This window comes from Streptococcus sp. ACS2, assembly GCF_000525585.1.
In the GTDB taxonomy this organism is placed as follows: domain Bacteria; phylum Bacillota; class Bacilli; order Lactobacillales; family Streptococcaceae; genus Streptococcus.
This window is the reverse complement of the sequence record NZ_JALT01000022.1, coordinates 1-57,671: the sequence shown is the minus strand read 5'-3', so window position 1 is coordinate 57,671 and position 57,671 is coordinate 1. Positions and strand designations below refer to the sequence as shown.

Below are 57,671 nucleotides of genomic sequence, written 5' to 3'. Positions count from 1 at the left end.
GTGAAATTCCATCAGATAGTTTTCGTTTTTTCAGCGTGATCTTGTCTGGTGATGAAGTGGTCAGTCAGGATACCAGCCATACTTCCTTGATAAATGATGAAGAGGCCGCTACTTATGCCCGTGCAGCTAGCCGAATGACGAGTACTCTTGGAACCATTAGAGAAAAAACTATTAATCTCAGTTATCAGGTTAGTAAAGTCAGTAAAAATAAGATCCTTGTGGTCTTTCTGGACACGACCTCTTATTATAATTCTTCCCAAGCCTTGTTAAGTCTTTCTATCCTTTTATCAATGTTTGGCTTTATCTTTTTTGTCATCATTGTCAGTGCCTTATCAGGAATTGTCATTCGTCCCTTCATTCGAAACTACGAAAAATAGCGACGTTTTATCACCAATGCAGGTCATGAATTAAAGACACCATTGGCCATTATTTCTGCTAATACGGAGCTACAAGAACTCATGACTGGAGAGAATGAGTGGACCAAGTCGACGAATGACCAGGTGGCACGTTTGACCACTCTAATCAATTCTCTTGTAGCCCTATCTCGTCTGGAGGAGCAGCCGGATATTGTTCTTCAAGATGTAGATTTTTCCTATATTACTGAGGATGCCGCAGAGGACTTTAAGGGGCCTGTCGTCCGAGATGGTAAATCTTTCGTTATGGACATCACACCGGATATTCATGTGAAAGCAGAGGAGAAGTCTCTCTTTGAACTTGTAACCCTCCTTGTGGATAATGCTAACAAGTATTGTGATCCAGAAGGAACAGTTACCGTAAGGCTCCGTCAGATTGGAAGAACACGAAAACGGGCTCGTCTAGAAGTGTCAAACACCTATAAAGATGGTAAGGCTGTTGACTATAGTAAGTTTTTTGAGCGTTTTTATCGTATCGAAGAATCCCATAATAACAAGGAACACAAAGGTTTTGGTATTGGCCTCTCCATGGCTCAAAGCATGGTCAAATTATTTAAAGGTCGAATCTTTGCCTCTTATAAAAATGACACCATCACCTTTACGGTCATCTTGTAAGGATATTTTTTAAATATTTGACTAGGTGAAAACCCTAATTTATGATAAAATAGTAAGGATGAAGATTTAGTGTTTTCTTTGCAAAAAAGAAACCATTTTCCTATCCTAATCATAAAAAGGAGATGCTCGAATGAGCCCCTTTAACCACCTTAAAAGGCTGGTAATGGATGACTTAGGAAAGATAAATCTCAGTTAAGAATCAAATCATAAAACAAAATAGTTAATAGGGAGAAATCATGGCAGAACCAAAATACAAACGTGTCCTCATTAAGCTTTCAGGTGAAGCTCTAGCTGGTGAACGAGGTGTTGGGATTGATCTTCCAACTGTCCAAGCTATGGCTAAAGAAATTGCTGAGGTAGCGGATTCAGGTATTCAAATTGCTCTAGTTATCGGTGGTGGTAACCTTTGGCGTGGTGAACCTGCAGCTGAAGCAGGAATGGATCGTGTTCAAGCGGACTATACTGGAATGCTTGGAACAACTATGAATGCCCTTGTTATGGCAGATAGTTTGAAACAACTCGGTGTTGATACACGTGTTCAAACAGCGATTGATATGAAATCTGTGGCAGAGCCTTATATTCGTGGTCGTGCCCTTCGTCACCTTGAAAAAGGTCGTATTGTTATCTTTGCAGCAGGTATTGGTTCACCATACTTCTCAACAGACACAACAGCGGCTCTTCGTGCAGCTGAAATCGAAGCTGATGCTATTCTTATGGCTAAAAACGGTGTTGATGGTGTCTATAATGACGACCCTCGTAAAAACGCTGATGCTGTTAAATTTGACGAATTGACACACGTGGAAGTAATTAAACGTGGTTTGAAAATTATGGATGCTACAGCTTCTACCCTTTCAATGGATAATGACATTGACCTTGTTGTCTTCAACATGAACGAACCAGGAAACATCAAACGTGTTATCTTTGGTGAACAAATTGGAACAACTGTATCTAACAAAGCAGAATCACACAAATAAGAAAGAGAGAATTTATGACAAACGCAATTATTGAAAAAGCAAAAGAACGTTTCGCCCACTCACACGAGTCATTGGCCCGTGAATTTGGATCTATCCGTGCAGGTCGTGCCAATGCATCACTTCTTGACCGTATCACTGTAGAATACTATGGTGCCCCAACACCACTTAACCAATTGGCTTCAATCACGGTTCCTGAAGCACGTGTCCTTTTGATTTCACCATTTGATAAAGGTTCAATTGCTGATATCGAACGTGCTATCAATGAATCTGACCTTGGAATCAACCCAGCTAATGATGGTTCTGTTGTGCGCTTGGTTATCCCAGCACTTACAGAAGAAACACGTAAAGAGTTGGCTAAAGAAGTGAAAAAAGTCGGCGAAAATGCTAAAATCGCTATCCGTAACATCCGTCGTGATGCTATGGATGAAGCTAAGAAGCAAGAAAAAGACAAAGAAATCACAGAAGATCAATTGAAGGCTTTGGAAAAAGATATCCAAAAAGCAACTGATGACGCTGTTAAGAAGATTGACAGCATGACAGCAGAAAAGGAAAAAGAACTCCTTACTGTTTAATCAATAGAAAAATAAGGAGAGTGGGACAGAAGCAAAAGAGCATGGACTATGTTAGCTTCCTTGTCCGACTCTCTTTTTAGAGGAAAAAGATGAATACATTACTTGGAACGATCATTACTGCCCTAGTAACTGATGAAAATGATAAATTTTACTTTGTACAAAAGGACGGTGTGACTTTTGCCTTGTCTAAAGAAGAAGGGAAATACGCCATTGGTGACATGGTGACAGGCTTCGCCTATACAGATAGCAAGCAAAAATCACGTCTGACTCAAAAGGAAATCAAGGCAACTCGCGATTCTTATGATTGGGGAGAGGTCACTGAAGTTCGTAAGGATTTGGGTGTCTTTGTAGACGTAGGAATTCCAGATAAGGAGATTGTTGTCTCTCTCGATGTTTTGCCAGAACTCAAAGAGCTTTGGCCTAAGAAGGGGGATAAACTCTACATCAAACTCGATGTTGACAAAAAAGACCGTATTTGGGGACTTCCTGCTGAACCTGAGGTCTTTCAACGTATGGCTGGACCTGCTTACGATAATATGCAAAACCAAAAATGGCCAGCTATTGCCTACCGTCTCAAATTGTCAGGAACTTTTGTCTATTTGCCAGAGAATAACATGCTTGGTTTCATCCATCCATCAGAACGTTATGCGGAGCCACGTTTAGGTCAGGTCCTTGAAGCGCGTGTGATTGGGTTCAGAGAAGTTGACCGGACCCTCAATCTTTCTCTTAAACCACGTTCTTTTGAAATGCTCGAAAATGATGCTCAGATGATTTTGACCTATTTAGAGAGCAATGGTGGCTTTATGACACTTAATGACAAGTCATCACCAGCAGATATCAAGGCAACCTTCGGTATTTCTAAGGGTCAATTTAAAAAAGCCTTAGGTGGTCTGATGAAGGCAAAAAAAATCAAACAAGATCAGTTTGGAACAGAATTAATCGGTTAGGAGAAGGCGTGAGAAAATCCTTTTATACTTGGCTGATGGCTCAGCGTAATCCCAAATCCAATGAACCAGTAGCAATCTTGGCTGATTTGGCTTTTGAAGATTCAACCTTCCCGAAGCATACCGATGACTTTGAAGAAGTCAGTCGTTACTTGGAAGATCAAGCTAGCTTTTCCTTTAATCTAGGGCAGTTTGACCAGATTTGGGAAGATTATCTAGCCCATTAATAGTGACTAAGTTTACGATAAGCATAATGACTTTTAGCATCTTCTTTAAAAAGTAATTACCATTTGAAATGGGATGAATTATTACAATTTTTTACAAATATATCAGCTTTTTTTCAATAAATTAGGCTTGTTACAACTAGTTAGTAATTGCTTTAAAGTGTAGTAAATCACCCCTCTTTTGACAAAAAGTGTGATATTATTGTAGATGTTAAAATTGTTAAAAAGGAATGAATTATACATGTTATCAAAATCTAAAACAACAAAGGCTCTTCTTTACTCGACCGCAGCACTTTCACTTTTTGCTGCAAGTCACGTACATGCCGATGACACTTCAAACTGGGCAGCACGTTCAGTAGATCAAATCAAAGCAGATATCGCTGTAAGTGATAACCAACAAACTTATACAGTTCAATACGGTGATACTTTGGGAAGTATCGCTGAAGCAATGGGTATCGATGTGAACGTTTTGGCTAACATCAACCAAATTACAAACATTGATTTGATTTACCCTGGAACAGTCTTGACAGCAACTTACAATTCTGATAATCAAGCAGTCTCTGTTAAAGTTGAAACTCCAGCTTCAGAAACATCAACCACACCTGTAGTTGCAGAAGCTAATTTGACAACTAACGAAGTGACTGTAAATGGTCAATCTGTAGTTGCAGCGGACTTGACAGCTCCAGTTGAAACAGTAAGCACAACAGCTACTCAAGCACCTGCTACAGAAGAATCAACTCAAGCTGTTTCAGAAGTAACAGAAGCTATCGCATCAGCATCAGAAGCACCAGCATACGCAGAAACTGAACAACCAGTTGCTGATGCTATTGATCATGTAACTGCGTCAGCAGAAGCTACACCTGAAGCAGAAACTACTCCAGCTGCTGAAACACCAGCACAACCTGAAGTAAAAGAAGAAGCAACATCAGAAGCGTCTTCAGAAGCACCAGCAACTTCAGAGGCACCAGCAGAACAACCAGCTGCAGAGCCAGCAGCAACATCAGAAGCTGCCTCAGAAGCACCAGCAGCTTCAGAGGCGCCAGCAGAACAGCCAGTGGTAGAGCCAGCAGCAACATCAGAAGTAGCATCAGAGGCACCAGCGGCTTCAGAGGCACCAGCAGCACAACCTGCATCAACAAATACACTTCCAACGGATCCACACCTTCAACCACAAGCTGAAGCTTTCCGTCAAGATGTAGCAGCACAATTCGGTCTTACTGACATCGGTGGTTACCGTGAAGGTGACCCACAAGACCATGGTAAAGGACTTGCCGTTGACGTTATGGTACCAGTTGGTTCAGAAGTTGGTAATCAAGTCGCTCAATATGCTGTAGACAATATCTCAAATGCAGGTATCTCATATGTCATCTACAGACAACAATTCTACGCACCAGTAGATAATATCTACGGACCAGCTAACACATGGAACCAAATGCCAGACCGTGGTAGCGTTACTGAAAACCACTATGACCACGTTCACGTGTCATTTAATGAATAAGTCAGAATAATAAAAAGTCACGCTTGGCGTGATTTTTTTGATATAATGGATAAAAATACTTAAGAAAGAGGAACTCTATTTGCAAGAGTATTCTGTTGAAATTACCCTAAATCACCCAGATGATGTCTTATCACTTTTTGGAACCAATGAGCGCCATCTAAAACTTATCGAAGAAAACCTAAATGTTATCATTCATGCTCGAACAGAGCGTGTGCAGATTCTTGGAGATGACGAGGAAAGTGTTGAATTGGCTCGCTTGACCATTCAAGCCCTCCTTGTTTTAGTGGAGCGTGGAATGCTAGTCAACACATCAGATGTTGTCGCAGCCTTGACCATGGCTCAAGATGGTTCAATTGATAAGTTTGTTGCTTTATATGAAGAAGAGATTATCAAGGACAATAGTGGTAAGCCTATCCGAGTGAAGACTTTAGGACAAAAGGTCTATGTTGATAGCATTAAAAATCATGATGTGGTCTTTGGGATTGGTCCAGCCGGTACAGGGAAGACCTTTTTAGCGGTTACCCTTGCAGTTATAGCTCTTAAACGTGGTCAAGTTAAACGTATAGTTCTGACACGTCCAGCAGTTGAGGCAGGTGAAAGTCTTGGCTTTTTGCCTGGCGATCTCAAGGAGAAGGTAGATCCTTACCTTCGTCCAGTTTATGATGCCCTCTATCAAATTCTTGGCAAAGAGCAAACGACTCGCCTAATGGAACGTGAAATTATTGAGATTGCCCCTCTTGCTTATATGCGTGGTCGTACCCTCGAAGATGCCTTTGTTATCCTTGATGAAGCGCAAAATACAACCATCATGCAGATGAAGATGTTCTTGACTCGTCTTGGGTTTAATTCTAAGATGATTGTCAATGGGGATATGAGTCAGATTGACCTTCCACGTCGTGTTAAATCTGGTCTTGTCGATGCCATGGAGAAATTGAAGGGAATCAAGGCTATTGATTTTGTTCACTTTTCTGCTAGCGATGTCGTACGTCACCCAGTTGTAGCTGATATCATTAATGCTTATGAAAAAGATGCACCTAAGTTTGATCTTGAGAAAAAATCAGAAGAATCAAACAAGGTTGAAGAAGCAGTAGCGTCAGGATTGACTGAATACCCAGTTATAGGTGCTGAGGATCTTAAAAAGTAAATAGATGAAAAGAGGTTTGAGAGTATGTGTTCTCAACCTCTTTTTCTTTGGTAGTCAAGTCACAGATTTCCTCTCTATTTTTGGTAAAATAGTATTGAAGAATAGGCCAATAAGGAGGGGAGAGGTATGACTAAGGCAAAAAAATGGAAGATTGGGATTATTGTTTTTCTAGGACTTGTTGCGACAGTTTTGATTGCCATAGGAGAGGGAAGATTTTGGAAGTATCAACAGAACTATATTCCAGATGGTACCTATCAGATGGTAAAATATGAGACGCCTTGGGGAAAACATAAGGAATTAATTGATAATATGCCCGAATATGAGAATGGAGACTTATTTTTAAAAGACTTTATGGATGTGAAAGACATGAAAGCTCAATATTATTCTTATTCTGTTGGTGATGGAGAGCTTGATGTTGATCTATTAGAACACGATGAAAAGCTCCCACAGACTTTTGATCCACGCACAGGGACTTTGAAACAGGATTTAACACCCTCAGAATATGGGAATAAGGTCCATTCTAATCTTCAAAAGTTCAATAAAGACGGTGGTCAATTTAGAAAATGGCGAGAGATTTCTACTAGTGAGTGTGTTGAAGATTATAAAAGAATGTTGAAACGAAAACGTACTTACGAGAAAAGACCTAAAGGCTTCGCAATAAATGTTTATGATACGAACGGAAATATTTCTTCTCGAAGAGTTTTTGAGCGTTTGAGTTCGAGTGAGGCAGAGGACCTTCATTTAGATTACGAAGGTGCATATAAATTTGTAAAAGAGAGTAGATTTGATTGGCAAACGGAAAGTGATTTTCTCATCTGGCGTTGAACTACTTACCGACCAAGCACCTCTTTACTATCGAGAATCATAGCCAAATGTTTTATTAAAAAACCTTACAGTCTTTATGATAATTGTCAAATACTATTTCACCATTTATTTTGGTACAATAGAACAGTAGACCAATAAAAAAGGAGATTATTATGAACCAGCAAGAGTGGATTGAGTACTTTGAATTAGTCAACGGTCGTAAACCAACTCCCGCAGAGTTATCTCAAGCTCAAGCAGCAGGCGAGTTTATCCTTGAACGACCTAATGTCTTTGGAGCAACTGGACAGGCTAATGAGCCAAGAAATATTAAACCAGCTGAACCTGTTATTTCTATGACGCAACAGCCTCAGTTTGCCCAAACAACAGCAACCTTCCAACAAGTCGTACCTGCTAAAAAAGGAATGTCAAAAAAAGCCAAGATTATTCTAGCATCAGTCTTGGGTGCTGTGGCAGTGATTTTACTTTCTGTTGGTGGCTATTCATTATGGCGTTATCAGTCAGGTAAGATTGCGGATGGAACATATGAGGTAGTGGCCTATTCTTATCGTGATGAAGATAAAGATAAGATGGTAAATGCTTTCGATGAATTTGATGATGTCTACTCCTTTGTAGAAGTAAAAAATAATAGATCTAGATACTATTCTTATCTCGAGGACAATAAATCACCTTATGTTAGCTTGTTAGAGTATGAACATGAAATCCCTCAGCAGTTCGATCCATGGAATAAAACTCAGACAGAAGTTTTAACAGTTGAAGAGCTTGAATCTACAGTCAAAGACTTCATGAAAGATATGTCTAAGGATTATTCTTTTTACACTAAAGACGCTACAAAAGAAGCCGTTAAAGAATCTGTAAAATCTTACAAGAAATCTCTCAAAGAAAAACGAACTTACGTCAAAAAAGGTAACGAGTATACGCTATCTACTTATGACAAGGATGGAGAGCTTCAATCCCGTGTTACTTTTAAGCGTATGAGTAAGGGGGATGCTGAAGAGCGTTGGGATGATTATAAGGATGCAATTAAAGATTATAAGAAAGAATTGAAGACTTATAGTGATCAGTACGACGAGTATAAGGATTACTTTAATTATGGTTATGGAGGTGACTACGGTTATGGTTACAGCGATGACTATGGTAGTGGTTCTAAATCAGGCTCTGACGATAGTAAAAGCAGCAAAAAAGGCATTGATAAAATTTAATCAGCCAATGATGTAAATGAGCAAAGTGGTACAAGAAGGAGAGCTAAAACTCCATCTTGGTACCGCTTTTCTTTTTATGAAAATAGTCAAATAGCTTTGGAGTCTTTTTTCTGGTAGAATGGAAATATCAATGAAAAAGGGGACTTTTATGAACGAAAAAGAGTGGTTAGATTATTTCGAAACAATCAATAATCGTAAGCCGACAGAGGAAGAAATCCAACAAGTAAAAGCTAATGGGGAATTTATTTCTCAAGAGTCTAAGGACGAGGGTGTTAATCCTCAACAATCTCAGTTGAGTGATCAAGTGACACAAGCCGTTTCACAAGTTGCTCCTGCTAAGACAGGCTTGTCTAAGAAAGCTAAAATTATTATTGCTTCTGTGGTGGGAGCGATTGTCCTAGTGGCACTTTCATTTGGTAGCTATGCGTTTATGCACCTGCAAGGTGGTAAAATACCTGAAGGAACCTATCTACTTGAAACTTATCGCTTTTACCATAAAGATAAGAAGAAAATGGTTGATGGTATGGAATCTTTCAAGGAAAGTGGCCTAGAGGCTCATGATTTTGTTAAAGTCAAAGGGAACAATGTTAAATTTTATTTTTATACCTTAGCTGGCGGGAACAATCTGGTTGACTTTACAGACTATGATACTGACGAAGCATACCGTCCAGATGCTTGGTCTAGAACGCTTAAACCAAACATGTCACTATCTGAATATACGAAAGTCATTGACCAGGCAGTAGATAATCAATACAAAATAAGTGAATATCGAACTAAGGCTGATAACGATGAAAGTAAAAAGATTTACGTTAAATCCTACAAAGAATCTCTCGAAGAGACCGTTCGATACAAGGTTAAGGGTGATAAATTAATCGTCACAACTTATAATAAGAAAGGTAAACTTACAGAAGAAAGAAGCTTCAAACGCCTATCAGAGGATGACGTGAAGAAATTAGATTATGACTATGAACGTGATGTTAGAGCTGATAAAAAGCTCTTTCAAAACTAGTAATGTTTAAAACCAGCCTAGCTGGTTTTTTCTTTGATACCAGATAAAATAAATTTAAGTGGAAAAGAGGAAATTATGACTCAACAAGATTTACAGCTTGACAATCAGGATGGGCTTCAGGGTGTGAAAGGTACTTTGATTACCATCTCAATTATTTGGGGGACTATGGCCCTTATAACTGGTTTTGTATTGTTGGGTGTATATGGTTCTAATCAAATTTCTGATGGAACCTATCAACTTGAATCTATTCATATTTATAGTTCTTCTAGATACGATGAGGAAGCATTTAATAGGGAACATGATACTTACGGAGATGGGATTGCAGACTTTGTTAAGGTTAAGGGGAGAACTTTGAAGTTTTATAGTTATCCTAAAGAAGGAGCGTTAAGTAGTGACTCTCTAGCTGGTTATCAGATAGGAACCGAATTCCATGTTGAAGCTTTTCACCAAACGCTTAAACCGACAAAAACTCTTGCAGAGTATCGTAAAGAAGTAGAATCTTATGTTGACAGCAGATTTGCAGCTGGTAGGCAAATGTCAGCGTCTGATTCTGCGACTCTAAAAAATAAAATCGTTGATGAGTACAGTGAGTCTCTCCAAGGAAGAGTAAACTATCAGCAATTTGGTCCTAAACACTATAAAAAATTGACAATTTATAAATACGATCAACTGGGTAATCTGATGGAGGAACGTATTTATTCACCTGTACTATATAAGGACGCAGAGAAACTAGATACTAGCTATTTTCATGATACCAAACCAGGTAACAAGAAACATTGATTGTAATACTAACCAGCCTAGCTGGTTTTTTCTTTTATGAAAAGCGTTTAAGAAGGTATTTTTCTGGTAAAATGAAAGTAGAAATGGGAAGGGGGTACTATCATGAATGAAAAAGAGTGGTTAGACTATTTCGAAATAATCAATAATCGACAACCGACAGCGGAAGAAATCCAACAGGCTAAAGCTAGTGGCGATTTTATTTCTCAAGGGCCTAAGGTAGAGAAAGTCAAGCCACAAGTTCAACTCAGAGAACAGGTGACACAACCAGTTTCACAAGTTAGGACTCCTAAAACAGGATTGTCTAAGAAGGCAAAAATCATAATAGTTTCTCTAGTTGGGACAATACTTCTATTGGCACTTTCCTTAGGTTCTTACGCCTTTATACACCTGCAAAGAGGTAAAATTCCTGAGGGAACCTATCTAATTGAATCTCACTATTATTATGACAAAGATGAGAAAGAGATGGTTGATGTTTTAGAGTATAATGAATCCATCGATATATATGTTCGAGACTTTGTTAAAGTAAGAGGCAATCATTTAAAAACATGTGATTATTTTTTAAGTAATGGCGAAGGCTATGTTTATAAGATAGATTATATGACTGGTTATAATTTCGACTGTGACGCTTGGTCAAGGAGTCTTAAGCATACTTGGACACTTTCAGAATATGAAGATATGGTTGGTAAGCTTCTAAGAAAATACTATAAGGGTGCTCCTCTTAAAACTGAGTCGGGAATTGAGAGAGACATAAAAGAATATAGAAAAAGGTATAAATCAGAGTTGAAAAGGACTTATCGTTATAAGTTAATAGGAGACAGACTAACAATTATTAGCTATGATGGAGATGGGGAAATTCATTCTGTGCGGACCTTCAAACGCTTGTCCAAAGCAAAAGAGGAAAAATTACAATCTGACTATGATAAATTCTCTAAGAAGGATAGGGAGTTGAAAAGGTTAATATTAAGCTTTTAAGTTGCGAATGTCATTCAAAGTGAATCTTATGTTCCTCGCAAATTAATATTATTTAAAACCAGCTAGTCTGGTTTTTTTAGTGTCCAAAACGTGCTATAATAAGATGTTATATCATCAGTGTTAGCCCATTTGTTAACACATGAAAGGAAATTAAAATGACAAAAACATTCTACATCACAACACCTATCTACTACCCATCTGGTAAATTACATATTGGTTCTGCATATACAACCATTGCTTGTGACGTCTTGGCACGTTACAAACGTATGATGAACTACGATGTCTTCTATCTTACTGGGCTTGATGAACACGGCCAAAAGATTCAACAAAAAGCTGAAGAAGCAGGAATCACACCACAAGAGTATGTGGATGGTATGGCTGTTGGTGTTAAGGACCTCTGGCAACTTTTGGATATCTCATACGATAAATTCATCCGTACGACTGATGATTACCATGAAAAAGTTGTTGCTCAAGTTTTCGAGCGTCTCTTGGAACAAGGGGATATCTACCTTGGTGAATATTCAGGTTGGTACTCAGTGTCAGATGAAGAATTTTTCACCGAAAGTCAGTTGGCAGAAGTTTACCGTGATGAGCAAGGTAATGTCATTGGTGGTGTGGCTCCATCAGGACATGAAGTGGAGCTAGTTTCTGAAGAATCATATTTCTTTAAACTTAGCAACTACGCAGACCGTTTGACTGCCTTCTTTAAAGAACACCCAGAATTTATCCAACCTGATGGTCGTATGAATGAAATGCTTAAAAACTTCATCGAGCCAGGCTTGGAAGACTTGGCGGTATCACGTACAACCTTCACTTGGGGAGTTAAAGTACCATCAGATCCAAAACACGTGGTATATGTGTGGATTGATGCCCTTATCAACTATATCACTGCCCTTGGTTATGGTCAGGATGAGCATGGTAACTTTGATTTGTTCTGGCAAAATGATGAAAACCACGAAATTATCCACATGATTGGTAAGGATATCCTTCGTTTCCACTCAATCTACTGGCCAATCATCCTTATGGCTCTTGATCTGCCATTGCCTACACGTCTTGTTGCCCACGGTTGGTTCGTCATGAAAGACGGTAAGATGTCTAAGTCTAAAGGAAATGTGATCTATCCAGAAATGTTGGTAGAGCGTTTTGGTCTTGATCCACTCCGTTACTACCTCATGCGTAGTCTTCCTGTCGGTTCAGATGGTACCTTCACACCAGAAGACTATGTGGCCCGTATCAACTACGAGTTGGCTAATGACCTTGGGAACCTCCTCAACCGTACAGTTGCCATGATTAACAAGTATTTCGGTGGTCAAGTGCCTGACTATGCTGAGAACGTTACAGACTTTGATGCTGATTTGTCTAAGGTTGTGGCTGAAAATATTGAAGAATTCCACAAACAAATGAATGCTGTGGACTTCCCACGCGCCTTAGATGTCATTTGGAATATCATTTCACGTACCAATAAGTACATTGACGAAACAGCTCCTTGGGTACTTGCCAAAGAAGATGGTGACAAGGAACAATTGGCAGCAGTGATGGCTCATTTGGCAGCTAGTCTTCGTGTGGTAGCTCACCTGATCCAACCATTCATGATGACCACTTCAAATGCTATCATGGAACAGCTCGGATTGTCAGGGAAGTTTGACCTTGAAAATCTCGAACTTTCAGGTTTCCCAGAGAATGTGACAGTCGTTTCAAAAGGAACACCAATCTTCCCACGTCTTGACATGGATGAAGAAATTGCCTACATCCAATCTCAAATGAACGCAGGCAAACCACAAGAGAAAGAATGGAACCCAGAAGAGGTCGAACTTAAGTCTGAAAAAGACCAAATCAAATTTGACGACTTTGACAAGGTTGAAATCCGTGTCGCTGAAGTTAAAGAAGTGGAAAAAGTCGAAGGTTCAGACAAATTGCTTCGCTTCCGTCTTGACGCTGGCGACGGGGAAGACCGCCAAATTCTCTCAGGTATCGCTAAATTCTATCCAGATGAACAAGAATTGGTCGGCAAAAAACTTCAAGTCGTGGCTAATCTCAAACCACGTAAGATGATGAAAAAATATGTCAGCCAAGGTATGATTCTTTCCGCAGAACATGACGGCAAACTCACTGTCTTGACAGTAGATCCATCTGTTCCAAACGGAAGTGTGATTGGGTAAAATATTATATAAAAACAGTTTTTCAATTCGTAGAATTGCTAAACTGTTTTTTACTAAACTTCGGTTGTGAGTAAAGCGCTTGAAACACATCTAAGTCTAGCACTTAGGAGTTCTGATTCTTTAAAACTGAAAATTATTTACTGGAGAATATCACCTAAGCTCCGTCACTACTTAAGGAAAGCCACAAGAGGAGCTGGTGTATAAGAAAAACGAGTTCAGTCGAACTCGTTTTTTTATACACTATATTTCAATAAATGCTTAATGCGTTCTACACTTTCATCAGGACCATAAGCATTTGGGTATCGGTCCAGTTTACTGATAGCATCAAGATCTGCTTGGTCTAGGTGGAAGTCAAAACTATTAAAGTTTTCCTTCATTCGTTCGATATGGGTACTTTTAGGAATGGTCAGAATACCTTGTTGGGTTTGCCACCTGAGAATGAGCTGAGTAACTGTCTTACCATGTTTTTCAGCGATAGCAGTTAGGGTTGGGTCTTGAAAAATACCATCCTCACCTCTATGGAAAGGAGCCCAGGCTTGCGTTAGGGTGCCAAATTCCTTATCAGCTTTCTGGATAAGTTTGTGTTGTTTATAGGGGTGCAACTCGATTTGATTGACTGCTGGAATAACAGGTGTTTGCAAGGCAAAATCTGCCAAACGTCCTGTTGAGAAGTTAGAGACCCCAATGGCTCTAATAAGTTCTTCATGCTTAAGCTCAATCATAGCACGCCAGGCACCATGTAAGTCGCCAAAAGGTTGATGAATCAAATATAAATCAAGATAGTCAGTATCTAGTTTGCGAAGTGTTTCTTTTAGGGCTAATTTGGTATCTTCGTAGCCGAGCTGGCTAATCCAGGCTTTACTAGTCAAGAAAATATCCTCTCGAGGGATACCAGATGCCTTAATAGCACGTCCCACGGCTTCCTCATTTCGATAAAGACTAGCAGTATCAATTAATCGATAGCCTACAGAAAGAGCGTCTTCAACGGCTTTTTGACATTCCTTTTGATCGAAAATTTGCCAGACACCAAAACCAAGCACGGGTATTTTGATGCCATTGTTAAGTGTTTGAAATTCCATTTTCTTCTCCTTAGTGGTGGGGTAGTAAGCTATCCTGAATTTCCTCGATAAATGCTTGAATAATTGCGGATTGTTTCTGTTTATTATTTGTCACAAACCCCAAGGTGTGCTTTGGACTGTTCTTCAGTGGAAGTAAAACAATTTGGTCCTTAATGAAACTATTAACAATACCGAGGCCAGAAGCGTAACTATCTGAGGCACAGAGCAAATTCATGACACTGCCTCGGTCATTACTGTAAATCACTTGTTGGTCAGGCAGAACCTCGAGAGGATCTTCGTCAAAATGAATTCCAGAGCTTTCTTGACGAAAGCGGACCTGTGGGTATCCCTCTAAATCTTTGAGATTGAGGGATTTTTTGTGAGCTAGGGGATGTTGGCGACCTAAGAAAATCTTGGTTTCAAACTCTCCAAGTGGGGTAAAAGTTAAATCCATGTGTTGGAAACTGCGTTCTAAGATATGGTCGTTATCTTCATCTAGATAAATAATCCCCAGATCACTTTCGAAGCTTTCAACGCTTTTGAGAATCTTCCTAGTTGTTGTTTCAATCAGTTGAAATTCTTGATAATCACTACGAAAACGTTGGGCAATGTGAGCCATGGGAAGTGACAAGAAATCGTAGTGGTGACTGGCAACAGTGAATGATTTCTTAAAGGATTTGCGATAGCGTCCTTCTAGTAGATCTAGCTCTCCAAGAATACGTTTGGCGTATTTGAGAAAATCATGACCGTCATCAGTTAGTTTAGCTCCTGTATTGGAACGTTCAAAGAGTTGGACTCCAAGTTCTTCCTCTAAATCACGGATGGATGCTGAGAGATTAGGTTGAGTCAAAAAGAGTTTTTTAGCAGCCTTACTAAAAGACCCTGTTTCAGCGATAGTCTGAACATAGCGACATTGTTGAAAATTCATAAGCATCCCCTTTAAAAAAATATGATTGTAGGTCATATTATAACAAAATGAGAAGTCTAAAATCAGCAAAATTCTGATAGGAATAGATGAAGACCTGATATGAAATTTCTATGATTAAATCGTTTTTGGAGTAATAATGGAAATTGAGATAAGTTGTAAGAATGTGGTGCTGATAAATGAAAAACTGCATCCCCAGGTTAGACACCAAAAATCTAACTTGTGGGATGCAGTTTGAAATATTAGTCATTAAGATATCTAATGGCTTTCAATTTTTTAGGACGAATAAGGAAGAGTCCTAAGGCAATTAAAGGTAGCCAGAAAATGAAATGCCAGATACTTGTAGCTGGTGCAGCCTGTGTTGATTGCGAGAGAAGGACACTGGCAAAATCAACCAAACAGTGCAGAATAATAGTCCACCAGAGGCTACCAGTACGTAGGTAAATAGCAGCAAAGAATATTCCTATAGCTGTCGCATAATAAACCTGGAACAAGGTAGCGTTCAAGGGCTGGTGAGTGAGGTTTCCAAGATGGGCTAGTCCAAAAATTATGGCAGATAAGAAAACGACTCCTAAAACCTGTTTTGAAGATCTAATACCATCTTGGAAGGCGAGTTTAAGGAAAAGTCCACGAAAAAAATATTCCTCAAAAAACCCGGCTCCTAAGGCAATAACCAAGGCAGTTCCTATCATGTGAGGTGCTTTACTGATCCCAAAAGCAACCGCAGAAACATAGAAGAAATCTGCCAAAAGAAGAAACCAACAAACCCCTAAGGTTTCAGACCAACTTATCTTTTTAGTCGATTTGATCTTTAATCCAAGGCGTCTCTGTACGAGGAAATAGTATAGACACATAAGGCCAAGCGTTTTAATGAGATAACCTATATTCTCAGGCAGAGGCCTAAGAAGCAAACGCAGTACAAGGTTCGCTAAAATAAAACTAATCCCAAGAAGGATCAGCAATCTCATTTCTTTTTTAGTCATTGAAAAGTCCCCCAACTTTCTTAACATTTTTTTCGAGTATACGACGAAAAACGCTTAAAGTCAAGGTCTTGAAGGTGTTTTTTATGTGTTTTTAGTAATGAAGAGGTCACTTCATGATAACCCGAATATAGTAGAAAACATATGCTATCTTAGAAACAGTTCTTTATGAGAAAAAAATGAACGGCTGTAAGAAAGTAATAAGTGAAAACTCTGTGAATCCCTTATGAATTACAGTTAATTGTAAAGGAATGGTTAAATTATAACAAAAATGTGTCAAATTTTAAAAATATGTAGCAAATATATAATATTTTTTTTAGAAAACTATTGCCAAATTTTGAAAATCACGGTAGTATATTAAACGGTGAAGAAAATAGGTTAATAAAATGTTAACCAAGAAGGAGAAAGTGTAAATGAAAGTCAATCCATTTAAAACAACATTGTATTCAAGCGTATTGCTTGCAGGACTCGCGGCTACAAGTGTAGCAGCTGCGGATGAAGCTAAAGATGTAACAGCAACTACTGATACTGATGCAACCGTATCAAATACGACTGCAGAGTCAAGTGCTAATCTTGTTAAAACAACAGGTGATGCAGCAGTTGTCACTACAGTACCTGGAACAGAAGAAAAAACTACTACTGAAACAGATACTACTGTAAAAACAACAACTAAAGCTATTGCTGAAGTTTCAAATCCTGACTTCAATAACGCTGTTGAAGCTGCAACAACGACTGCAGCAGCATCAAAAGATTCTGCTGATGTTAAAGCTGTTCAAGATCAAGCAGCTAAAGATGCTCAAGAAGCTTCAAATACAGTTGTTTCTGAAAATAAATTGACTCGTGAAGAAGCTGATGCAGCTCTTACATCTGCTAAAGCAAATGTTGTTGCAACAGGAGGATTCACAGCTACAGAAGAAGCAGGTGTTAAACACACTAGCGTTGAAGCTGCTAACAATGACAACAAAGTTCAAACAACAGCTTTGACAACTGCGGTTTCAGAATATAAACAAAAACTTGCAGATTACAAGACACAATTGGATAAATACTACCAAGACGTTCTTGCTTATGCTGCTTGGGAAAAAGCTTATAAAGAATACACTGGTGGAACAACTGCTCGTCTTTTGACAAAAGGATTGGCTGAAAATGCTACTGGTTTAATCTATAAAACAGAATCTGATGCTACAATGACTGTTGAAAATTCAGCAGGTTCTGTTGACTACTTGGATAAAACAATCCAATCAGGTCACTCAGTAGATGAAATCCTTGAACAATTCAACACATCTCGTTACATTCCAAGTGACTTTAGTGCAGCTAACGGTACACAATACACTATCAATGCTGACGGAGAATACACTGAAGATGTATGGTTGAAAATGGCTACAGGTCAAACATTGACTGTAACATACAACAACCTAAACGGAACATCATTCAATGGTACTCCAGTTAAGAAAATCGTTGCAACTTACACTTTGGTAGAAACACCAAGTGCAGATGGTTCAGCCATTGTTAAGTTGTACCACGATCCAACTAAGACACTTTTCATTGGTTCACAAACTGACGACACTAACAAAAAACTTCACGTTAAGATGAACTTGAACTTCTTTGATTCTGAGTCATCAGTGACACCGCTTGATTTGTCTAAGAACGGATCAGTTTTGAGTATCTCATCACTTAACCACTGGAACACTGAGCTTGGAAACCACATTGAAAAAGTTGGTTTGAATGGTAATGAATATGTTCAAATTCCTGGTTCATCTATCACTTTGCATGAAGATGGTTATGCTTATGCAACAAACGATAACGAATTTGTGGCTAACGGTTCACGCTTTAACAGTGACTCAACAGTAGACCCAACAACTGGTGAAGTCACAGATGAAGGTTGGGATGCGATTAACCCAGATGGAACACCTCGTACGAAGAATGCCTACTATGGTGCTGCTGCAACAATCTTCAAGGGTGAACCAATGGACTTCATCGTAAGCGGAAATAACCTTAACGTTCCAACTGCTTACTGGTTCGCAACTAACTCAACAGTAGTTGTTCCTGAATTGCCAGAAGAACCAAATAAACCAGTTCTTCCAAATACTGTTTCAGCATCAGTTACTTACCACAAAAACTTTGTGTCTGTTGAAGAAACAACTGAGAAACCAAAACCTCAAGTACCAACAACTCCAACAGAACCTACACCAGGTAAACCTGTAACACCAACATCAGTACCTGTAAAAGAAGAAGCTCCAGCTCTTCCAGCTACTGGTGAAAAATCAACAGCAGCTTCTGCAGCAGCAGGTGCAGCTATGGTGACATCAGCTTTGGCCTTGTTCGGTATCTCAACTTACAAACGTAAACACTAAGATAATACATAAAAAAGCTAGGAAATTTTCCTAGCTTTTTTGGTTTGGAAGAATCAAGTTAGCTAGAAACAAGGAAGATGAAATTTTCTGACATTTAGTAAAACTACTTGATTTAGACTCAAAAAAGAAAAAATGATATACATTTTCTAATTTTTTCAAAACTGTATAAAGGCCTATATTATAGGCCTTTATCTATAGCTAACCATGTAAAAAACAAGAGTCTAAATATTATTTTCAAAAAATATGAAATAAATTAATTGACAAAAAATTATAATACAGTATAATAGATTGTGTTAGGAAGAGTTTGTTTTTTGTCAGGGTGACTCCCTGGTCAAAAAAGACTAGCTTAGAATCTGGAATTCTAGGTTATCAAATTCCAATGTTTCATTGTGATGATTTAAAAAGAGAAGATTTAAACAGCAAAAAAATAGATTAATCGATTTTAAACATCAGCATCATCGTAGCGGGAGCTAGCGGTATTTTTAATCCGTGTAGAGCAAACGACAGATTCAAAAACAGCAGAATCGGTAGAGACTAATCGTCAAAAGCGAAGAGGGAAAGAAAATAAAGCAGTAACTGCTAATATACCTATCAGAAGGTGGACTAAACCTAATGACTGATAGGTGGTATGTTTTGAGAGTGGCTTTTTTAGCCAATACTCTTCTAGGAAATAGTATCTTGTAAGCAGTATGACGTTCTGCGTAAAGAAGCTAGAGGGAAAGTTCTTCAGATTGACTGACTATCAATCATAAGATACTCTTGACTAGAAACCATTTTGGACCAACACGGTTTTGCGTTTGTTGGTATTGAACTGCACCTAGGGAAATGGTGGTTCAATGTTAGTAAATAAAGACTTTAACTTGTAAAAGTCTAAAATTGTTTTATCTCATTATCAACTCAAGGATTAAGTTTTTAGTGGGATTGCGGAACAAAAGGGTGATAAGCATATTGGGATGATGCTTCAGTGACGGAATTTGACCAGATGTTTGTGAGAGCATCTGTCTATGCTACAATAGCTATTTTTAATGGTTATGTGGGATAGAAACTGTTTTCAAAATCCTGATTCCTAGGAAAATTGGGGGATTTTCCTTGAAGAATTGAGATTGTTGAAAAGAGATCAAATGGACTGAGCGGCACTTGTATCCCAAGGTAAGCAATACACCTATAAACCTAAGTTTCCATACAGCAGGGAGCAAGTTTCAGTTTGAATGGGGGACGCATCTAGAGTAATCTAGATGTTTTTTTATTTTGTGAATTCTTTTACGAATAAGTAAGAGAGTGCACGAAGGAGAGAGTCATGTTAATTGCAAGAAATCAGGAGGGGAAGCTCGTTTCAGCTCTAGAAACCAGTTTGCAACGTAAGGAATCCTATAGCTGTCCTGGTTGCCAGGGAGTTGTTCTTCTGAGACATGGCCAGGTAATGTGTCCACATTTTGCTCATAAGTCTTTGCAAGATTGTCAGTTCTTCTCGGAGAATGAATCGGCCCAACATTTATCCCTTAAGGCAGCTTTGTATAAATCTTTGGTTAATCATGGTGAAAAAGTAAGTATTGAAAAAGTTTTGTCTGAGATGGGGCAAATTGCAGATTTATTTGTTGGCGATTCCCTGGCTCTAGAAGTTCAGTGTTCTCGGTTATCCCAGCAACGTTTGAGAGAGAGGACATGTGCCTATCACCAAGCAGGTTACGAAGTGCGTTGGCTTTTGGGTGAGGAACTCTGGTTGAATGGACGTTTAACAGACCTACAGCGGGACTTTCTCTATTTTACGGCTAAGATAGGATTTCACCTATGGGAGCTTGATTGGAAGCGTGAGGAAATTAGACTTAAGTATCTCATCTATGAGGATATTTTTGGGAAAGTCTATTATTTAACTAAGGCTTGGCCGTTAACCGAAAATCTCATGACAGTTTTACGTTTTCCTTATCAAGCAGAGCAGGTTGAGACTTATCAAGTAACTCAGCGAAAGAAGGTCTCACATGTGATTCAACGAGAATTAATTGGGAAAAATCCAAGGTGGATGAGAAGGCAGGAAAAAGCCTATCTTAAGGGAATGAATTTGTTATGCCTGTCTGATCAGGATTTTTTTCCACAAGTGAGATTTCCAGAATCTAAGCAGGGTTTTGTACAAATTAGACAGTCACTTGAAGGTTTTGAAAAGCTTTTTATGCAATATTATCGAAAAAGGCATTTTTCTTATCGACAAACTCTCTACTCTCCCACCTTTTATGCTAAAATAGTAAAGAATAGATACAATTAAGGAGAATATTATGTCAGACAATCGTGCTCATTTAGAAGAGAAATACACATGGGATTTGACGACCATTTTTGCGACAGATGCAGATTGGGAGACTGAATATGAAAGCACTGTTCAGGATTTGAAGAAGGCTAGTGCTTATGCAGGTCATCTCTTAGATTCTGCTAAGAACTTGCTTGAGGCAACAGAACTTTATATGAGCCTTATGCGTCGCTTGGAGAAAATCTATGTCTATGCGTCAATGAAAAATGACCAAGACACAACAGTAGGGCTTTACCAAGAGTACCAAGCTAAGGCCTCAAACCTTTACTCACAGTTGAGTGAAGCCTTTGCATACTTTGAGCCTGAATTTATGGCCTTGGATGATAAGAAATTAGCTGAGTTTAAAGAACAAGAGCCAGGTCTTGGACTTTATGACCACTATTTCGAACGCCTTTTGGCAAACAAGGACCACGTTCTTTCTCAAGAAGCTGAGGAGCTCTTGGCAGCAGCAGGTGATATCTTCAACGGTCCAACGGATACCTTCAATGTCTTGGATAATGCTGATATCCTCTTCCCATGGGTATCAGATGGCCAAGGGGATGTGGTTGAGTTGACGCATGGTAACTTTATCACTCTCATGGAATCTAAGGACCGTGACATTCGTAAGGGAGCTTATGAAGCGATGTATGGGACTTACGAGCAGTTTCAACATACTTATGCACAAACACTACAAGGCGTTGTCAAGGTTCACAATTACCAAGCCAAAGTTCGTCACTATAATTCAGCACGTCATGCAGCACTTGCGGCTAACTTTATTCCAGAGAGTGTTTATGACTCACTCTTGGAATCAGTGAACAAGCATTTGCCACTTTTGCACCGTTACCTTGATTTGCGTAAGAAGGTCTTGGGGCTTGATGAGCTTAAGATGTATGACGTCTATACACCACTTTCTGAGACTGAAACTGCTCTTACTTATGAAGAATCCCTCAAGAAAGCAGAAGAAGTCTTGGCAATCTTTGGTGAAGAGTATAGTAAAGGGGTTCATGCAGCCTTTACGGAACGTTGGATTGACGTTCACCCTAACAAAGGAAAACGTTCAGGTGCCTACTCAGGTGGTGCCTATGATACCAATGCTTTCATGCTTTTGAACTGGCAAGATACTTTGGACAATCTCTTTACCTTGGTTCACGAGACTGGTCATAGTTTGCATTCAACTTTCACACGTCAGACTCAACCATATGTTTACGGAGATTACCCAATCTTCTTGGCGGAAATTGCGTCTACAACCAATGAAAATATCTTGACAGAAACGCTTCTTAAAGAGGTCAAAGATGACAAGACACGTTTTGCTATTCTTAACCACTATTTGGATGGATTCAAAGGAACTGTCTTCCGTCAAACACAATTTGCTGAGTTTGAGCATGCTATCCATGAGGCAGATGCATCTGGTCAAATCTTGACAGCGGACTTCATGAATAAGCTTTACGCAGACCTCAATGAGAAATACTATAACCTCAAAGCTGAAGATAACTACGAAATTCAGTTTGAGTGGGAACGTATTCCGCATTTCTACATGAATTACTATGTCTACCAATATGCTACAGGGTTTGCGGCAGCAAGCTACTTGGCTGAAAAAATTGTTCACGGTACTGAGGAGGATAAAGAAGCTTACCTTACTTACCTTAAGGCGGGAAGCTCAGATTATCCTTTGGAAGTTATCAAGAAAGCTGGTGTTGATATGACCAATACCGACTACTTGGATGCTGCCTTCAAAGTTTTTGAAGACCGTCTCGTTGAATTGGAAGCCTTGGTTGAAAAAGGTGTTCACCTTTCTTAAAAAGAAGTTACTATACTATATGAAAGAATCATTCTGAATAAGAGTGGTTCTTTTTACATCTAAAAAACGAACGTTTATAGCATACAGGTCCTAATTGCTACGGAAAATTACTAATGAGCATATTTATAGCCCTTTGTTTATATTCATGATAGACTAAAAACCTAACGTTTTATAATTGATAAGTGAACAATGTTCAGAAATAGAAAGTAGGTTTTTGTGAAAACAACCAATCGTTATCTTGTAGCAACGTGTGGTGTCTTACTCCATCTCATGTTGGGGTCTACCTATGCTTGGAGTATCTATCGTAATCCTATTATGGCCCAGACTGGCTGGGATCAATCTTCAGTTTCTTTTGCCTTTTCATTGGCCATCTTTTGTCTTGGTCTTTCTGCAGCCTTCATGGGACGTTTGGTTGAAAAATTTGGTCCTAGAGTGACTGGAAGTATGTCGGCTGTTCTCTATGCCGGAGGTAACATTCTAACAGGAGTTGCCATTGCTCAGGGAGAGCTGTGGATACTTTATCTTGGTTACGGTATTCTTGGTGGTCTAGGACTGGGTGTAGGTTATATTACGCCTGTTTCAACTATTATTAAGTGGTTTCCTGATAAGCGTGGACTTGCGACTGGTCTTGCCATCATGGGCTTTGGCTTTGCCTCACTGCTAACCAGCCCTATTGCCCAATATCTGATTCAGGTACGTGGTGTTGAGCAGACCTTTTATATCTTGGGAGTTGTTTATTTTATTGTGATGCTTTTTGTCTCACAATTCATTAAACGACCAAGTGTAGAGGAAGCACAACTGTTGGCTGACAAGAGTCCAAACCGTCAGGCTGCTGATTTGAGCAAAGGGGTTACGGCTAATGAAGCTCTGAAATCGTCAACTTTCTACTGGTTATGGCTTATCTTGTTTATCAATATTTCATGTGGCTTAGCCCTTGTCTCTGCTATTTCTCCAATGGCTCAAGATATGGTTGGGATGTCAGCGGAATCAGCAGCAGTTGTTGTCGGTGTTATGGGAATCTTTAATGGTTTTGGTCGCCTTCTGTGGGCAGGCTTGTCGGATTATATTGGGCGTCCGAAGACCTTTATCCTCCTCTTTGTGGTTAATATCGTTATGGCTATCCTCCTAATTGTCCTGCAAGTTCCACTTGTCTTTGTGGTTGCGATGGCTGTTCTGATGACTTGCTACGGGGCAGGATTCTCCTTGATTCCTCCCTACCTTAGCGATATCTTTGGGGCAAAGGAATTGGCTACCCTTCATGGTTATATTCTGACTGCCTGGGCTATGGCAGCCTTGGTGGGACCAATGCTCCTGTCGGTAGCTTATGAATTGACAAAATCTTACCAGATGACCTTGCTTGTTTTCATTGCTCTTTACGTGGTAGCTTTAGTTATTGCTTACCTCTTGAAAAAGAAGGTTATTCGTCAAGTAGTCTAATGATGAGGATTTGAGTTATAGATAAGAAAAATCTCTAGCACTCGCTAGGGATTTTTTATATAATAAAACACATGGTTAAATCATATAGTAAAAACGCAAATCACAACATGCGTCGCCCAGTAGTAAACAAGGATATCGTGGACTACATGCGAACGCATCTTCAGGAAAATAAAGGGCATTTGGCTGAACTGGAGGCCTTTGCTCGTAAGGAAAATATTCCAATTATCCAGCACGAAGTTGTTGCTTATTTCCGATTTTTGTTACAGACCTTGCAGCCTAAGAAAATACTCGAGGTAGGAACGGCTATTGGTTTTTCAGCCCTTCTTATGGCTGAATATGCGCCTGATGCTCAGATTACGACTGTTGATCGTAATGAAGAAATGATTGGTTTTGCCAAGGAAAATCTAGCCAAGTTTGACAGCCGCAAACAAATCACCTTGGTCGAAGGAGATGCAGCAGAAGTTTTGCAAGATTTGGACACTGATTATGATTTTGTCTTTATGGACTCAGCAAAGTCTAAATATATTGTCTTTCTGCCTGAAATCTTAAAACGTCTTAAGGTTGGTGGTGTCATAGTCTTTGATGATATTTTCCAAGGTGGAGATATTGCCAAAGACATTATGGAGGTTCGTCGTGGTCAGCGTACGATTTACCGTGGTTTGCATCGCCTTTTTGATGCGACCTTAGATAACCCTGGTTTGACTGCTAGTTTGGTACCTATGAGTGACGGACTTCTTATGCTTCGGAAAAATTCTGAAAATATTATCTTGCCAGATTAAGCATTATTTAAGTAAGTGTGGTATAATAACAAAGATATTGACAATTTAAGGAGTAGATAGAATGGCTAAAGAAAATGAAAACCTTGAGTCAACAGAAGAAACTGTTGAAGAGGTTGTAGCAGACAAAGACGCAGAACAAGAGCAACTTGATCGTCAAAAAGAAGAAGAGGAAAGCATCGCCCTCGCTAGTGAAAAGGCGAAAGAAAAAGCTAAACGTGCTAAAACTAAGAAAACACGTGATGCTGGTAAACCAAGTTCAGGTGGTCGCTTCCTCGGAGGTCTTGCCCTTGTAGCTGTTTCAGCCCTTGTTGGTGCTGGTGCTATGTACGTTTCTCTAGGGAACAAAACGACTGAAGAAACAACTTTGGTATCTATGAAAGGTGATACTGTTACTGTCGGTGATGTCTTTGATTCACTTAAAGGTAGCAGCCAAACACAACAAAGTGTTTTGAGTGCAACTTTGCAAAAGGCTCTTGAAAAAGAATATGGTAGCAAAGTCAGCAAAGAAGACGTAGACAAAGCTTATAAGCAAGCTTCAGAACAATACGGAGATCAATTCTCACAAGTACTAGCAGCCTATGGTCAAACAGAAGAGTCATACCGTACTCAAATCCGTACACAAAAATTGGTTGAGTACGCTGTTAACCAAGCCGCACAAAAAGATTTGACGGAAGCAAATTACAAGGCTGCCTATGATAACTACACACCAAATACAGAGGTACAAGTAGTTTCAACTACTGATAAAGCAGTGGCAGATAAGGTAGACTCTGAAGCTAAAGCAGAAGGAGCAGACTTCTCACAAGTTGCTAAAGATAACAGCTTGGAAGTGACTTCTAAGACAGTTAACTCAGCTTCTCAAGACTTCCCGACAGATGTTTTGACAGCAGCCTTCAAACAAGATGCTAATGCCGTTTCTGACGTAGTGACTGTTTCAAATAGTTCAACTGGTGCTGCAACTTACTATATCGTCAAAACTGTTTCAAAATCTGAGAAAAATGCAGATTGGAAAAACTATAAGGATGATTTGACTAAGGTTATCATCAATGGTAAGAAAGCTGATACTAACTTCACTAACTCAGTGATTGCTAAGGTCCTTAAAAAATACAATGTTAAAGTTGTAGACAAGGCCTTCAGCGCAATTCTTGACCAGTATGTGACTGGTTCTGGGGCTTCATCAAGTTCATCATCAAGCTCTAGCAAATAAATCACAAGATAGAGTTGATAATGCTATTATCAGCTTGACCTAAGACCTAAAACACGTTAAAATTAAGAGTGGCTAAAAGTTCTAATATCATGACATTTTTAGCCTTCCCTTTGAGATTGGTAATCATTGCTTCTGATACAGAAAAATGGCGGTCGTTGCGAGCCATGGACGAATCTGGTTACTTGCTACTCAAAGTTCACAATTAAAGACAAATAAGAATGACAAGTTCATTGAATGAAGGTGGTACCGCGGTTCACGTCGCCCTTCGTTTAGTGGTCTTGTCTTTTATTCTTTTAGTATTTTTTGAATGAATGTATGACATTATTGGAGGTGGCGTATGAAAACCTATTTTGTCAAACAGAAGTTTCGATTGGGCGGTGAACGATTTGATATCAAGGATGATCAAGGTCGAGTTGCCTATCAGGTAGAAGGGTCCTTTTTTAAGATTCCAAAGACCTTTACGATTTTTGATGAGGCTGGTCGTGAGGTTAGCCATATCACCAAGGAGCCTATTAGTCTCTTACCTAAATTTACGGTGGATTTACAGGATGGTTCGAGTTTTTACATTCGTAAAAAATTAACCTTTCTTCGTGATAAGTATGATGTCGATAATCTTGGCTTGCGAATAGAGGGGAATATTTGGGACCTGGATTTTCAACTGCTTAATAGTCAAGATCAGGTAGTTGCTAGGATTCAAAAGGAACTCTTCCATCTAACATCGACCTATACTGTTACCGTTTATGAAAATACTTATGCCGATTTAGCCATTTCCCTATGTGTCGCTATTGACTATGTGGAAATGCTCGAGAATAGCTCAAAATAAGAAACAATTGATTAAGGAGAAACAATGAAACAACTTACTTCAGCACAAATTCGTCAAATGTGGCTTGATTTCTGGAAATCAAAAGGTCACGCTGTTGAACCATCAGCTAACTTGGTTCCAGTTAACGACCCAACCCTTCTTTGGATTAACTCAGGGGTTGCCACTTTGAAAAAATACTTTGATGGCTCTGTGATTCCTGAAAATCCACGTATTACCAACTCACAAAAAGCTATCCGTACCAACGATATCGAAAACGTTGGTAAGACAGCTCGTCACCACACTATGTTTGAAATGCTTGGTAACTTCTCAGTTGGTGATTACTTCCGTGATGAAGCTATCGAATGGGGTTATGAGCTTTTGACAAGCCCAGAGTGGTTTGATTTTCCAAAAGACAAACTTTACATGACTTACTATCCAGATGATAAAGATTCATACAACCGTTGGATTGCCTGCGGTGTTGAACCAAGTCATTTGATTCCAATTGAAGATAACTTCTGGGAAATCGGTGCTGGACCTTCAGGACCAGATACTGAAATCTTCTTTGACCGTGGCGAAGACTTTGACCCTGATAATATTGGTATCCGTTTACTTGAAGAAGATATTGAAAACGATCGTTACATTGAAATTTGGAACATCGTTTTGTCACAATTCAACGCAGACCCAGCAGTTCCACGTTCAGAATACAAGGAACTTCCTAATAAAAACATTGATACGGGCGCAGGTCTTGAACGTCTTGTAGCCGTAATGCAAGGGGCTAAAACAAACTTTGAAACAGACCTCTTCATGCCTATCATTCGTGAAATCGAAAAAATGTCTGGTAAAACTTACGATCCAGATGGTGACACAATGAGCTTCAAGGTTATTGCTGACCACATTCGTTCATTGGCATTTGCCATCGGTGATGGTGCTCTTCCAGGTAATGAAGGTCGTGGTTATGTCCTTCGTCGTCTTCTCCGTCGTGCCGTAATGCACGGTCGTCGTCTCGGTATTTCTGACGCTTTCTTGTACAAACTTGTCCCAACTGTTGGTCAAATCATGGAAAGCTATTACCCAGAAGTTCTTGAGAAGAAAGACTTTATCGAGAAGATTGTTAAACGTGAAGAAGAAACCTTTGCACGTACCATCGATGCAGGTTCAAGCATGCTTGACGAGCTTCTTGCTAACCTTAAGAAATCTGGTAAAGATACGCTTGAAGGTAAAGACATCTTTAAACTTTACGATACTTACGGATTCCCAGTGGAGTTGACAGAAGAGTTGGCTGAAGATGAAGGCTTCAAGATTGACCATGAAGGTTTCAAAGTTGCCATGAAAGAACAACAAGACCGTGCGCGTGCTAGCGTGGTTAAAGGTGGTTCTATGGGGATGCAAAATGAAACCCTCGCTAATATCACTGAACCATCTGAGTTCTTGTATGAAGCGGAAACTGCTGAAAGCCGTTTGAGCGTAATCGTTGCTGATGATGCTCGTCATGATAGTGTTAACTCTGGTCAAGCCCTCCTTGTCTTTGAACAAACACCATTCTACGCCGAAATGGGTGGACAAGTAGCAGACCACGGTACAATCTCAGATGCAGCTGGTACAGTCGTTGCGCGTGTTGTTGATGTTCAACGTGCACCAAATGGACAAGCCCTTCACACTGTTGAAGTTGAAGGTGAACTTGTTGTAGGGGCTAACTACAAACTTGAAATTGACCACACACGTCGTCACCGTGTCATGAAGAACCATACAGCGACTCACCTCTTGCACGCTGCCCTTCATAACATCGTCGGTGATCATGCTGTTCAAGCCGGTTCTCTTAACGAACAAGAATTCTTGCGTTTCGACTTCACTCACTTTGAGGCTGTAACTCCAGAAGAATTGCGTGCTATCGAAGAACAAGTTAACGAAGAAATCTGGAAAGCTACTCCAGTAACAACTATTGAAACAGACATTGACACTGCTAAATCAATGGGAGCTATGGCGCTCTTTGGTGAAAAATATGGTAAGAATGTTCGTGTCGTTTCAATCGGTGATTACTCTGTTGAGCTTTGTGGTGGTACGCACGTTGCCAACACTGCTGAAATCGGTATGTTCAAGATTGTCAAAGAAGAAGGTATCGGTTCAGGAACACGTCGTATCTTGGCAGTGACATCACGTGAAGCTTACCTTGCTTACCGTGAAGAAGAAGATGCCCTCAAAGCAATCGCAGCAACACTTAAGGCACCACAATTGAAAGAAGTGCCTAACAAGGTTGCCAGCCTTCAAGAGCAATTGCATGCCCTTCAAAAAGAAAATGCTGCGCTTAAAGAAAAGGCAGCTGCAGCTGCAGCTGGTGACGTCTTCAAAGATGTTAAAGAAGCTAACGGTGTTCGTTACATTGCTAGCCAAGTAGAAGTTTCTGATGCAGGTGCCCTTCGTACCTTCGCGGACCAATGGAAACAAGCAGACTACTCTGACGTCCTTGTCCTTGCAGCTCACATTGGCGAAAAAGTTAATGTTCTTGTAGCAAGCAAGTCTAAAGATGTTCACGCAGGTAATGTTATCAAGGTTCTCGCACCAATCGTATCAGGTCGTGGTGGTGGTAAACCAGATATGGCCATGGCCGGTGGTAGCGATGCCAATGGTATCCAAGATCTTCTTTCAGCAGTAGCAGAACAGCTCTAAGATGTGATACAATAAAAGTAACTTGAAAAGGTAGGATGAAAATCCTATCTTTTCATACTTAAAAACTTTAGTAATAATATTGAAATAATTGTAAAAAATATTTCAAAGGGGTATAATAGAAATGTGAAAACGGTTCCAATGTTTATCAAACAGCCTAGAAAGTGAGAGTGATCAAAATGAGAAAGGCATATGTTGTTAAGGAACGTCAACGTTACTCAATTCGTAAATATTCTTTTGGAGCTGCATCAGTCTTGATTGGTGCGAGCTTGTTGCTTGGTGGACATGCTTTGGCTCAGGAACAAGCCAACAGCACAAGTACCAGCAAGGATTATGAAGTTTTTGTAAATAATTCTGAACCACTTCAAATCGACCAGGCAACTTCAGAAGCTGTTACCGATGTCCTCAATCAACCAGCTTCAAGATCTGAAGCGCCAAGACCTAAGCTTGCTAGCAGTGAGGTTGCCTTTTCTGAAGCTAATAGTGTAGTGGCTAGCGAGGCTGCTTCTTTGGAAGTACCGGCAGAGGTTGCTCATTCTGAAGCTGCTGTTGCTACTGTTTCTAGATCAGAAGTGGCTAGTCCACGTTCTGAAGTGTCATCAGTAGCTAGCTCTGAAGTAGTAAGTGAAACTAACCGTTCAGCAACTTCAGAAGTAGCAGAAGCTAGAGTTACTGACCGTGAAGCTGTGGATACTCCTCAACCTGGTGTGGATGGTCCAGTGACTGCTGATGGTTCTCTTGATATTCCATCAAACGGTACCTATTATTTCCGTCGCACAACAGAAATTCGTACTGCGCCAATCATGGATATCAAACCTACCTTCGTCTTTAGTGCAGGCGACCATGTTATCTACGACAAGGTCTTGAAGAGAGACAATCACCAATGGATTTCTTACATTGGTTACGACTATGAACGCTACTACGCTGATATCGCAGCATTGAAGGCTGAAAACACTAGTAGCACCACTGAAGTGACTAGAGATGAAGTCATCCCTGAACGTGGTACTTATTACTTCACTAAACCTGCAGATGTGAAGAACCAACCTAGCTTGACTGCTAAGACTGAGTTCAATTTTGATCCAGGTATGTCAGTCAACTACGATAGATCTTTGCTTGCTGACAACCACCGTTGGATTTCTTATGTGTCATACAATGGTACTCGTCGTTACGTCGACCTAGGTGCTGCTGCAGAGGCTGTAGCTAAACCAAGAGGCGATATTGCTATTGAAAGCCATGATAATGGTGACTTTAGTGTGGTTATCAGTAATGTTTCAGACCAAAACGGTGTCCTCGGGGTATCTGTTCCAATCTGGTCTGAAAAGAATGGCCAAGACGATATCATCTGGTATAATGCGACTCGTCTTAACAATGGTAACTACAAGGTTAACGTCAGTCTAACTGACCACAAGAATGAACGTGGTCTCTACAATGTTCATCTTTACTATGTTGAAACTAATGGTAAATTAGTTGGTGTGGGTGGCACAACTTACACAGTTCCTGCCAAAGTCGAAGAAACTCATACAACTACTAGCTATAGCCTTCCTGATGCAGGAACTTACACCTTCAGAGAACGTTCTAGCATCAAGGCAGAACCTCGTGTGGCAAGTCCAGAGTTGGCCTACTACGATGCTGGCATGTCAGTCAACTACGACAAGATTGTCAGTGGTGATGGTTATCAATGGCTTTCTTACCTCAGTTACAATGGCAACCGCCGTTATGTAGCAGTGTCTAAACTTGCTCAACAAGAAAGCAAACCAAGTGGTACTATCAATATTGAAAATCTCTCTAACCTTGGTTTTGACGTTCATATCACTAATGTTTCTGGTGGTGATAAGGCTATCCAAGGCGTAAGTGTTCCAGTTTGGACAGCTAAGGACGGCCAAGACGATCTTGTATGGCACCAAGCCGACAGACAAAGTGATGGTAGCTACAAGGTTCGCATCAATGTTACTGATCATAAGGCTGAAGCGGGCGAATATATTGTCCATCTCTACTATGTTCAAGATGGTAAGATGGTAGGTATTGGAGGCACTAGCACAACTGTTCCAGTTCAAAATGCAACCCGCCACAACCTTCCAGCTTCAGGTTCATACACCTTTACTGCTCGTTCTGGCATTAAGACTCAACCTTTGGTAGCCAACCCTGATGTTAGCTACTATGATTCAGGTATGTCAGTTAACTATGACAAGGTTGTCAATAATGATGGCTATACATGGCTTTCTTATCTCAGCTATTCAGGACATCGTTTCTATGTGGCTATCGCACCAACAAGTGTGACTAAACCTGTAGAACAACTAGTTCAACCAAGTACACCATCTTCTGGTACCTATACTTTCAAGGAACGCTCTAGCATTAAAGCAGAACCAAGTGTGGCAAGTCCAGAGTTGGCCTACTATGATGCTGGTATGTCTGTTAACTATGACAGATTGGTGACTGCAGATGGTCATACATGGCTCTCTTATGTTAGCCATGGAGGCAACCGCCGTTACATTGCTATTGATGCTAAAGCAACAGCAGTTGCTCAACCAGCAAGTCCAAGCCTAGCGGCAACTGGCACCTATACCTTTACTAAACCTAGCTCTATCAAGGCTCAACCAAGCGTTGCAAGCCCAGAGTTAGCCTACTATGATAAAGGCATGTCCGTTCGCTATGACAAGGTCCTTACAGCTGATGGCCACACCTGGTTGTCTTATGTAACCTATAGCGGTGCAAGACGCTATGTGGACATTGCTTAAGAGTTGTAACATCACTCTCTTTTGAGGGTGGTGTTTTTTTGGTTGATTGAAGCAAAAAAATGTTACAAACTATTGTTTTTTTGTAATAAAAATGTAAAATAAGTAAAGAGAACAATAAATCTCATTTTTAATAAATAAGAGAGGTTCATTTATTAAAGAAATGCTCTAACTTAGAATTTCTCTTAAGATTATGCTAAAGGAAGTTATGCCATGCTTAACATCTATGTTTTAGAAGATCATTTTATCCAACAAAATCGTATTGAAGAGGTTATTCATACGATTCTTAAGAAAAATAACATTAAAGTAGGCGACTTTGAGGTTTTTGACAAACCCAATCAACTGTTAGAGTCTGTTACCGAGAGAGGGTCTCATCAGCTCTTTTTCCTGGACATTCAGATTAAAGACGATACTAAAAAAGGCTTGGAAGTTGCAAAGCAGATTCGCAAGAACGACCCCTATGCCAATATTGTTTTCTTCACGACTCATTCAGAGTATCTTCCCTTAACTTTTCAATACCAACTGGCAGCTCTAGACTTTATTGATAAGTCTTTGGAGGGTGAGGACTTTCAAAAGCGTGTGGAAAGTATTATCTTATTAACCTGCAAAAAGATACAGAGTCAGAATCCAGAAGACGCTTTTCGGATTGAGAATGCTAAGACCGTTATTCAGGTTCCTTTTCATGATATCTTGTACTTTGAGACGTCAGATATTGTTCATAAGGTTATCCTTTATACTAAAGAGGAGCAGATTGAGTTTTATGGCAGTCTCTCACAAATCGAAAAGAGTGACCCTAGACTGTTTAAATGCCACAAATCTTTCCTTATCAATCCAGAAAATATCATCAAATTAGATAAAAGTACGGGGACAGTCTATTTTGAAAATGGTGGCGTTTGCTATGTTTCAAAGTTGAAACTAAAGAAATTGCTTGAGAGAATCAGCCTATGACAGCAATCAATTTTTTGTTGGATAATCTAGAGTTTTTAGCGGAGATTATCCTCTTTATTCTCATTTATCAATACATTACCTCCGAGAAGATAAAGCTAAGATGGTATATCATCATCCCCTTGATTATCCGATTTTTGTTTGTGCTTTCTCCAGCACTATCCTATGTTTTAGGGCATGCCTTCTTGGTTGTTTATTCCCTCTACAGAAATCGTTATGGCAATAGGTTATTAGATATTTTCTATGGCTTGTTTCCAATCATCATAGAAAGTCTTGTTCACAATCTTATTATTTATGGGATTGCCTTGGTTATCAATCGTCATTATCTGATTGTACTTAACCATTTTCATTTAAACCTTGTCATTGAGTTGCTAGTCTTTCCTGTGTTTTGGTTAATCATTAAGACCTTAAAAGTGGATTTCAAAGCATTAAACTATGGTTTTCGAAAGTCATTTTCAAAGTACTTCTTATTACTCATAGATATATCAATGTTATCTTATGCCCTCCTTCTCCAATATATTACCTTTTTTGTGCAACAGAGCCCTGGAGGAAGAGATTGGCATGTTTATCTCGTGGTGACCTATGCTTTACTCTTTCTTGCGACCCTTGTTTATATCAATGCGACCTTCAGTGAGAGACTAAAAGAAGAAGTCCTACTCCAAAAAGATAGGCAAATGAGTGATTTGGCTCATTATAGTCAACAAATCGAGCAACTCTATACGGATCTTCGTCGCTTCAGGCACGATTACCTAAATGTTTTGTCTAGTATCAAATATGGCATTGACTCCAAGGATATGGCTATTATTTCCGATATCTACGATAACATCCTTGAAAAAACAAAGACTCGGATTGAGGGGAAACAGTACGAAATTGCCAACTTGATTAATATTAAAGATGAAGCCGTTAAAGGTGTTCTGGCTAGTAAAATTTTGGAAGCACAGGGACAGTCTATTACCATTCACCTTGAGGTCAGCGACGTCTTTGAAGTATCAAGGATGGAATTGTTGGATTTCATAACAGTGTTGTCTATTTTTTTGGATAATGCTATTGAAGCTAGTCTGGATAGCAGTGCTAAAGAAGTAAACATTGCTCTTATCAGTGGAGAGACAAAGGTAGTAATAGTGGAGAATACCATTGCTCAAGAATCTATCAATACAGTCGGTATCTTTAAACTTGGTCACTCAAGTAAAGGAGAAGGACGTGGTATAGGTCTGTCCACTGTTCGAGAGATTTTAGGGAAGTACACTAATTGTTCTTTGTCAACACAATCTAAAGACTATCGTTTTAAACAGACACTAAAAATAGAAGATGTGGTTTGATTATGACGAAAAAACGACTGTTTATGACTTCAATGAAAAATTTAGCTGTCTATATATTATAATAACCTAGTAAATTATCAGAAAAGGAACATCACTCATGAAAAATACAAGTAAACTCATTGGTATCCTATCAGCTCTTATTGTAGTTATCCTCGCTGTCTTCTTAGTGACTAAGTTTAATAGTCATGAGTCGGCGCGTGTTAGCACAAGTAGTAGTCCAGTCAAAACGGTTAAGAAGTCATCTTCAAGCTCAAGTAAGGCTGTTAAGAAGGATAAGAAAAATTCAAACTCGCATGTAAAAAATGAAGACACAAAAGATGAAACAGTTGAGGTTAGTGAGTCTTCTGTTGCCAAAGATTCTGCAACTAAAGACACTGATGAAACGGTCTTATCCTCAGGAGGAGTTTCTGAGCCTACAAAAGAAAAAACAGGAGAAGAAACACAATCATCATCGTTTAATGGGAAGCAACTAAGTTCAGGTGATTATAGTTCAATCGCTGGTACTTGGACAAACTCTCGAGGAGAATTTGTTACAATTTCACCAGATGGCACAGTACAAAATGGGAGTGGTTATACTTATCATCTCTATTCTGGACATTTAAATAATGGAAATTTTTCAGGAACAATTGCTTCTGATATTGATAGCGCAGCTTTTTGGGCTATTCCTGGAACTGGTAATGGCGATTCAGACCATCTTGTTATTGGTCAAAGTGATGATGCAGAAAATTATCCATTTTATCGTAATTAATATGAAAAAAAGATTGCTATTTCAATAGTGATCTTTTATATTTTTCTTCACTTTTTTCTAACAAAATTACGAATAAATAAGTATGGCTTGCTTCGACTTTCGATTATGACAAAAATTGGACAGTTTATGATTTAGGTGTGAACAAGTCAAATAAATTTGGTATACTAATGGACAAGTGAGAAATATTCAGTAACATTCTGTAAAATACTTGTAATGTTTGTCACTGAGTGTTACAATCAAACAGTAACATCAATTCGATAGAGAGAATAATTGATATGAAACGAGAAAAATTTTTACACGAACAACAACGTTTTTCCATTCGTAAATATTCATTTGGGGCAGCATCAGTTCTTTTAGGAGCTAGTTTGGTCTTTGCAGGTCAAGCTTTGGCTGATGAGCATCATGAAGTTTCAACACCTTCAGATGCCACTGTGCGTGCTACCTCAGATAGTGATGCTGTGACAGCAGCTGATATTTTCAGTGGGGTAGCAACAGATGGAGCAGCATCAAGTGAGAAAGCTAGCCAAGTCTCAACAACTAGCCAAACCGCTAGTGAAACTGCTACGAGTGAAGTTAGTGCTAGTACCTCACAAGCAGCAGATAAAATTTCTGAATCAACAACTGCTAGCTCAGAAGCGACAAGGAACACAAATGCTTCATCTGAAACAGCCACTAACCTTGATGTATCTGCCTTAACGAGAGCGGCTGTCAACACTAGTTTGGTGAGCCAACCAGCTACAACTACAGACAGCGACCTTCCAAGTCAAGGAACTTATGTCTACAAGGAACGTACAGAGATTAAGAATCAACCCAAGGTGTCTGCCAAGGCTGAATTTTATGTAAATCCAGGAGACAGCGTCCTTTACGATCAAGTCGTGACGGCTGACGGCTACCAATGGATTAGCTACAAATCATACTCTGGCGTGCGTCGTTATGCGCCAGTGAAACCAGTGGCAGCTGGTAGTGGTAATGGTAATAGTGGTAATGGGGATGGTAAGCCTTCTAATGGCACTCAAGCCACAACAGGTGCTTTGAACATCCCAGCGACAGGAACTTTCTACTTTACACGTGACACAGATATTAAGAAAGAACCAAAAGCAGACCTCAAACCTACTTTTGTTTTCAGTAAGGGTGACCATGTTATCTATGACAAAGTTTTGACTGCGGATAATCACCAATGGATTTCTTACCTTGGGTATGACTATGTTCGCTATTATGCAGATATTGCGACTTTGACACCTGCCAAAGCTGAAACACCAACTGTTAAACCAACAGAGACTAATCAAGCAAAACCAGAAACTACTGGTGCTGAAAAGCTTCCAGCAAGTGGTACTTATAATGTGACACGTAGCTTGAATGTTAAAAATGAACCTAAGGCTTCTGCAGAAACACTTTATACCTTGGAAAAAGGCTACAAAGTGAACTATGACAAGGTCTTGACTGCGGATAACCACCAATGGATTTCTTATATTAGCTACAGTGGTACACGTCGTTATGTTGATATTGCGACCTTGAAAGCTACTGAGTCTAAACCACAAGAAAACCGTGTTTCTGGTAACCTTACCATCAACAACCAAACCTCTAATGGATTTGATGTTGTCGTAACCAATGTTTCAGGTGGTGGCAAGACAGTTCAGGAAGTCCGTGTCCCAATCTGGTCAAATAAAGATGGTCAAGACGACCTTACTTGGTATCATGCCGATAAACAATCAGACGGTAGCTATAAGGTTCATGTAGATAAAGCCAGCCACAAGGGCGATGCTGGTACCTATTCTGTGCATCTTTACTATATGTTGGATGGTAAGCGAACTTATATTACCGAAACTACAGCTACAGTCCCTGAATCTCAAGTAACAGGAAAATTGACGATTACCAATCAAACCTCTAATGGTTTTGATGTTGTCGTTACTAATGTTTCAGGTGGTGGCAAAGAAGTTAAAGAAGTGCGTGTTCCAATCTGGTCAGATAAAAATGGTCAAGATGATCTCACTTGGTATCATGCCGATAAACAATCAGATGGAAGCTACAAGGTTCATGTAGACACAGCTAGCCATAAGGGTGATGCTGGTACATATTCTGTGCATCTTTACTATATGTTGAATGGTAAGAGAACTTATATTACAGAAACTAAAGGCTACAGTCCCTCAATCTGACGAATCTCAAGTGACAGGAAAATTGACCATCAGCAACCAAACGTCTAATGGCTTTGATGTAGTCGTAACCAATGTTTCAGGTGGTGGTAAAGAAGTTAAAGAAGTGCGTGTCCCAATCTGGTCAGATAAGAATGGTCAAGATGATCTTACATGGTATCATGCCGACAAACAATCAGACGGAAGTTACAAGGTTCATGTAGACACAGCTAGCCATAAGGGCGATGCTGGTACCTATTCTGTGCATCTTTACTATATGTTGAATGGTAAGAGAACCTATATCACAGAAACTAAAGCTACAGTCCCTCAATCTACTGAAGCTCAAGTAACAGGAAAATTGACCAATAACGGTTCTTACTACAGTGTTCGTGGTAAATATGATGATATTATCATTGTCAATAAAAAACATGGTCTTTCTAAGGATTATAATCCAGGTGAAAATCCTACAGCTAAGTCAGCCTTTGTTCGTCTTCGTGACGATATGATTAACCAAGGTTTGAATGTTGGACGTTCATACAGTGGTTTCCGTTCTTATGACTATCAAAAGACTCTTTACGACAACTATGTTAGCCGTGATGGTCAGGCAGCTGCGGACCGTTACTCAGCTCGTCCTGGATATAGCGAACACCAAACTGGATTAGTCTTTGATTTGACTGATAAATCTGGTAATTTGCTTGAAGATTCACGTGCTAGTCAATGGCTTAAAGACAATGCACATAACTATGGCTTTATCGTGCGTTTCCAAGCAGGTAAAGAAGCGTCAACCGGCTACATGCCAGAAGCATGGCACATCCGCTATGTGGGTAAAGAAGCTAAAGACATCCACGATTCAGGTTTGAGTTTGGAAGAATACTTCGGTATCGAAGGTGGCGATTATGCTGCTAGCAGCAAACCTGCTGAAAGCAAACCAGCCACTACAGGTACTATCAACCTTCCAGCGACAGGAACTTATACCTTTACAGGTCGTGCGTCAATCAAGGCAGAAGCTAAAGTTTCAAGCCCAGAATTAGCCTACTATGACAAGGGGATGAGTGTAAACTACGATAAGGTTCTCACAGCTGATGGCCGTCAATGGCTTTCATACGTGACAGCAAGTGGTGCTCGTCGTTATGTTGACATTGCAGCAGCCAAGGCAGAGGCTAAGCCAGAAGTAAAACCAGTTGCTAAACCAGTGGATAAACCAAGTCTCCCAGAATCAGGTCGTTATACTTTCACAGACCGTGCGTCAATTAAGGCAGAAGCTAAGGTTTCAAGCCCAGAATTGGCCTACTATGACAAGGGCATGACCGTTAACTATGATAAGGTTCTCACGGCCGATGGTCGTCAATGGCTTTCATACGTGACCGCAAGTGGTGCTCGTCGTTATGTTGATATTGCAGCAGCCAAGTCAGAAGCTAAACCAGAAACAAAACCAGTTGCTAAGCCAGCGGATAAACCAAGTCTCCCAGAATCAGGTCGTTATACTTTCACAGACCGTGCGTCAATTAAGGCAGAAGCTAAGGTTTCAAGTCCAGAGTTAGCCTACTATGACAAGGGCATGAGTGTTAACTATGATAAAGTTCTCACAGCCGATGGCCGTCAATGGCTTTCATACGTGACAACAAGTGGTAACCGTCGTTATGTTGACATTGCAGCAGCTAAGCCAGAAGCAAGTCAACCAGCCGCAAAACCAAGTCTCCCAGAGTCAGGTCGTTATACCTTCACAGGTCGTGCCTCAATCAAGGCAGAAGCTAAGGTTTCAAGTCCAGAGTTGGCCTACTATGACAAAGGCATGAGTGTTAACTATGACAAAGTTTTGACAGCGGATGGTCACACATGGATCTCATACATGACAGTGAGCGGTGCTCGTCGTTACGTTGATATTGCTTAATGAAGTAATGAATCAGGTTGGACAATGTGTCCAACCTTTTTTGATAGGCTTTCTTTATCATGAGATTTAATTTTTCAATTTTTGTGACGTCTTTTGGAGTGCTATAATGGTTAATATAGAATCGAGGTTACTATGAAAATCGCATTGGTACAGATGGATGTTGCTCACGGACAACCTACGGAAAATAAAAAGCACGTGAAAGAAATGTTGGAAAGGGCCCTTGGCGAAAATCCTGATGTCATTGTGCTTCCTGAAATGTGGAATACTGGCTATGCTTTAGATGAACTGGATGGGCTTGCAGATAAGGATGGTTTGAATTCTCAAGAACTCTTGTCTCATTTTGCTAGGAAACATGCTGTGGCTATTATCGGAGGGTCCGTTGCTATTGAGAAGGATGGCAAATTCTACAACACAACCTATGTCTACAATAAGTCTGGGGACCTAATCAATACTTATAGCAAGGTCCATCTCTTTGGCCTTATGGCAGAGGATAAGTACATGTCTGCTGGGTCGAATGAGTCTGTTTTTGAGCTTGATGGTGTGATAGCTGCCAGTGTCATTTGTTATGATATCCGTTTTCCTGAATGGGTGCGAACACAGATGGCACAAGGGGCAAAGGTACTTTTTGTGGTAGCGCAGTGGCCGGAACCTCGAGTGCAGCAATGGGAGATTTTGTTAAAGGCGCGTGCGGTTGAAAATCAAGCTTTTGTAGTTGCTGTCAATCGTGTTGGAGCAGGACCGAACGATATCTTTTCAGGACATTCTATGGTTATAGATCCACTTGGAAATGTGGTCTTACAAACCAAGGAGCATGAGGAGGGCGTTTTTACGGCTGATATTAATCTTGAAGAGGTAGATAAGGTTCGAGGTCAGATTCCTGTTTTTGAGGATCGTCGCACGGACTTGTATCATTAAGGAGTGTTTATGTTATTTGAAGAATCTGACTTATTGAAGGCATTGCCAAAACAGTTTTTTGCAGGGTTGGTTGCTAAAGTTAATGCCAAGGTGGCGGAAGGAGCAGATGTTATCAATCTTGGTCAGGGGAATCCAGACCAACCAACCTATGACCATATTGTTGAGGCGCTTTGTACCTCAGCGAAAAATCCTGCTAGCCATAAGTATTCACAGTTTCGAGGCAATCGTCCTTTTAAGGAAGCTGCTGCTAGTTTTTACAAGAAACATTATGGGGTCGATTTGGATGCGGAGCGTGAGATTTGTGTCATGGGTGGGGCTAAAATTGGACTAGTGGAATTGCCCCTAGCTTTGATGAATCCTGGTGACCTCCTGCTCTTGCCTGATCCAGGATATCCTGATTATTTATCAGGAGTGAGTCTAGGACGTGTAGCCTATGAGACCTTCCCTTTGACGGCTGAAAATGATTTCTTACCAGATTTGGATGCTATTCCTGAAGAGACAGCTCGGCGTGCTAAGTTTATCTATATCAATTATCCAAATAATCCTACGGGTGCTGTGGCGACTAAGACCTTTTATGAAAAGTTGGTTGCCTGGGCTAAGACTTACGAAGTTGGTGTGGTGAGTGATTTAGCTTACGGAGCTTTGGGCTACCGAGGCTATGAGAATCCTAGCTTCTTATCAACACCTGGTGCTAAAGATGTGGGCATTGAGTTCTATACTTTCTCGAAAACCTTCAATATGGCTGGTTGGCGTTTAGCCTTTGCTGCTGGGAATGACCAGATGATTGAAGCCTTAAATCTGATTCAAGACCATCTTTTTGTGGGAATCTTTCCTGCCTTGCAGGAGGCTGGGATTGCAGCCCTCTTAGATCCTAAATCTGAGGAGGCTGTTGCTCAACTGAATGCGACTTATGATAGCCGTCGAGATGCTTTTGTCCAGACAGCTGCTAAGATTGGCTGGAAGGCCTTTCCATCCAAAGGTTCTTTCTATGCTTGGATGCCTGTACCAGAGGGTTACACTAGTGAGAGTTTTGCGGATCTTTTGCTTGAGAAGGCCCATGTTGCTGTGGCACCAGGTAAAGGATTTGGTCCTGCGGGTAACGCTTATGTTCGTATTGGGCTTTTGGTAGAGCCAGAGCGTCTGGTAGAAGCGGTCAATCGTATCGCCAACTTGCATTTATTTAATAACTAGATAGCAATTATGAAAACAAGTAGTTGAAAAAGACTGCTTGTTTTTTCATATTAATTACATGTTCCTCTTGACAAATGAATAAAAATGCAATAAACTAGTTACATATTTATTCAAAAGGAGTGCATAAATGAAAGTTTCAATCGTTGGTATCACTGGTTATAGTGGTTTAGAGTTAGTTAAAATTTTGAATAATCATAAAAAAGTGGAACTTGTTTCTATTCACGCAACCAAGGAAGTGGGCCGACGATTGTCTGATGTGTATCCCTATCTGACAGGTGTTTGTGACTTAGATATTGAAGCTTACAGTGCGGAAACGATTATGAAAAAGGCGGATTTGGTTTTCTTTGCCACACCTTCAGGAGTTGCTAGTTCGCTTGCGGAGGAATTTGTTCAAGCTGATTTTCCTGTTATTGATTTATCTGGGGATCATCGCTTGCCGGCAAATGTTTATCAAGAATGGTATAAAAAATCACCTGCTAAGCAGAGTGTTTTGAATAAATTTACATACGCATTATCAGAATATACAGATGTGAAGGATAAGAAATTCATTGCCAATCCTGGATGCTATGCAACAGCGACGGAGTTGGCCCTGATTCCTTTGGTTGCTTCTGGTCTGATTGAGACGGATAGTGTCATTGTGGATGCCAAGTCTGGTTTAACTGGTGCGGGTAAGGCTTTGAGTGAGTCTAGTCATTTTGTCAATGTTCACGATAATTACGTGACTTATAAACTCAATCATCATCAGCATATTCCTGAGATTGTTCAAACCTTGCAGACCTTTAATCCAGAAATGCCTGAGATTCAGTTCTCAACGTCTCTTTTACCAGTTAATCGCGGAATCATGGCTACGGTTTATTGTAAGTTGAAGAAGGATGTGACTGTAGCTGACGTGGCTTCAGCATTCACAAAGGCTTATAGCGATAAACCCTTTGTACGTGTTCAAGACAGCTTGCCAGAACTGCACAACGTAATCGGATCGAATTTTACAGATATCGGCTTTGCCTACAATGAAAAAACCAATGTTCTGACAGTTATTTCGGTTATTGATAATCTGCTTAAAGGAGCAGCTGGACAGGCAGTGCAAAATCTCAACCTCATGCAGGGGTGGGATGAGACGGAAGGTTTGCTTATGACACCGTCATACTTGTAGATGAAAGCATAGAGTTAGGAGAAAAAATATGAAAGTCATCGATGGAACAATTGCTAGTCCGCTGGGATTCTCAGCAGATGGGCTACATGCAGGATTTAAAAAGAGAAAAATGGATTTTGGTTGGATTGTCTCTGAAAAACCAGCCAGTGTTGCAGGTGTTTACACGACCAATAAGGTGATTGCAGCTCCTCTGATTGTGACCAAGACCTCAGTTAAAAAGGCTGGAAAAATGAAGGCTATCGTTGTTAACTCAGGTGTAGCCAATTCTTGTACAGGGACTCAAGGTTTGGAGGATGCTTACACCATGCAGGAGTGGACCGCTGAAAAGCTAGGTGTTGAACCAGACTTGGTTGGTGTAGCTTCTACAGGGATTATCGGTGAGTTGCTACCAATGGATACCTTGAAAAATGGTCTTTCCAAGTTGGTGGTCAATGGGAATGCGGATGATTTTGCCAAGGCGATTTTGACGACTGATACAGCGACTAAGACTATTGCTGTGACGGAGACCTTTGGACGCGATGTGGTCACTATGGCTGGTGTCGCTAAGGGCTCAGGCATGATTCACCCTAATATGGCGACCATGCTAGGATTTATCACTTGTGATGCTAATATTTCTAGTGACACCCTTCAATTGGCCTTGAGCCAAAATGTGGAAAAGACCTTTAATCAGATTACGGTTGATGGGGATACTTCGACTAATGATATGGTTCTTGTCATGTCAAATGGTTGCACACTAAATGAAGAGATTCTGCCAGATACACCAGAGTTTGATAAATTTTCGAAGATGTTGAATTTCGTGATGGAAGAGTTGGCTAAGAAAATTGCTAAGGACGGTGAAGGTGCTAACAAGCTCATCCAGGTTGATGTGGTCAATGCCCCTAATGACCTTGATGCACGTATGATGGCAAAATCTGTTGTCGGTTCAAGCCTAGTTAAAACAGCTATCTTTGGTGAAGATCCTAACTGGGGACGTATTTTAGCTGCTGTTGGCTATGCTGGTGTGGATGTTCCTGTGGATAATGTTGATATTATGATTGGCGGTCTGCCAGTTATGTTGGCCTCTAGTCCTGTTTCCTTTGATGATGAAGAAATGAAAGACATCATGCATGATGATGAAGTCACTATAACGGTAGATCTTCATGCTGGTCATGAAAAAGGAACTGCATGGGGGTGTGATCTTTCCTACGATTACGTTAAGATTAATGCCCTCTACCATACTTAAGTTATCTATGACAAAGGAGTTAACTGATGACTACTGAATATATTGTAATCAAGATTGGTGGAGTAGCCAGTAAGCAGCTAACTCCTGAGATATTGGCTAAACTGTCCGAATGGCAGCAGGCTGGTCAAAAAATTGTTATCGTCCATGGGGGCGGTTTTGCTATTAATCAGCTGATGGAGGCACATCATATTCCAATTCACAAGGTCAATGGTCTTCGTGTGACGGGTCAGTCAGATATGGCCTTGATCAAAGAAGCTTTGGTTGACATAGTTGGGAAAAACTTAGCGGATGAGCTGACAACTGCAGGTTTGCCAGCCTATCAGCTTGTAGATGAATTGCCAGACCTTGTCCATGCTGATTTCTTAGATCAAGAGACCTATAGTTTTGTGGGTGAAGTCAAAAACATCACTAATCAAACCCTAGTGAGCCTCCTATCTCAAGATAAACTTCCCTTGATTCCTAGCCTAGGCTATAGTGAGCAGGGGGAATTGCTCAATATCAATGCCGATTACCTTGCCAGAGCTGTGGCGATTAGTCTAGGTGCCAAAAAACTTATCCTTATGACAGATGTCAAGGGCGTTTTAGAAAATGGTCAGGTTTTGGAACAGCTGAACTTTGTGGACGTTCAGAAAAAAATAGATTCAGGTGTGATAACTGGAGGCATGATTCCTAAAATTCAAAGTGCTGTTCAGACAGTTCAAGCTGGTGTCGAGCAGGTCATTATTGGTGATAACCTGACAGACGGTACCATAATCAAGGAGTAAGAGATGACAAAACTATTTTCAAACTATAAACGGGCAGCGATTGATTTTGCTTCGGCTCAGGGCAATTATTTGACAGATACAACTGGCAAGCCCTACTTGGATTTTTCATCAGGTATTGGGGTAACCAATCTGGGTTACCATCCCCATGTCAATCAGGCTTTGACAGATCAGGTGGGTAAGATTTTGCACCAGCCTAATCTTTATTACAATCAGTTGCAAGAAGATGTTGCTGGACTTTTAATTGGTGACAAGGACTATCTAGCCTTTTTCTGTAACAGTGGTGCAGAGGCCAATGAAGCAGCCATAAAAATCGCCCGAAAGGCATCGGGTAAACAAGAAATCATTACCTTCCAAAATTCCTTCCATGGTCGAACGTTTGGATCCATGTCTGCCACTGGTCAGGATAAAATCAAACAAGGCTTTGGTGAAGGTGTGCCCCACTTTAGCTATGCTATTTTCAATGACATAGATAGTGTCAAGGCCCTAGCTAGTGACGAAACAGCGGCTATTATGTTGGAGTTGGTTCAAGGGGAATCAGGTGTTCAACCTGCTGATAAGGCCTTTGTTAAGGCTTTGGCTGACTTTTGTAAGGAGGCGGGTATTTATCTTATTGTAGATGAGGTTCAGACAGGACTTGGTCGTACTGGTAAGCTTTATGCTTATGAGCACTACGATATTGAACCAGATATCTTTACTCTGGCAAAAGGTTTGGCAAATGGGGTGCCAGTTGGTGCCATGCTTGCTAAGTCATCTCTTGGAGAAGCCTTCTCTTACGGAAGTCACGGCTCTACCTTTGGAGGAAATAAACTGGCTATGGCGGCGGCCAAAGCTACGCTTGAAGTTATGTTGGTCCCAGGTTTTCTAGATACTGCCCTTGAAAATGGAAACCAGCTACAAGCAAAATTGCAGGCAGCTTTATCTGATAAAGAGATGGTTACCACTGTACGTGGCTTGGGCTATATGATTGGGATTGAGACTACTGGCAATTTAGGAGAATTGGTCCAGTCGGCTCGAGATAAGGGGTTAATTGTCTTAACTGCAGGGACAAACGTGATTCGTCTTTTGCCACCAATCACCCTAAGTGATGCTGAAATTGAAAAGGGTGTGGCTCTCCTATCAGAAATATTTGACTAGAACATAAAAATCACTTGATTCTTGAATCAAGTGATTTCTTTTACTCATTGTCAGTATCAATCTCGCTGAGAAGTCCTTTAGCTGTTGTTGTTGGCAGAATACGGACACGATTAAGTGAGAGAAGACCATCCTTGGCACTGGCTAACCCTTCGTTGGTTGTTAGTCCTAACTTGTAAGTTTTCTTAGCTAGGTCAAGTGTCGTTTGATTGTAGCGACCTGATGGGTAGGCAATGGTATTGACCTTGGTATTGAGTTTATTTTCAAGGAAGTCAATAGAATCCGTTAATTCAACCTTTTGTGTTGCCTTGTCAGTGGCTGACAAATCAGGGTGGTTTACCGTATGAGACTGGAAGCTCATACCGTGAGCCATCATTTCTTTCATCTGTTTGACGGTAAGATTTCCAGCATTTCCCTTCTTAACAAAGCCAGTGATGACATTGTTGGTTGCCTTAGCCTTGTATTTTTTGAGAATCGGATAGGCAATCGTATAGAAATCTTCGTTACCATCATCAAAGGTCAGCCAGACAACCTTCTTAGCAGGCAAGGCATTTTCAGTGAAGGCTTTGTAGGCTTCTTCAGGCGTTAGGAAGTAGTATCCTGCCTTCGCCAAGGCCTTGATTTGTGCCTCGAAGAGGTCTGGGTCAACGATAAGGTTGGCGTTGGAGGCTTCAGATGGATCCATGACGTGTACCGCATGATACATTAGGATAGGGATTTGGACAGGTTCGTCATAGGTTTTCCATTTAGCTGTCGTCTTAGACTGACTGGTCTGAGCCTGTTGTTGCTTGCTTTTCGACTGATTTGGTCGGTTAAGCATAAAGACTGCTAGTAAGCCAAGAAGGACAATATTTAGGAAAAGCAGAAGAAGGTTCAGTTTCTTTCTGTTAGCTTGAGTTGTTTTTTTCTTTTGAGAAGTCATTGTATCCCCTTTCAAATAGGTCTAGTTATTATTCTAACAAAAATGGGATGGAAATGCACAGAATTTTCAGTAAAAAGAATACTTGCCTCCTTAAATGGCAACAATATTCTGTCAATTCCGATAGAAATGTGGTACAATTAAAAAAATGTATGTTTTTAAGGAGAAATCGTAAATGTCTATTAAAATTGGATTGCTTGGCTTTGGTACAGTAGCTAGCGGTATTCCTTTCCTCTTGAAGGAAAATGGTGAAAAGGTTCTTGCAGCCTCACGTGACCAACTCGAAATTGCCAAAGTTTTGGTTAAAGATGACGAGGAAAAAAATCGTCTTATCGCTGCCGGAAACGACTACAATTTTGTCACAAATGTTGACGAAATCCTTAACGATGAAGAGATTCAAATCGTTGTTGAATTGATGGGTCGTATCGAGCCAGCTCGTACCTTCATCACAAAAGCACTTGAAGCAGGTAAAAACGTTGTTTCTGCTAACAAAGACTTGATTGCTACTCATGGAAAAGAGTTGATTTCTCTTGCCCAGGATAAGGGAGTGGCTTTCTACTATGAAGCTGCTGTTGCTGGTGGTATTCCAATTTTGCGTACTTTGGCTAACTCTTTGACGTCTGATAAGGTGACACGTATCCTTGGTGTGCTTAACGGAACATCTAACTTCATGATGACTAAGATGGTTGACGAAGGTTGGTCATATGAGGACGCTCTTAAGACTGCCCAAGAACTTGGTTATGCTGAAAGTGATCCAACTAACGACGTTGAAGGTATTGACGCTGCTTATAAAGCTGTTATCCTTAGCCAATTTGGTTTTGGTGCCACAATTGATTTCGACGATGTGACTCACAAGGGGATTACAAACATCTCTACTGATGATGTAGCTGTTGCTCAAGAATTGGGTTATGTCATCAAATTGGTTGGTGATGTGCGCGAAGTAGAATCAGGTATCTCTGCAGAAGTATCGCCAACATTCTTGCCAAAAAATCACCCACTTGCTAGCGTTAACGATGTTATGAATGCAGTCTTTGTTGAATCTATCGGTATTGGCGAATCAATGTACTACGGTCCAGGTGCTGGTCAAAAACCAACAGCAACATCTGTTTTGGCAGATATTATCCGTATTGCTCGTCGTCTTTCAGATGGCAATGTTGGTAAACCATTTAACGAGTTCCGTCGTGACTTGCCATTGGCTAATCCAGCAGATGTTAAGAGCAACTACTATTTTGCCCTTGATACGCCAGACGAAAAAGGTAAAATCCTTCACTTGTCTGAAATCTTCAACTCAGAAGATATTTCATTTGAACAAGTCTTGCAACAAAAAGCAAATGGCACAACAGCTCGTATCGTTGTGATTACCCATGCTATGTCTAAGACACAACTCAAAGCTGTTACTGAAAAACTTGAAGCAGCAGAAGACTTCACTGTTGTCAACACATTGAAAGTTTTGTCTAACTAGTTGATAAGCCCATACTGGTGCGTATAAGAAAGGTATTCAAGGAGAAAAGTCGCTGATGGCTTTCCTCCTTTTGGTGTATTATTATGAAAATTACTGTTCCAGCAACATCTGCCAATATTGGTCCAGGTTTTGATTCTGTGGGTGTTGCCGTTTCTAAATATTTGACAATCGAGGTGCTTGAACCAGCGGATGCATGGCATATTGAGCATGATTTGGGCGATATTCCTTCAGATGAAAATAACCTCCTCATTTCAACTGCCTTGCAAGTTAAGTCTGATTTGCAGCCCCATAAATTGGTGATGGCATCAGATATTCCCTTGGCGCGTGGGCTAGGTTCTTCAAGTTCTGTTATTGTAGCAGGAATCGAGTTTGCCAATCAATTGGCAAACTTGCAGCTCTCAGACGATGATAAACTTGATATTGCAACCAAGATTGAAGGTCACCCGGACAATGTTGCCCCAGCTATTTTTGGGAATCTCGTTGTAGCCTCTTATGTGGATGAACATGTTAATAGCATCGTGACAGACTTTCCAGAGTGTGCCTTTGTAGCCTTCATTCCGAGCTATGAACTTAAGACATCTGATTCACGTGGGGTACTTCCAAGTGACCTGTCTTACAAAGAAGCTGTAGCTGCATCATCTATTGCCAACGTTGCCATTGCTGCCCTCTTTGCAGGCGATTTGGTTAAGGCGGGACATGCTATTCAAGGGGATATGTTCCACGAACGCTACCGTCAAAAATTGGTTAAAGAATTTGCGACTATTAAGGAATTGTCAGGTCAATACGGTGCTTATGCGACCTATCTCTCAGGCGCTGGCCCAACAGTTATGACCTTGACACCAAATGATCAAGCTGAGGCTCTTAAAACGGCTATCGACGGTCTTGGTTTAGATGGTGAAACCTTCATCCTGTCTGTGGATAAAGCAGGTGTTGTCGTTGACTAGAAAAAATCAAGGGCTACTCTTTGGTCTAGCCACCTATATTCAATGGGGATTTTTATCCCTTTTTTGGAAGCTTTTAGCAGGTGTTTCGGCTTACAACACCTTCTCGTGGCGGATTGTTTTTACAGTGGTGACTATGCTGACTTACGCCTTAGTCGCTAAGCAAAATACACGTTTCAAAGGGGAGCTTGTGGAACTTTGGCAGGATAAGAAAGCCTTGCTTCGTATGCTACTTGCTAGTTTTCTCATAGCAGCTAACTGGTTGATTTATATCTATGCTGTGGGTCATGGTCAAGCGACGCAGGCTAGCCTGGGCTATTACATTATGCCTATTATTTCTATCCTGTTTGCCCTCATTTTTCTTCGTGAATCATTGAGTAGGACCATGTGGGCAGCAGTAGTATTGGCCTTTATAGGAGTACTGGTTCTTGTTGCCAATACAGGAAAACTTCCCATGGTTTCATTGGGATTAGCTCTGAGCTTTGGTTTCTATGGTCTAATCAAAAAAGGGGTTAGGCTTTCCAGTGACGTAGCCATGCTAGTAGAAAGTGGCTTGCTACTACCTTTTGTAGCTATCTATCTCGTTTTCTTTTCTCCAGAATCATTTTCTTCCTATTCGAGCATGGAAATATTTCTCCTAGCCATATCCGGTGTGGTGACGGCCGTTCCATTGCTTTGCTTCTCAGAAGCAGTCAAAAGGGCGCCGCTTAACCTTATTGGTTTTATCCAGTATCTTAATCCTACGATTCAACTTCTCGTAGCCATCCTCATTTTTGGTGAGACGGTCAGCTTTGGAGAGTTGAAAGGCTTCCTCTTTATCTGGATGGCCATACTAGTCTTTATAACTGGCCAAATAGTAACATTTCGTAGAAGTTCCTGATAGCTATCGGGAACTTTTTATGATGTTGTCCTAAAAATGAGCCAAGTTTATCTGACAATTTTAGAACTTTAAGATATAATAGTAGTATTAGATTAAAATAGCGGAGAATTTTATGCGAAAAATGAAAAAGCTAGCGGGCTATCTGATTCTGCTCGCTATCCCAGTTGCCATCGCTGCAGGCCTGTTTATCTTTAACGGTTCAGGTTATCGCTTATCAGAACAAGATGCGGCAGACATTGCTTACAAAAATGCAGGTGTCAAAACTTCTGAGATTTCTCAATCAACAGTTTCGAAAGCACGTTCTGGGCTTCACGGAAGTTATGAGATTAGTTTCACAACGTCAGACAACCATTTTGAGTATACAATTGATGGTCAGTCAGGATCTATTTTGAAACATAAGAGTGACCATCCAACAACTAAGGATGAGGATGACGCTCAAAAAGGTGAAGAACCTAAAGACGAGACTCAACCTAGTGAAAGCAAGGAAGAGACAGCTGTATCGAAAGAGACTGCGCAAACAACAGCTCTTAACCATGCTGGCCTAGCTGAAGGTTCTGTGACAAACTTGAAAACGGAATTGAAGACTGAAGGAGACGGTAAGGTCTACAATATCAGCTTTGACTATGCTGCTAGCGGTCTACGTTATAAATACGCGGTAAATGCTGATTCGGGAGCTATCGTAGCCTATACGACTGAGTATCTCACAGGGGCTGCGACTCCTGCTCAGTAGGTCGCAGATAGAGTGAAAGCTCTCCTTCTTATTAAGGAAAATCCTTGCAATTTCTCTGAAATGGTGTAAACTTAAAGTAAAAACGGTAACAGTAGCTGTAGATCTTGCCGTAGAATCAAGGAGGCTTTGACCATGAAAGAATTCCAAGCATTTAAAGACACGCTTAGCAATAAGGCTCTCAAAGCCATTTACGAAGAAAGTAAATTGGAAGTCCAAGACGAAACAACTGAAGGTACAGAAGCCTTCTCACTAGCCTTGGCAACCCAAATGGCTATCAATCTACTCGAAAGCTATGAAAAATGGCTCAAAGAAGAAAGAGCTAAGGAAGAAAAATAAGATGAAATCCTTGTCGGAAGACAGGGATTTTTCTTGTGAGGACACATTTTTCTATCTTCCTTTCACACGATAAGTTTGGAGTTTAGAAGTTCTCCTTTAAGCTTCATGATCACATTATTAGTCCAATCGAGATTTGATACCTTTTGGGTTTCTTATCTCAACGTCTCCTTATAATTTCATTTGTCTTGAGATTAAAAATGTGATAGAATAGGACCATTCAGAGGTGCTTTGAAGCCCATTTGTCACAGGAAGCGGTGGTACTGAGAAATCCGCACAAATGTCAAAGCTGGTTGCTGATGGTCAAATTGAATCAAGAAAGCTGTGAGTGGTTGCCACTCAAAATTGGGTGGTACCGCGGATACACATTCGTCCCTGTCATAGTTATGGCAGGGACGATTTTTTGTAGAAAGTGAGGAAGGAAGGTGGCGCAAGCACATTTACCAGAACGATTAGAAATTGCGTTTTCCAGAATTACAAATTTTTTCAATATTAAACGATCTATTTGGATATTAATTCTAATATTTGTACTATAAATATATATAATACAAAGAAGGTAGAAATAAGAATTATGGAAAATATTTTAGATAAAAAGGAAATGGATTCTTTAGATAGCTTAAATAATCGCTATAAAAAACTTACAGAACCAGGTCACTTAGCAAAAATTGGAGAACGAGCAATAGAAATTGTTCCAAGTGAAATAAAAACCCTTCTCAACGGAGTTGGAAATTCTATTTCTGAACAAGAGCTCTACATACAAGCTATGGAACAAATTTCTAATGGTTTTAAAATAATTGAAGAACAGGCTGCGAAATTATCAGTCAGCAAACAAAAAATAGTTCAAAATTTACAAAAGTACGAGAAACTAGATAGTTATCAAGATATTCCAAAACTTCGATGCTATAGTATCTCAAAGTGTGTAGATAATTTTCGAACTATAAATTTATTTACAGCTTTTCTCGAAGGGGGTGGAACCGGCTTTTTTGGATTTGCTGGCCTTCCTTTTAATCTTGTTTTAAGTATATTTATTTATTTTAGAGCAGTTCAATCAATTGCCATGTATTATGGGTATGATGTAAAAAATGATAATGAAGAACTTATAATTGCTAATTCAGTTTTTATTAACGCTTTAAGTCCGTCAAAATCAGATACAAATAATGAGCTATCTGCTGTAATTACTAAAGTAATGCTAATGAGTAAAGCTACTATTATTAAAGAGACTTCGAAAAAGACTTGGTCTGATATGGCTGCCAGGGGTGGTATTCCATTACTTCTTACACAATTGAGAGCATTGTCTCATAAAAGTGCTGCTAAAGCTTTAGAGAAGACCGGTCAGAAAGGATTAGAAACTAAATTATTTAAAGATACTTTTGAGTTAATTGGAAAAAAATTAACTCAAAAAATGATAAATAAATCTATTCCCTTTGTTTCTGCTGGTATCGGTGCATTTCTGGATACCGCACAAATGAAAAGAGTATTAGAGTACGCTGATATTTTTTACCAAAAACGTTTTATTGCAGAAAAAGAATCACGTATTCGTTTGTTAAAGGAATGGGAAGAAAATTCTATAATTGAAGCCGAATTTATAGATTGAGATAACTAGAAAGGACACACACATGTCTAAAGAACTTTCACCTAAATACAATCCAGCCGAGGTTGAGGCTGGTCGTTACCAAAAATGGCTTGATGAGGATGTTTTCAAGCCTTCAGGAGATGAAAAGGCTAAGCCTTATTCTATCGTTATTCCACCACCAAACGTAACTGGTAAACTTCACCTTGGTCACGCTTGGGATACAACTCTTCAAGATATCATCATCCGTCAAAAACGTATGCAAGGTTTCGATACACTTTGGCTTCCAGGTATGGACCACGCAGGTATTGCCACTCAAGCTAAAGTAGAAGCGCGTTTGGCTGAAGACGGCATCTCTCGTTATGACCTTGGTCGTGAATCTTTCTTGACTAAAGTTTGGGAATGGAAAGACGAGTATGCCTCAACTATCAAGCAACAATGGGGTAAGATGGGACTCTCTGTAGACTACTCTCGTGAGCGTTTCACCCTTGACGAAGGTTTGTCAAAAGCCGTTCGCAAGGTCTTTGTAGAGCTTTACAAAAAAGGTTGGATTTACCGTGGTGAATTCATCATCAACTGGGATCCCAAAGCCCGTACAGCCCTCTCTGATATCGAGGTTATTCACAAGGATGTGGAAGGTGCCTTCTACCACATGAACTACATGTTGGAAGACGGTTCACGTGCCCTTGAAGTGGCAACAACACGTCCTGAAACTATGTTTGGGGATACTGCCGTAGCGGTTAACCCAAACGATGACCGTTATAAAGACTTGATTGGTCAAAATGTTATCTTGCCTATCTTGAACAAGCCAATCCCAATCGTTGGGGACGAACACGCAGACCCTGAATTCGGTACTGGTGTGGTTAAAATCACTCCTGCTCACGACCCTAATGACTTCTTGGTTGGTCAACGTCATAACTTACCACAAGTCAACGTTATGAACGATGATGGTACCATGAATGAATTGGCTGGTGAATTCAACGGTATGGACCGCTTTGAAGCACGTAAGGCTGTTGTTAAGAAATTGGAAGAAATCGGTGCCCTTGTCGAAATTGAAAAAATGACTCACTCAGTTGGTCACTCAGAACGTACAGGTGTGCCTGTTGAGCCACGTTTGTCTACACAATGGTTTGTTAAGATGGACCAATTGGCGAAAAATGCTATCGCAAACCAAGACACAGACGACAAGGTAGAATTCTACCCACCTCGTTTCAACGACACCTTCCTTCAATGGATGGAAAATGTCCACGACTGGGTGATTTCTCGTCAGCTCTGGTGGGGTCACCAAATCCCTGCTTGGTACAATGCTGAGGGTGAAATGTACGTCGGTGAAGAAGCACCAGAAGGCGACGGATGGAAACAGGATGAAGACGTCTTGGACACTTGGTTCAGTTCTGCCCTCTGGCCATTCTCAACTATGGGCTGGCCTGATGTGGAAGCAGAAGACTTCAAACGTTACTTCCCAACTTCAACCTTGGTTACAGGTTACGACATCATCTTCTTCTGGGTGTCTCGTATGATCTTCCAATCATTGGAATTCACAGGACGCCAACCATTTAAGAACGTCTTGATCCACGGTTTGATTCGTGACGAGCAAGGACGTAAGATGTCTAAGTCACTCGGTAACGGGATTGACCCAATGGATGTTATCGAGAAATATGGTGCTGATGCTCTCCGTTGGTTCCTTTCAAACGGTTCTGCACCAGGTCAAGACGTGCGTTTCTCTTACGAAAAAATGGATGCTTCTTGGAACTTCATTAACAAGATCTGGAACATCTCTCGTTACATTCTCATGAACAATGAAGGTTTGACCTTGGATGTAGCACGTGAAAATGTAGCTAAAGTGGCTGCTGGTCAAGCAGGTAATGTCACAGACCGTTGGATTCTCCACAACCTCAATGAAACCATTGGAAAAGTTACTGAGAACTTTGACAAGTTCGAATTTGGTGTGGCTGGTCACATCCTCTACAACTTCATCTGGGATGAGTTTGCGGACTGGTATGTTGAGTTGACTAAGGAAGTGCTTTACAGCGATAACGAAGACGAAAAAGTTATCACTCGTTCGGTTCTTCTTTACACCTTGGATCAAATCTTGCGTCTCCTTCACCCAATCATGCCATTCGTAACTGAAGAAATCTACGGCCAAATCTCTGAAGGAACGATCGTGACTGCTGAATACCCAGTGGTTCGTCCAGAGTTTGAAAATGAAGAAGCTGCAGCTGGTGTTGAAGCTCTTAAAGATGTGATTCGTTCCGTTCGTAACTCACGTGCGGAAGTAAATGTTGCTCCAAGCAAGCCAATCACAATCTTGATTAAGACTAGCGACAGCAAGCTCGATGCCTTCTTAAATGATAACGTTAACTATATCAAACGCTTCACAAATCCAGAACATTTGGAAATTGCAGCAGATGTCGAAGTACCTGACTTGGTTATGTCAAGCATCATCACAGGTGCAGAAATCTACTTGCCACTTGCTGACCTTCTCAATGTCGAAGAAGAATTGGCCCGCCTTGAAAAAGAATTGGCCAAATGGCAAAAAGAACTCGACATGGTTGGTAAGAAACTTTCTAACGAACGCTTCGTAGCCAATGCCAAACCAGAAGTCGTTCAAAAAGAACGCGACAAACAAGAAGATTACCAAGCTAAATACGATGCAACAGTCGTACGTATTGAAGAAATGAAGAAGTTGGTGAAATAAAATTTTAAATAGGTGCCCTATATGAAATTAATAATAGAAAATATAGCAAATGTAGAGCATGCTGAGATTGAAATCAAAGGAGTAACAGTTATTGCAGGGCAAAATGGGACTGGAAAAAGTACTATTAGTCGTTCCTTGTTTTCAATTTTTAGTTCTTACTTTGATGTATATAATAAAATAATGAAAGACCGGATGAAGTCAGTTAAAGAGGCTTTAGATAAATATTTAGTTGATATTGAGTTTTCTTATAACTTTGGTAAAGATGAAAAAATAACGAGACGTGTCCCACCTAAATTCGTAACTCGTAGACTGTCAGAAATAATATCGCAAAATTTGTTTGATATTGCAGATACGTCAAATGATGAGTTTAGCATTTCTGATATAGCAGAGATTATCATAGATTCTATTAAAGAATACAATGATAAAAATTCGCAATATCAAATTTTGCCACTTAATGAAGTCGATTTGAACTTAATTATTGAAGAGTTATATTCAATAATATCACAATCTAATATATCCATATTTAATCAAATTCTAACTGATGTTTTTAATGATGAATTTCATAAACAGATTAATAATATTTATAGTAAGAAAAAGGGTGAGATTTCATTAATTATAAAGGGAGAGCCAATAAAAGTTGAAATAATTAATAATAAAATTGTTACAGATGAATTGGTCAATTTCAGAACTGATGTTGTTTATATTGATGATGCTGCTGCTATAGTTGATAATACTTTTATGAATGGATTCTGGTATGAGATTGATCCAAAATTAGATCATAATAATCATCTTGTTGAACAGATTCAAAGAAAAACGAATGTTACGCATACAGTTAAAGCTAGGGTCACTGATAAGTTAGATAGTATATTCGGCCAATTAACAAACGTGCTTGTAACTGATTCTGTCAATAGAGCTGAAGAAGACGAGGATGAAAGTAAACTTAATATTATTAACTACTCCTCAGGCATGAAGACTTTTTATTTAATTAAGGACTTGTTAGAAAAGGGGGTAATCAGAGAAAATGGAACATTGATTCTAGATGAACCAGAGGTACATTTGCATCCTGAATGGCAATTGAAATTTGCTGAAATAATTATTTTATTGCAAAAAGAATTTGATTTGCATATACTAATTAATTCACATAGCCCTTATCTTGTAGAAGCGATTGATGTTTATAGTAAAAAATACGGTACTTTTAATAATCTAAAGTATTACCTTGCTACAGACAGTATTAATGATGTAACCGATTCTATTGATGGTATTTATAATCAAATGTATATTCCTTTGAATTTGCTTGAAGAAATTTCGGAGGATCTAGATGAATAATCAAAGAATATTTAGAATGTTTCATGATTTTCGAATGAATTTTTCTGAATGTATCGAGGATATGAGAACTTGTTCTTATGACCAAGCCTACAAAGAAGGAAAAGGATTTATATTAGTTGATTCGGGGTACAATTGTTATAATTTTGATAGAATTTCTGAAATTATATGCAAGAATCATGGTTATGAAAAACTTCAATCATCAGATTCGATTTTGCCACTTACACCCTCCAATACATTATATTTGATAGAGTTTAAAAATTCACGTTCAAGTATACCGTGGAGTGATATAAGAGCAAAAATTTTTAATAGTATATTTATTTTTGAAAACTTTTATGATTTGTCTAAATCTGATTTAAGTAACATAGTAACTGTAACAGTTATTCATAAATCGATGAATAAAAAAAGCTTAAGAAAGATTAGAGAACATCAACAGAGACTTAGTGGACTAATATACCAAACGGTTGAGCATTTTAGAATTTTAGAAGATTTCTGTGGGATAAAATCTTATAAATTTAATAGTGAAGATTTTATTAAATTTATCGAAGAAAACAATCTTGTCTTACAAAACTGAGTGAAATAAGCCCATCAAAAACAACCTTTATCCCTTCAGCTTTCTTTAAGGAACTCAAGTTATACTATAGTCATCCTAATAAGTATTACTGAACGTCGTTCGGTAGCGCTCACATGTTCTGGTTTTAAGTCAGGCAGTGTATCTTTCTTTTTTCATAAATCTCCCAAACAAGTCTAATCTCACAAGGTTAGGCTTGTTTTTATGGCTCTTTGTCAACTGTAGTGGGTGACGAAAAGCTAACATCTAGAGAGGACCTGGTAGGTCTTCTCTTTTTTTATGTTCAGAGTGATGAAGACACGTTTCTTAAAGTTGATGAAGTTTCTAAAACCGAAGCCCAATCGTTTGATGTCTTTAATCAACTTATTAGTTGCTTCAAGTTTGGCATTTGAATAGTCTGTTTCTAGCGCATTCTTGATGTATGGTTTGTGTCTAAGGAAGGTCCTAAAGACAGTTTTGAAGTAATGATTGACCTTGCTTATATTCTTCTCTATGAGCTCAAAAAACTC

The 57,671-nt window shown here is 39.9% G+C and carries 44 protein-coding genes and 2 pseudogenes (1 of these 46 running past the window's edge); 41 read left to right on the top strand and 5 right to left on the bottom strand.

Annotated features, from left to right (window positions below; genetic code table 11):
• The 13 genes and pseudogenes from HMPREF1517_RS04295 to metG form a co-directional block, all read left to right on the top strand.
• Positions 1-1,028, top strand: a pseudogene (locus tag HMPREF1517_RS04295) (sensor histidine kinase); it begins 196 nt to the left of the window's first position.
• Between the two features lie 236 nt (positions 1,029-1,264).
• Positions 1,265-2,002, top strand: a complete 738-nt coding sequence (gene pyrH, locus HMPREF1517_RS04290) for a UMP kinase (protein ID WP_002885551.1) — start codon at positions 1,265-1,267, stop codon at positions 2,000-2,002.
• A gap of 14 nt (positions 2,003-2,016) precedes the next feature.
• Positions 2,017-2,574, top strand: coding sequence for a ribosome recycling factor (gene frr, locus HMPREF1517_RS04285; protein WP_002885567.1), 558 nt, complete (start codon positions 2,017-2,019; stop codon positions 2,572-2,574).
• Between the two features lie 89 nt (positions 2,575-2,663).
• On the top strand, positions 2,664-3,521 hold the full coding sequence (gene cvfB / locus HMPREF1517_RS04280; protein WP_037599563.1) for an RNA-binding virulence regulatory protein CvfB: 858 nt from the start codon (positions 2,664-2,666) through the stop codon (positions 3,519-3,521).
• An 8-nt stretch (positions 3,522-3,529) separates the two neighbouring features.
• Positions 3,530-3,745 (top strand): YozE family protein, encoded by a 216-nt coding sequence (locus tag HMPREF1517_RS04275; RefSeq protein ID WP_002885591.1) that lies wholly within the window; start codon positions 3,530-3,532, stop codon positions 3,743-3,745.
• A gap of 238 nt (positions 3,746-3,983) precedes the next feature.
• A complete protein-coding gene (locus tag HMPREF1517_RS04270; RefSeq protein WP_037599561.1) occupies positions 3,984-5,240 on the top strand; it encodes a LysM peptidoglycan-binding domain-containing protein in 1,257 nt (418 codons plus the stop codon).
• Between the two features lie 79 nt (positions 5,241-5,319).
• Positions 5,320-6,384, top strand: a complete 1,065-nt coding sequence (locus tag HMPREF1517_RS04265) for a PhoH family protein (RefSeq protein WP_037599559.1) — start codon at positions 5,320-5,322, stop codon at positions 6,382-6,384.
• A gap of 126 nt (positions 6,385-6,510) precedes the next feature.
• Positions 6,511-7,209, top strand: coding sequence for a hypothetical protein (locus HMPREF1517_RS04260; RefSeq protein ID WP_037599556.1), 699 nt, complete (start codon positions 6,511-6,513; stop codon positions 7,207-7,209).
• Positions 7,210-7,361: 152 nt separating this feature from the next.
• Complete coding sequence (locus HMPREF1517_RS04255) at positions 7,362-8,408, top strand: hypothetical protein (protein ID WP_037599554.1); 1,047 nt, start codon at positions 7,362-7,364, stop codon at positions 8,406-8,408.
• Positions 8,409-8,538: 130 nt separating this feature from the next.
• Positions 8,539-9,417, top strand: a complete 879-nt coding sequence (locus HMPREF1517_RS04250) for a hypothetical protein (RefSeq protein ID WP_037599552.1) — start codon at positions 8,539-8,541, stop codon at positions 9,415-9,417.
• A 75-nt stretch (positions 9,418-9,492) separates the two neighbouring features.
• Positions 9,493-10,197 carry a hypothetical protein gene (locus HMPREF1517_RS04245; protein WP_050989605.1) on the top strand — a complete coding sequence of 235 codons (705 nt, stop codon included), beginning with the start codon at positions 9,493-9,495 and terminating at the stop codon, positions 10,195-10,197.
• A gap of 102 nt (positions 10,198-10,299) precedes the next feature.
• Positions 10,300-11,169 carry a hypothetical protein gene (locus HMPREF1517_RS04240; RefSeq protein WP_002890119.1) on the top strand — a complete coding sequence of 290 codons (870 nt, stop codon included), beginning with the start codon at positions 10,300-10,302 and terminating at the stop codon, positions 11,167-11,169.
• Between the two features lie 155 nt (positions 11,170-11,324).
• Positions 11,325-13,328 (top strand): methionine--tRNA ligase, encoded by a 2,004-nt coding sequence (gene metG, locus HMPREF1517_RS04235; RefSeq protein ID WP_037599550.1) that lies wholly within the window; start codon positions 11,325-11,327, stop codon positions 13,326-13,328.
• Between the two features lie 233 nt (positions 13,329-13,561).
• On the opposite strand, the gene HMPREF1517_RS04230 is transcribed toward metG, so the two are convergent.
• The 3 genes from HMPREF1517_RS04230 to HMPREF1517_RS04220 form a co-directional block, all read right to left on the bottom strand.
• Positions 13,562-14,407 (bottom strand): aldo/keto reductase, encoded by an 846-nt coding sequence (locus tag HMPREF1517_RS04230; protein ID WP_037599548.1) that lies wholly within the window; start codon positions 14,405-14,407, stop codon positions 13,562-13,564.
• A gap of 10 nt (positions 14,408-14,417) precedes the next feature.
• Positions 14,418-15,314, bottom strand: a complete 897-nt coding sequence (locus tag HMPREF1517_RS04225) for a LysR family transcriptional regulator (protein WP_002885507.1) — start codon at positions 15,312-15,314, stop codon at positions 14,418-14,420.
• A gap of 239 nt (positions 15,315-15,553) precedes the next feature.
• Positions 15,554-16,294 (bottom strand): CPBP family intramembrane glutamic endopeptidase, encoded by a 741-nt coding sequence (locus HMPREF1517_RS04220; protein WP_037599546.1) that lies wholly within the window; start codon positions 16,292-16,294, stop codon positions 15,554-15,556.
• A 410-nt stretch (positions 16,295-16,704) separates the two neighbouring features.
• On the opposite strand from HMPREF1517_RS04220, the gene HMPREF1517_RS04215 reads away from it, so the two are divergent.
• The 19 genes and pseudogenes from HMPREF1517_RS04215 to HMPREF1517_RS04120 all read left to right on the top strand — a co-directional run bounded on the left by HMPREF1517_RS04215 (position 16,705) and on the right by HMPREF1517_RS04120 (position 45,738).
• Entirely contained in the window at positions 16,705-18,642 is a 1,938-nt protein-coding gene (locus HMPREF1517_RS04215) for a GbpC/Spa domain-containing protein (RefSeq protein ID WP_037599544.1), read from the top strand.
• 1,297 nt (positions 18,643-19,939) lie between these two features.
• On the top strand, positions 19,940-20,899 hold the full coding sequence (locus tag HMPREF1517_RS04210; RefSeq protein ID WP_037599542.1) for a competence protein CoiA: 960 nt from the start codon (positions 19,940-19,942) through the stop codon (positions 20,897-20,899).
• 10 nt (positions 20,900-20,909) lie between these two features.
• Entirely contained in the window at positions 20,910-22,715 is a 1,806-nt protein-coding gene (gene pepF / locus HMPREF1517_RS04205; protein ID WP_037599540.1) for an oligoendopeptidase F, read from the top strand.
• Positions 22,716-22,931: 216 nt separating this feature from the next.
• On the top strand, positions 22,932-24,152 hold the full coding sequence (locus tag HMPREF1517_RS04200) for an L-lactate MFS transporter (RefSeq protein WP_037599538.1): 1,221 nt from the start codon (positions 22,932-22,934) through the stop codon (positions 24,150-24,152).
• A gap of 71 nt (positions 24,153-24,223) precedes the next feature.
• On the top strand, positions 24,224-24,931 hold the full coding sequence (locus tag HMPREF1517_RS04195) for an O-methyltransferase (protein ID WP_037599536.1): 708 nt from the start codon (positions 24,224-24,226) through the stop codon (positions 24,929-24,931).
• Positions 24,932-24,992: 61 nt separating this feature from the next.
• Positions 24,993-26,135: a peptidyl-prolyl cis-trans isomerase gene (locus HMPREF1517_RS04190; RefSeq protein WP_037599534.1), complete on the top strand. Its 1,143-nt coding sequence runs from the start codon at positions 24,993-24,995 to the stop codon at positions 26,133-26,135.
• 337 nt (positions 26,136-26,472) lie between these two features.
• Positions 26,473-26,958 carry an LURP-one-related/scramblase family protein gene (locus HMPREF1517_RS04185; protein ID WP_037599532.1) on the top strand — a complete coding sequence of 162 codons (486 nt, stop codon included), beginning with the start codon at positions 26,473-26,475 and terminating at the stop codon, positions 26,956-26,958.
• Positions 26,959-26,982: 24 nt separating this feature from the next.
• Entirely contained in the window at positions 26,983-29,601 is a 2,619-nt protein-coding gene (alaS, locus tag HMPREF1517_RS04180) for an alanine--tRNA ligase (RefSeq protein WP_037599530.1), read from the top strand.
• Positions 29,602-29,777: 176 nt separating this feature from the next.
• Complete coding sequence (locus HMPREF1517_RS04175; RefSeq protein ID WP_037599528.1) at positions 29,778-32,333, top strand: SH3 domain-containing protein; 2,556 nt, start codon at positions 29,778-29,780, stop codon at positions 32,331-32,333.
• Positions 32,334-32,543: 210 nt separating this feature from the next.
• Entirely contained in the window at positions 32,544-33,278 is a 735-nt protein-coding gene (locus HMPREF1517_RS04170) for a response regulator transcription factor (RefSeq protein WP_037599526.1), read from the top strand.
• A complete protein-coding gene (locus tag HMPREF1517_RS04165; protein ID WP_037599524.1) occupies positions 33,275-34,594 on the top strand; it encodes a sensor histidine kinase in 1,320 nt (439 codons plus the stop codon). Before HMPREF1517_RS04170 ends, HMPREF1517_RS04165 begins: the two co-directional genes overlap by 4 nt.
• Before the next feature lie 97 nt (positions 34,595-34,691).
• On the top strand, positions 34,692-35,342 hold the full coding sequence (locus tag HMPREF1517_RS04160) for a DUF6287 domain-containing protein (protein ID WP_037599522.1): 651 nt from the start codon (positions 34,692-34,694) through the stop codon (positions 35,340-35,342).
• Positions 35,343-35,617: 275 nt separating this feature from the next.
• Positions 35,618-39,362, top strand: a pseudogene (gene ldcB / locus HMPREF1517_RS10780) (LD-carboxypeptidase LdcB/DacB).
• Positions 39,363-39,494: 132 nt separating this feature from the next.
• On the top strand, positions 39,495-40,277 hold the full coding sequence (locus HMPREF1517_RS04145; protein WP_037599519.1) for a carbon-nitrogen family hydrolase: 783 nt from the start codon (positions 39,495-39,497) through the stop codon (positions 40,275-40,277).
• A gap of 9 nt (positions 40,278-40,286) precedes the next feature.
• The gene (locus HMPREF1517_RS04140; RefSeq protein ID WP_037599517.1) at positions 40,287-41,468 is read left to right on the top strand and encodes a pyridoxal phosphate-dependent aminotransferase; all 1,182 of its coding nucleotides are present in this window, start codon (positions 40,287-40,289) and stop codon (positions 41,466-41,468) included.
• Between the two features lie 127 nt (positions 41,469-41,595).
• Entirely contained in the window at positions 41,596-42,618 is a 1,023-nt protein-coding gene (gene argC, locus HMPREF1517_RS04135) for an N-acetyl-gamma-glutamyl-phosphate reductase (RefSeq protein ID WP_037599515.1), read from the top strand.
• 28 nt (positions 42,619-42,646) lie between these two features.
• Complete coding sequence (argJ, locus tag HMPREF1517_RS04130; protein ID WP_037599513.1) at positions 42,647-43,840, top strand: bifunctional glutamate N-acetyltransferase/amino-acid acetyltransferase ArgJ; 1,194 nt, start codon at positions 42,647-42,649, stop codon at positions 43,838-43,840.
• 26 nt (positions 43,841-43,866) lie between these two features.
• Positions 43,867-44,604 (top strand): acetylglutamate kinase, encoded by a 738-nt coding sequence (gene argB, locus HMPREF1517_RS04125; RefSeq protein WP_037599511.1) that lies wholly within the window; start codon positions 43,867-43,869, stop codon positions 44,602-44,604.
• Positions 44,605-44,607: 3 nt separating this feature from the next.
• Positions 44,608-45,738, top strand: coding sequence for an acetylornithine transaminase (locus HMPREF1517_RS04120; protein WP_037599509.1), 1,131 nt, complete (start codon positions 44,608-44,610; stop codon positions 45,736-45,738).
• A 40-nt stretch (positions 45,739-45,778) separates the two neighbouring features.
• On the opposite strand, the gene HMPREF1517_RS04115 is transcribed toward HMPREF1517_RS04120, so the two are convergent.
• Complete coding sequence (locus HMPREF1517_RS04115; RefSeq protein ID WP_037599506.1) at positions 45,779-46,657, bottom strand: polysaccharide deacetylase family protein; 879 nt, start codon at positions 46,655-46,657, stop codon at positions 45,779-45,781.
• 172 nt (positions 46,658-46,829) lie between these two features.
• On the opposite strand from HMPREF1517_RS04115, the gene HMPREF1517_RS04110 reads away from it, so the two are divergent.
• The 9 genes from HMPREF1517_RS04110 to HMPREF1517_RS04070 all read left to right on the top strand — a co-directional run bounded on the left by HMPREF1517_RS04110 (position 46,830) and on the right by HMPREF1517_RS04070 (position 57,165).
• On the top strand, positions 46,830-48,116 hold the full coding sequence (locus HMPREF1517_RS04110) for a homoserine dehydrogenase (RefSeq protein WP_002890168.1): 1,287 nt from the start codon (positions 46,830-46,832) through the stop codon (positions 48,114-48,116).
• Between the two features lie 83 nt (positions 48,117-48,199).
• Positions 48,200-49,060 carry a homoserine kinase gene (gene thrB / locus HMPREF1517_RS04105; protein WP_037599503.1) on the top strand — a complete coding sequence of 287 codons (861 nt, stop codon included), beginning with the start codon at positions 48,200-48,202 and terminating at the stop codon, positions 49,058-49,060.
• Complete coding sequence (gene rarD, locus HMPREF1517_RS04100; protein ID WP_037599500.1) at positions 49,053-49,937, top strand: EamA family transporter RarD; 885 nt, start codon at positions 49,053-49,055, stop codon at positions 49,935-49,937. The genes thrB and rarD overlap by 8 nt, the downstream gene beginning before the upstream one ends.
• Positions 49,938-50,049: 112 nt before the next feature.
• Positions 50,050-50,667 carry a PepSY domain-containing protein gene (locus HMPREF1517_RS04095; RefSeq protein ID WP_037599497.1) on the top strand — a complete coding sequence of 206 codons (618 nt, stop codon included), beginning with the start codon at positions 50,050-50,052 and terminating at the stop codon, positions 50,665-50,667.
• A gap of 132 nt (positions 50,668-50,799) precedes the next feature.
• Entirely contained in the window at positions 50,800-51,003 is a 204-nt protein-coding gene (locus tag HMPREF1517_RS04090) for a hypothetical protein (protein ID WP_002886082.1), read from the top strand.
• Positions 51,004-51,571: 568 nt separating this feature from the next.
• Positions 51,572-52,594 carry an EcsC family protein gene (locus HMPREF1517_RS04085; protein WP_051411996.1) on the top strand — a complete coding sequence of 341 codons (1,023 nt, stop codon included), beginning with the start codon at positions 51,572-51,574 and terminating at the stop codon, positions 52,592-52,594.
• Positions 52,595-52,616: 22 nt separating this feature from the next.
• Positions 52,617-55,268 carry a valine--tRNA ligase gene (locus tag HMPREF1517_RS04080; protein ID WP_037599494.1) on the top strand — a complete coding sequence of 884 codons (2,652 nt, stop codon included), beginning with the start codon at positions 52,617-52,619 and terminating at the stop codon, positions 55,266-55,268.
• Positions 55,269-55,289: 21 nt separating this feature from the next.
• Entirely contained in the window at positions 55,290-56,594 is a 1,305-nt protein-coding gene (locus tag HMPREF1517_RS04075; RefSeq protein WP_037599491.1) for an ATP-binding protein, read from the top strand.
• Positions 56,587-57,165, top strand: a complete 579-nt coding sequence (locus HMPREF1517_RS04070; RefSeq protein WP_037599488.1) for a hypothetical protein — start codon at positions 56,587-56,589, stop codon at positions 57,163-57,165. Before HMPREF1517_RS04075 ends, HMPREF1517_RS04070 begins: the two co-directional genes overlap by 8 nt.
• A 236-nt stretch (positions 57,166-57,401) precedes the next feature.
• On the opposite strand, the gene HMPREF1517_RS04065 is transcribed toward HMPREF1517_RS04070, so the two are convergent.
• Positions 57,402-57,671, bottom strand: a 270-nt coding sequence (locus HMPREF1517_RS04065) for an ISL3 family transposase (protein WP_037599485.1), incomplete at its 5' end; no start/stop codon positions are given.

Excerpts from the sequence above, each read along its gene's own strand:
- HMPREF1517_RS04070 (WP_037599488.1), top strand. The coding sequence starts at position 56,587 with ATGAATAATCAAAGAATATTTAGAATGTTTCATGATTTTCGAATGAAT.
- alaS (WP_037599530.1), top strand. The coding sequence starts at position 26,983 with ATGAAACAACTTACTTCAGCACAAATTCGTCAAATGTGGCTTGATTTC.
- HMPREF1517_RS04170 (WP_037599526.1), top strand. The coding sequence starts at position 32,544 with ATGCTTAACATCTATGTTTTAGAAGATCATTTTATCCAACAAAATCGT.
- HMPREF1517_RS04215 (WP_037599544.1), top strand. The coding sequence starts at position 16,705 with ATGAAAGTCAATCCATTTAAAACAACATTGTATTCAAGCGTATTGCTT.
- HMPREF1517_RS04220 (WP_037599546.1), bottom strand. The coding sequence starts at position 16,294 with ATGACTAAAAAAGAAATGAGATTGCTGATCCTTCTTGGGATTAGTTTT.
- HMPREF1517_RS04230 (WP_037599548.1), bottom strand. The coding sequence starts at position 14,407 with ATGGAATTTCAAACACTTAACAATGGCATCAAAATACCCGTGCTTGGT.
- HMPREF1517_RS04270 (WP_037599561.1), top strand. The coding sequence starts at position 3,984 with ATGTTATCAAAATCTAAAACAACAAAGGCTCTTCTTTACTCGACCGCA.
- HMPREF1517_RS04245 (WP_050989605.1), top strand. The coding sequence starts at position 9,493 with ATGACTCAACAAGATTTACAGCTTGACAATCAGGATGGGCTTCAGGGT.
- HMPREF1517_RS04255 (WP_037599554.1), top strand. The coding sequence starts at position 7,362 with ATGAACCAGCAAGAGTGGATTGAGTACTTTGAATTAGTCAACGGTCGT.
- HMPREF1517_RS04090 (WP_002886082.1), top strand. The coding sequence starts at position 50,800 with ATGAAAGAATTCCAAGCATTTAAAGACACGCTTAGCAATAAGGCTCTC.
- HMPREF1517_RS04240 (WP_002890119.1), top strand. The coding sequence starts at position 10,300 with ATGAATGAAAAAGAGTGGTTAGACTATTTCGAAATAATCAATAATCGA.
- HMPREF1517_RS04260 (WP_037599556.1), top strand. The coding sequence starts at position 6,511 with ATGACTAAGGCAAAAAAATGGAAGATTGGGATTATTGTTTTTCTAGGA.
- HMPREF1517_RS04160 (WP_037599522.1), top strand. The coding sequence starts at position 34,692 with ATGAAAAATACAAGTAAACTCATTGGTATCCTATCAGCTCTTATTGTA.
- HMPREF1517_RS04140 (WP_037599517.1), top strand. The coding sequence starts at position 40,287 with ATGTTATTTGAAGAATCTGACTTATTGAAGGCATTGCCAAAACAGTTT.
- pepF (WP_037599540.1), top strand. The coding sequence starts at position 20,910 with ATGTCAGACAATCGTGCTCATTTAGAAGAGAAATACACATGGGATTTG.
- HMPREF1517_RS04085 (WP_051411996.1), top strand. The coding sequence starts at position 51,572 with ATGGAAAATATTTTAGATAAAAAGGAAATGGATTCTTTAGATAGCTTA.
- pyrH (WP_002885551.1), top strand. The coding sequence starts at position 1,265 with ATGGCAGAACCAAAATACAAACGTGTCCTCATTAAGCTTTCAGGTGAA.
- HMPREF1517_RS04185 (WP_037599532.1), top strand. The coding sequence starts at position 26,473 with ATGAAAACCTATTTTGTCAAACAGAAGTTTCGATTGGGCGGTGAACGA.
- HMPREF1517_RS04145 (WP_037599519.1), top strand. The coding sequence starts at position 39,495 with ATGAAAATCGCATTGGTACAGATGGATGTTGCTCACGGACAACCTACG.
- HMPREF1517_RS04250 (WP_037599552.1), top strand. The coding sequence starts at position 8,539 with ATGAAAAAGGGGACTTTTATGAACGAAAAAGAGTGGTTAGATTATTTC.
- cvfB (WP_037599563.1), top strand. The coding sequence starts at position 2,664 with ATGAATACATTACTTGGAACGATCATTACTGCCCTAGTAACTGATGAA.
- frr (WP_002885567.1), top strand. The coding sequence starts at position 2,017 with ATGACAAACGCAATTATTGAAAAAGCAAAAGAACGTTTCGCCCACTCA.
- argJ (WP_037599513.1), top strand. The coding sequence starts at position 42,647 with ATGAAAGTCATCGATGGAACAATTGCTAGTCCGCTGGGATTCTCAGCA.
- HMPREF1517_RS04115 (WP_037599506.1), bottom strand. The coding sequence starts at position 46,657 with ATGACTTCTCAAAAGAAAAAAACAACTCAAGCTAACAGAAAGAAACTG.
- thrB (WP_037599503.1), top strand. The coding sequence starts at position 48,200 with ATGAAAATTACTGTTCCAGCAACATCTGCCAATATTGGTCCAGGTTTT.
- HMPREF1517_RS04110 (WP_002890168.1), top strand. The coding sequence starts at position 46,830 with ATGTCTATTAAAATTGGATTGCTTGGCTTTGGTACAGTAGCTAGCGGT.
- HMPREF1517_RS04210 (WP_037599542.1), top strand. The coding sequence starts at position 19,940 with ATGTTAATTGCAAGAAATCAGGAGGGGAAGCTCGTTTCAGCTCTAGAA.
- HMPREF1517_RS04175 (WP_037599528.1), top strand. The coding sequence starts at position 29,778 with ATGAGAAAGGCATATGTTGTTAAGGAACGTCAACGTTACTCAATTCGT.
- argC (WP_037599515.1), top strand. The coding sequence starts at position 41,596 with ATGAAAGTTTCAATCGTTGGTATCACTGGTTATAGTGGTTTAGAGTTA.
- HMPREF1517_RS04075 (WP_037599491.1), top strand. The coding sequence starts at position 55,290 with ATGAAATTAATAATAGAAAATATAGCAAATGTAGAGCATGCTGAGATT.
- HMPREF1517_RS04225 (WP_002885507.1), bottom strand. The coding sequence starts at position 15,314 with ATGAATTTTCAACAATGTCGCTATGTTCAGACTATCGCTGAAACAGGG.
- HMPREF1517_RS04165 (WP_037599524.1), top strand. The coding sequence starts at position 33,275 with ATGACAGCAATCAATTTTTTGTTGGATAATCTAGAGTTTTTAGCGGAG.
- HMPREF1517_RS04120 (WP_037599509.1), top strand. The coding sequence starts at position 44,608 with ATGACAAAACTATTTTCAAACTATAAACGGGCAGCGATTGATTTTGCT.
- metG (WP_037599550.1), top strand. The coding sequence starts at position 11,325 with ATGACAAAAACATTCTACATCACAACACCTATCTACTACCCATCTGGT.
- HMPREF1517_RS04190 (WP_037599534.1), top strand. The coding sequence starts at position 24,993 with ATGGCTAAAGAAAATGAAAACCTTGAGTCAACAGAAGAAACTGTTGAA.
- HMPREF1517_RS04195 (WP_037599536.1), top strand. The coding sequence starts at position 24,224 with ATGGTTAAATCATATAGTAAAAACGCAAATCACAACATGCGTCGCCCA.
- argB (WP_037599511.1), top strand. The coding sequence starts at position 43,867 with ATGACTACTGAATATATTGTAATCAAGATTGGTGGAGTAGCCAGTAAG.
- HMPREF1517_RS04080 (WP_037599494.1), top strand. The coding sequence starts at position 52,617 with ATGTCTAAAGAACTTTCACCTAAATACAATCCAGCCGAGGTTGAGGCT.
- HMPREF1517_RS04095 (WP_037599497.1), top strand. The coding sequence starts at position 50,050 with ATGCGAAAAATGAAAAAGCTAGCGGGCTATCTGATTCTGCTCGCTATC.